Origin of the sequence: Azospirillum melinis (genome assembly GCF_013340935.1) — a bacterium.
GTDB classification, from domain to species: domain Bacteria; phylum Pseudomonadota; class Alphaproteobacteria; order Azospirillales; family Azospirillaceae; genus Azospirillum; species Azospirillum melinis.
The window spans coordinates 1-56176 of record NZ_WHOS01000046.1 but is presented as its reverse complement, the minus strand read 5'-3'; the positions used below and the strand labels follow the sequence as shown (position 1 = coordinate 56176).

Annotated in this window: 49 protein-coding genes and 3 tRNA genes (1 of these 52 cut by a window edge); 28 read left to right on the top strand and 24 right to left on the bottom strand. The window is 68.4% G+C overall.

Translation table 11 applies throughout. From position 1 onward, the window contains the following. The 3 genes from mmsB to GBZ48_RS26385 form a co-directional block, all read right to left on the bottom strand. Positions 1-811, bottom strand: the 5' portion of a protein-coding gene (mmsB, locus tag GBZ48_RS26395; RefSeq protein WP_174473743.1) for a 3-hydroxyisobutyrate dehydrogenase. The gene continues 71 nt to the left of window position 1, outside the view; only the first 811 of its 882 coding nucleotides appear in the window; it begins with the start codon at positions 809-811; its stop codon lies beyond the left edge, outside the window. A gap of 50 nt (positions 812-861) precedes the next feature. Further along, the gene (locus GBZ48_RS26390) at positions 862-2007 is read right to left on the bottom strand and encodes an isobutyryl-CoA dehydrogenase (RefSeq protein WP_174473742.1); all 1146 of its coding nucleotides are present in this window, start codon (positions 2005-2007) and stop codon (positions 862-864) included. Positions 2008-2188: 181 nt separating this feature from the next. Then, the gene (locus GBZ48_RS26385) at positions 2189-3688 is read right to left on the bottom strand and encodes a CoA-acylating methylmalonate-semialdehyde dehydrogenase (protein ID WP_174473741.1); all 1500 of its coding nucleotides are present in this window, start codon (positions 3686-3688) and stop codon (positions 2189-2191) included. 258 nt (positions 3689-3946) lie between these two features. On the opposite strand from GBZ48_RS26385, the gene GBZ48_RS26380 reads away from it, so the two are divergent. The 4 genes from GBZ48_RS26380 to GBZ48_RS26365 all read left to right on the top strand — a co-directional run bounded on the left by GBZ48_RS26380 (position 3947) and on the right by GBZ48_RS26365 (position 9611). Beyond that, positions 3947-5035 (top strand): ParA family protein, encoded by a 1089-nt coding sequence (locus GBZ48_RS26380; RefSeq protein WP_281362496.1) that lies wholly within the window; start codon positions 3947-3949, stop codon positions 5033-5035. 30 nt (positions 5036-5065) lie between these two features. Then, positions 5066-6478 carry a M20/M25/M40 family metallo-hydrolase gene (locus GBZ48_RS26375; protein ID WP_174473739.1) on the top strand — a complete coding sequence of 471 codons (1413 nt, stop codon included), beginning with the start codon at positions 5066-5068 and terminating at the stop codon, positions 6476-6478. 93 nt (positions 6479-6571) lie between these two features. Continuing rightward, complete coding sequence (locus tag GBZ48_RS26370; RefSeq protein ID WP_174473738.1) at positions 6572-7687, top strand: NADH:flavin oxidoreductase/NADH oxidase; 1116 nt, start codon at positions 6572-6574, stop codon at positions 7685-7687. A 301-nt stretch (positions 7688-7988) separates the two neighbouring features. Continuing rightward, positions 7989-9611 (top strand): inorganic phosphate transporter, encoded by a 1623-nt coding sequence (locus tag GBZ48_RS26365; RefSeq protein ID WP_174473737.1) that lies wholly within the window; start codon positions 7989-7991, stop codon positions 9609-9611. A 64-nt stretch (positions 9612-9675) separates the two neighbouring features. Here GBZ48_RS26365 and GBZ48_RS26360 read toward each other — a convergent pair whose 3' ends face one another. The 3 genes from GBZ48_RS26360 to GBZ48_RS26350 all read right to left on the bottom strand — a co-directional run bounded on the left by GBZ48_RS26360 (position 9676) and on the right by GBZ48_RS26350 (position 12269). Next, on the bottom strand, positions 9676-9972 hold the full coding sequence (locus GBZ48_RS26360) for a hypothetical protein (RefSeq protein WP_174473736.1): 297 nt from the start codon (positions 9970-9972) through the stop codon (positions 9676-9678). Positions 9973-10184: 212 nt separating this feature from the next. Continuing rightward, positions 10185-11243 carry an L-glyceraldehyde 3-phosphate reductase gene (gene mgrA, locus GBZ48_RS26355; protein ID WP_174473735.1) on the bottom strand — a complete coding sequence of 353 codons (1059 nt, stop codon included), beginning with the start codon at positions 11241-11243 and terminating at the stop codon, positions 10185-10187. A gap of 111 nt (positions 11244-11354) precedes the next feature. Next, positions 11355-12269, bottom strand: a complete 915-nt coding sequence (locus GBZ48_RS26350) for a LysR family transcriptional regulator (RefSeq protein WP_174473734.1) — start codon at positions 12267-12269, stop codon at positions 11355-11357. A 243-nt stretch (positions 12270-12512) separates the two neighbouring features. On the opposite strand from GBZ48_RS26350, the gene GBZ48_RS26345 reads away from it, so the two are divergent. Next, on the top strand, positions 12513-13955 hold the full coding sequence (locus GBZ48_RS26345; protein ID WP_174473733.1) for an MFS transporter: 1443 nt from the start codon (positions 12513-12515) through the stop codon (positions 13953-13955). Between the two features lie 62 nt (positions 13956-14017). Here GBZ48_RS26345 and GBZ48_RS26340 read toward each other — a convergent pair whose 3' ends face one another. After that, positions 14018-14947: a LysR family transcriptional regulator gene (locus tag GBZ48_RS26340; protein ID WP_209798491.1), complete on the bottom strand. Its 930-nt coding sequence runs from the start codon at positions 14945-14947 to the stop codon at positions 14018-14020. A 146-nt stretch (positions 14948-15093) separates the two neighbouring features. On the opposite strand from GBZ48_RS26340, the gene GBZ48_RS26335 reads away from it, so the two are divergent. The 10 genes from GBZ48_RS26335 (at position 15094) to GBZ48_RS26290 (ending at position 22656) form a co-directional block, all read left to right on the top strand. Beyond that, positions 15094-16128 carry an aldo/keto reductase gene (locus GBZ48_RS26335; RefSeq protein WP_174473731.1) on the top strand — a complete coding sequence of 345 codons (1035 nt, stop codon included), beginning with the start codon at positions 15094-15096 and terminating at the stop codon, positions 16126-16128. A gap of 286 nt (positions 16129-16414) precedes the next feature. Further along, positions 16415-16912, top strand: a complete 498-nt coding sequence (locus GBZ48_RS26330; RefSeq protein ID WP_174473730.1) for a YciE/YciF ferroxidase family protein — start codon at positions 16415-16417, stop codon at positions 16910-16912. Positions 16913-17109: 197 nt separating this feature from the next. Next, positions 17110-18078, top strand: a complete 969-nt coding sequence (locus GBZ48_RS26325; protein ID WP_174473729.1) for a zinc metalloprotease HtpX — start codon at positions 17110-17112, stop codon at positions 18076-18078. A gap of 91 nt (positions 18079-18169) precedes the next feature. Continuing rightward, entirely contained in the window at positions 18170-18934 is a 765-nt protein-coding gene (locus GBZ48_RS26320; protein ID WP_343049676.1) for a DedA family protein, read from the top strand. A gap of 345 nt (positions 18935-19279) precedes the next feature. Then, entirely contained in the window at positions 19280-19531 is a 252-nt protein-coding gene (locus tag GBZ48_RS26315; RefSeq protein ID WP_246307464.1) for a DUF1127 domain-containing protein, read from the top strand. Positions 19532-19535: 4 nt separating this feature from the next. After that, on the top strand, positions 19536-19970 hold the full coding sequence (locus tag GBZ48_RS26310) for a GNAT family N-acetyltransferase (protein ID WP_174473728.1): 435 nt from the start codon (positions 19536-19538) through the stop codon (positions 19968-19970). Between the two features lie 43 nt (positions 19971-20013). Further along, a complete protein-coding gene (locus tag GBZ48_RS26305) occupies positions 20014-21051 on the top strand; it encodes a threo-3-hydroxy-L-aspartate ammonia-lyase (RefSeq protein WP_209798485.1) in 1038 nt (345 codons plus the stop codon). A gap of 82 nt (positions 21052-21133) precedes the next feature. Beyond that, a complete protein-coding gene (locus GBZ48_RS26300) occupies positions 21134-21925 on the top strand; it encodes a PhzF family phenazine biosynthesis protein (RefSeq protein ID WP_174473745.1) in 792 nt (263 codons plus the stop codon). Positions 21926-21932: 7 nt separating this feature from the next. Further along, a complete protein-coding gene (locus GBZ48_RS26295) occupies positions 21933-22319 on the top strand; it encodes a bleomycin resistance protein (protein ID WP_174473727.1) in 387 nt (128 codons plus the stop codon). Beyond that, positions 22312-22656, top strand: coding sequence for a gamma-glutamylcyclotransferase family protein (locus GBZ48_RS26290; protein ID WP_174473726.1), 345 nt, complete (start codon positions 22312-22314; stop codon positions 22654-22656). Before GBZ48_RS26295 ends, GBZ48_RS26290 begins: the two co-directional genes overlap by 8 nt. A gap of 22 nt (positions 22657-22678) precedes the next feature. Here the strand turns inward: GBZ48_RS26290 and GBZ48_RS26285 are convergent, their stop codons facing one another. The 4 genes from GBZ48_RS26285 to GBZ48_RS26270 all read right to left on the bottom strand — a co-directional run bounded on the left by GBZ48_RS26285 (position 22679) and on the right by GBZ48_RS26270 (position 26444). Then, positions 22679-23704, bottom strand: a complete 1026-nt coding sequence (locus tag GBZ48_RS26285) for a GNAT family N-acetyltransferase (protein WP_174473725.1) — start codon at positions 23702-23704, stop codon at positions 22679-22681. Positions 23705-23777: 73 nt separating this feature from the next. After that, the gene (locus GBZ48_RS26280; protein WP_174473724.1) at positions 23778-24308 is read right to left on the bottom strand and encodes a GNAT family N-acetyltransferase; all 531 of its coding nucleotides are present in this window, start codon (positions 24306-24308) and stop codon (positions 23778-23780) included. A 37-nt stretch (positions 24309-24345) separates the two neighbouring features. Next, complete coding sequence (rpoH, locus tag GBZ48_RS26275; RefSeq protein ID WP_174473723.1) at positions 24346-25236, bottom strand: RNA polymerase sigma factor RpoH; 891 nt, start codon at positions 25234-25236, stop codon at positions 24346-24348. 161 nt (positions 25237-25397) lie between these two features. Next, complete coding sequence (locus GBZ48_RS26270; RefSeq protein WP_246307463.1) at positions 25398-26444, bottom strand: RluA family pseudouridine synthase; 1047 nt, start codon at positions 26442-26444, stop codon at positions 25398-25400. Between the two features lie 64 nt (positions 26445-26508). On the opposite strand from GBZ48_RS26270, the gene GBZ48_RS26265 reads away from it, so the two are divergent. The 6 genes from GBZ48_RS26265 (at position 26509) to GBZ48_RS26240 (ending at position 29267) form a co-directional block, all read left to right on the top strand. Further along, complete coding sequence (locus GBZ48_RS26265) at positions 26509-26829, top strand: hypothetical protein (RefSeq protein ID WP_174473721.1); 321 nt, start codon at positions 26509-26511, stop codon at positions 26827-26829. Between the two features lie 27 nt (positions 26830-26856). Continuing rightward, positions 26857-27879: a threonine aldolase family protein gene (locus GBZ48_RS26260; protein ID WP_174473720.1), complete on the top strand. Its 1023-nt coding sequence runs from the start codon at positions 26857-26859 to the stop codon at positions 27877-27879. 55 nt (positions 27880-27934) lie between these two features. Beyond that, positions 27935-28010: transfer RNA gene (locus GBZ48_RS26255), tRNA-Glu, on the top strand. Positions 28011-28077: 67 nt separating this feature from the next. Further along, positions 28078-28153 (top strand) — tRNA-Glu (locus GBZ48_RS26250). A 60-nt stretch (positions 28154-28213) separates the two neighbouring features. Beyond that, a tRNA-Glu gene (locus GBZ48_RS26245) sits at positions 28214-28289 on the top strand. Positions 28290-28430: 141 nt separating this feature from the next. Beyond that, positions 28431-29267, top strand: a complete 837-nt coding sequence (locus tag GBZ48_RS26240; protein WP_174473719.1) for a hypothetical protein — start codon at positions 28431-28433, stop codon at positions 29265-29267. Between the two features lie 18 nt (positions 29268-29285). Here GBZ48_RS26240 and GBZ48_RS26235 read toward each other — a convergent pair whose 3' ends face one another. Next, the gene (locus tag GBZ48_RS26235) at positions 29286-30488 is read right to left on the bottom strand and encodes a THUMP domain-containing class I SAM-dependent RNA methyltransferase (protein WP_174473718.1); all 1203 of its coding nucleotides are present in this window, start codon (positions 30486-30488) and stop codon (positions 29286-29288) included. A 191-nt stretch (positions 30489-30679) separates the two neighbouring features. Here GBZ48_RS26235 and GBZ48_RS26230 point away from each other — a divergent pair, with 191 nt between their 5' ends. Next, entirely contained in the window at positions 30680-31480 is an 801-nt protein-coding gene (locus GBZ48_RS26230) for an SDR family NAD(P)-dependent oxidoreductase (protein ID WP_174473717.1), read from the top strand. A 246-nt stretch (positions 31481-31726) separates the two neighbouring features. Beyond that, a complete protein-coding gene (locus GBZ48_RS26225) occupies positions 31727-33796 on the top strand; it encodes a methyl-accepting chemotaxis protein (RefSeq protein ID WP_174473716.1) in 2070 nt (689 codons plus the stop codon). Positions 33797-33816: 20 nt separating this feature from the next. On the opposite strand, the gene trxC is transcribed toward GBZ48_RS26225, so the two are convergent. The 8 genes from trxC to GBZ48_RS26185 all read right to left on the bottom strand — a co-directional run bounded on the left by trxC (position 33817) and on the right by GBZ48_RS26185 (position 44125). Beyond that, positions 33817-34281, bottom strand: coding sequence for a thioredoxin TrxC (gene trxC, locus GBZ48_RS26220; protein WP_174473715.1), 465 nt, complete (start codon positions 34279-34281; stop codon positions 33817-33819). 76 nt (positions 34282-34357) lie between these two features. Beyond that, complete coding sequence (locus tag GBZ48_RS26215; protein WP_146208092.1) at positions 34358-34612, bottom strand: hypothetical protein; 255 nt, start codon at positions 34610-34612, stop codon at positions 34358-34360. A 244-nt stretch (positions 34613-34856) separates the two neighbouring features. Then, the gene (locus tag GBZ48_RS26210; protein WP_174473713.1) at positions 34857-35363 is read right to left on the bottom strand and encodes a periplasmic heavy metal sensor; all 507 of its coding nucleotides are present in this window, start codon (positions 35361-35363) and stop codon (positions 34857-34859) included. After that, a complete protein-coding gene (locus tag GBZ48_RS26205) occupies positions 35360-35803 on the bottom strand; it encodes a hypothetical protein (RefSeq protein WP_174473712.1) in 444 nt (147 codons plus the stop codon). The genes GBZ48_RS26210 and GBZ48_RS26205 overlap by 4 nt, the downstream gene beginning before the upstream one ends. After that, positions 35800-36381, bottom strand: coding sequence for an RNA polymerase sigma factor (locus GBZ48_RS26200; protein WP_246307462.1), 582 nt, complete (start codon positions 36379-36381; stop codon positions 35800-35802). Before GBZ48_RS26200 ends, GBZ48_RS26205 begins: the two co-directional genes overlap by 4 nt. 113 nt (positions 36382-36494) lie before the next feature. After that, complete coding sequence (locus GBZ48_RS26195) at positions 36495-39620, bottom strand: efflux RND transporter permease subunit (protein ID WP_174473711.1); 3126 nt, start codon at positions 39618-39620, stop codon at positions 36495-36497. 6 nt (positions 39621-39626) lie between these two features. Further along, the gene (locus GBZ48_RS26190; protein WP_174473710.1) at positions 39627-42770 is read right to left on the bottom strand and encodes a multidrug efflux RND transporter permease subunit; all 3144 of its coding nucleotides are present in this window, start codon (positions 42768-42770) and stop codon (positions 39627-39629) included. Further along, on the bottom strand, positions 42767-44125 hold the full coding sequence (locus GBZ48_RS26185; RefSeq protein WP_174473709.1) for an efflux RND transporter periplasmic adaptor subunit: 1359 nt from the start codon (positions 44123-44125) through the stop codon (positions 42767-42769). The genes GBZ48_RS26190 and GBZ48_RS26185 overlap by 4 nt, the downstream gene beginning before the upstream one ends. Before the next feature lie 271 nt (positions 44126-44396). Here GBZ48_RS26185 and GBZ48_RS26180 point away from each other — a divergent pair, with 271 nt between their 5' ends. From GBZ48_RS26180 to GBZ48_RS26170, 3 genes are read left to right on the top strand one after another with little or no spacing between them, the layout of a single operon-like run. Further along, positions 44397-46568 carry a TonB-dependent siderophore receptor gene (locus tag GBZ48_RS26180; RefSeq protein WP_343049675.1) on the top strand — a complete coding sequence of 724 codons (2172 nt, stop codon included), beginning with the start codon at positions 44397-44399 and terminating at the stop codon, positions 46566-46568. Positions 46569-46608: 40 nt separating this feature from the next. Further along, positions 46609-47751: a PepSY-associated TM helix domain-containing protein gene (locus GBZ48_RS26175; RefSeq protein WP_174473707.1), complete on the top strand. Its 1143-nt coding sequence runs from the start codon at positions 46609-46611 to the stop codon at positions 47749-47751. Positions 47752-47759: 8 nt separating this feature from the next. Next, entirely contained in the window at positions 47760-47939 is a 180-nt protein-coding gene (locus tag GBZ48_RS26170) for a hypothetical protein (RefSeq protein WP_174473706.1), read from the top strand. 24 nt (positions 47940-47963) lie between these two features. On the opposite strand, the gene GBZ48_RS26165 is transcribed toward GBZ48_RS26170, so the two are convergent. After that, complete coding sequence (locus GBZ48_RS26165) at positions 47964-49106, bottom strand: FAD-dependent oxidoreductase (protein WP_174473705.1); 1143 nt, start codon at positions 49104-49106, stop codon at positions 47964-47966. A gap of 78 nt (positions 49107-49184) precedes the next feature. Here GBZ48_RS26165 and GBZ48_RS26160 point away from each other — a divergent pair, with 78 nt between their 5' ends. Then, positions 49185-49856 (top strand): TetR/AcrR family transcriptional regulator, encoded by a 672-nt coding sequence (locus GBZ48_RS26160; RefSeq protein WP_174473704.1) that lies wholly within the window; start codon positions 49185-49187, stop codon positions 49854-49856. Positions 49857-49935: 79 nt separating this feature from the next. On the opposite strand, the gene GBZ48_RS26155 is transcribed toward GBZ48_RS26160, so the two are convergent. Beyond that, a complete protein-coding gene (locus tag GBZ48_RS26155; protein WP_174473703.1) occupies positions 49936-51435 on the bottom strand; it encodes a CoA-acylating methylmalonate-semialdehyde dehydrogenase in 1500 nt (499 codons plus the stop codon). A gap of 90 nt (positions 51436-51525) precedes the next feature. Continuing rightward, positions 51526-52893 (bottom strand): omega-aminotransferase AptA, encoded by a 1368-nt coding sequence (gene aptA, locus GBZ48_RS26150; protein WP_174473702.1) that lies wholly within the window; start codon positions 52891-52893, stop codon positions 51526-51528. A gap of 139 nt (positions 52894-53032) precedes the next feature. On the opposite strand from aptA, the gene GBZ48_RS26145 reads away from it, so the two are divergent. Then, positions 53033-53962, top strand: coding sequence for a LysR family transcriptional regulator (locus GBZ48_RS26145; RefSeq protein ID WP_174473701.1), 930 nt, complete (start codon positions 53033-53035; stop codon positions 53960-53962). Here GBZ48_RS26145 and GBZ48_RS26140 read toward each other — a convergent pair. Next, positions 53959-56176, bottom strand: a 2218-nt coding sequence (locus tag GBZ48_RS26140; protein ID WP_174473700.1) for a mechanosensitive ion channel family protein, incomplete at its 5' end; no start/stop codon positions are given. The genes GBZ48_RS26145 and GBZ48_RS26140 overlap by 4 nt on opposite strands.

The window sequence follows — 56176 nt, the reverse complement described above, 5'->3', positions numbered from 1 at the left end:
TGGCGTAGAGCTGTGCCGCCGCGGCCCCCAGCGGGGTGGGGGCACCGGCGCCCTGTGCCGCTTCCTGGGCCAGCTTCAGGTCCTTCAGCATCAGCGCCGCCGCGAAACCGGGCTGGTAATCGCGGTTGGCCGGGCTGGCCGGCACCGGGCCGGGGACCGGGCAGTAGCTGGTCAGCGACCAGCACTGGCCCGACGAGGTCGAGGACACGTCGAACAGTGCCTGATGCGACAGGCCGAGCTTTTCCGCCAGCACGAAGGCCTCGCAGACGCCGATCATCGAGATGCCGAGGATCATGTTGTTGCAGATCTTCGCCGCCTGACCGGCACCGGCGCCGCCGCAATGGACGATCTTCTTGCCCATGGCCTCCAGGATCGGACGGGCGCGCTCGAAGGCGTCCGCCTCGCCGCCGGCCATGAAGGTCAGCGTGCCGGCCGCGGCGCCGCCGACGCCGCCCGACACCGGCGCGTCGAGCGAGGCGGCGCCCTTGTCGGCGGCCAGCGCATGCGCCTTGCGGGCGGAGTCCACGTCGATGGTCGAACAGTCGATCAGCAGCGCGCCCGGCCGGGCCAGCGGCGTGATGTCGCCATAGACGCCCAGCACATGTTTGCCGCCCGGCAGCATGGTGATGACCACGTCGGCCGCCGCGGCGATGGCGGCGGGGGATTCGCCGATGGTGACGCCGGCCGCCTTGGCCGCCTCGACGGCTGCGGGTACGAGGTCGTAGCCAACCACCTGATGCCCCGCCTTCACGAGGTTCGCGGCCATCGGGCCGCCCATGTTGCCCAATCCGATGAAACCGATCACCGCCATCGTCGCGTCTCCCGTTGCTTTGGTTTTTATGGGGTTTGGTTTGTTCGTTTTTACGCCATCCGCCCGATCTCGCTGCGCGAGACGATCAGGCGCATGATCTCGTTGGTGCCTTCCAGGATCTGGTGGACCCGCAGGTCGCGGACGATCTTTTCCACCCCATAGTCGGCCAGATAGCCGTAGCCGCCGAACAGCTGGAGCGCGTTGTTCGCCACCTCGAAGCCGGTGTCGGTGGCGAAGCGCTTCGCCATCGCACACAGGCGTGTGGCGTCCTTGGCGCCAGCATCCAGCGCTGAGGCGGCGCGGTGGACGAAGGTGCGGGCGGCCTCAAGCTCGGTCGCCATGTCGGCGATGCGGAATTGCAGCGCCTGGAAGCGGTCGAGCGTCTGGCCGAAGGCCTTGCGCTCGCTCATGTAGGTCAGCGCCTTGTCCAGCGCCGCCTGGGCGCCGCCGATGGAGCAGGCGGCGATGTTGATGCGGCCGCCGTCCAGCCCCTTCATGGCGAACTTGAAGCCCATTCCTTCCTGACCCAGCAGGGCAGAGGCGGGGATGCGGGCGTCTTCCAGGATGACGGCGCGGGTCGGCTGGGCGTTCCAGCCCATCTTGTGCTCGTTGGCGCCGAAGGAGAGGCCGGGCGTGTCCCTGGGCACCAGGAAGGCGCTGATGCCGCCGGGGCCGTCCTCGCCGGTGCGGGCCATGATGAGGTAGAGGTAGGAGCTGCCGGCGCCGGAAATGAACTGCTTGGCGCCGTTGAGGACGTAAGAGTCGCCGTCGCGCACCGCCCTGGTCCGCAGCGCGGCGGCGTCGGAACCGGCGTTGGCCTCGGTCAGGCAATAGCTGGCGAGCCATTCCATGGTGCAGAGCTTGGGCAGCCAATGAGCCTTCTGCTCGGCGCTGCCGAAATTGTCCACCATCCCCGCCACCATGTTGTGGATGGAGATATAGGAGGCGATGGTCGGGCAGCCCTGGCTCAGCGCCTCGAAGATCACCACGGCGTCGAAGCGGCTGAGCGCCGACCCGCCATGGTCCTCCGACACATAGATGCCGCCCATGCCGAGTTCGCCGGCGGCGCGGAGCGTATCGACGGGGAAATGCTTCTTCTGGTCCCACTCGACGGCGTTGGGCGCCAGCTCGTCGCGGGCGAAGGACAACGCCATGTCGCGGATGGCGACCTGGTCTTCGGTCAGTTCAAAGGACATGCGTCACCTCAATCAAGGCCCTCTCCCGCCCCGGGAGAGGGAGGGGACCCACCGTAAGGTGGGGAGGGTGAGGGGTGATCCAAGGATAAGCACAACGATCCTTGTCGTCCCCCTCACCCTTCCCATGCTGCGCATAGGCCCCTTCCCTCTCCCGGGGCGGGAGAGGGAGGCTAAGGACCCATCAATCCATGGTCGGAATGACGAAGCTGGCGCCTTCCTTGACGCCCGAGGGCCAGCGGGAGGTGACGGTCTTGGTCTTGGTGTAGAAGCGCACCGCGTCGGGGCCGTGCTGGTTCAGGTCGCCGAAGCCCGAACGCTTCCAGCCGCCGAAGGTGTAGTAGGCGAGCGGAACCGGGATCGGAACGTTGATGCCGACCATGCCGACATCGACGCGCGACGCGAAGTCGCGGGCGGCGTCACCGTCGCGGGTGAAGATCGCCACGCCGTTGCCGTATTCGTGATCGTTCGGCAGCGACAGCGCCTCCTCATAGCTGTCGGCGCGGACGACGGAGAGGACCGGGCCGAAGATCTCCTCCTTGTAGATGCGCATGTCCGGCTTCACCTCGTCGAACAGGCAGCCGCCCATGTAGAAGCCGTTCTCATAGCCCTGCATCTTGAACTCGCGGCCGTCGACCGCCAGCTTGGCGCCCTCCTTGACGCCGAGATCGACGTAGGACTTCACCCGCTCCAGATGCTCGGCCGTCACCAGCGGGCCGAAATCGGCGCTGCTGTCGGTCGAGGGGCCGACCTTCAGGCTTTCCACCCGCGGGATCAGGCGGTCCATCAGGGCGTCGGCGGTCTTCTTCCCCACCGGCACGACGACGGAGATCGCCATGCAGCGCTCACCCGCCGCACCGAAGCCGGCGCCGATCAGTGCGTCGGTCGCCTGGTCGAGGTCGGCGTCCGGCATCACCAGCGCGTGGTTCTTGGCGCCGCCGAAGCACTGGACGCGCTTTCCGTTGGCGCAGCCGCGGTTGTAGATGTATTCGGCGATCGGGGTGGAGCCGACGAAGCCCACCGCCTTGATGTCGCGGTCGTCGAGGATGGCGTCCACCGCCACCTTGTCGCCATGGACGACGTTGAGGATGCCCGCCGGCAGGCCGGCCTCCAGCATCAGCTCGGCCAGCTTGACCGGCACGCCGGGCGTGCGCTCCGACGGCTTCAGGATGAAGGCGTTGCCGCAGGCGATGGCCGGGGCGAACTTCCACATCGGGATCATGGCCGGGAAGTTGAACGGCGTGATGCCGGCGACGACGCCCAGCGGCTGGCGCATCGAATAGATGTCGATGCCGGGGCCGGCGCCGTCGGTGAACTCACCCTTCAGCAGGTGCGGGATGCCGCAGGCGAACTCCACCACCTCAAGCCCGCGCTGGATGTCGCCCTTGGCGTCGACGATGGTCTTGCCATGCTCCAGCGACAGCAGCAGCGCCAGCTCGTCGTAATCGCGCTGGACGAGATCGAGGAAGCGCATCAGCACGCGGGCGCGGCGCTGCGGGTTGGTGGCGGCCCAGCCGCGCTGCGCCTCCTTGGCGTTCTCGACCGCGGCGTGCATCTCCTCGACGCTTGCCAGCGGCACGCGGGCGCGCACCTCGCCGGTCATCGGGGAGTAGACGTCGGCGAACCGGCCGGACGTGCCGGAAACCAGCTTGCCGCCGATCAGGTGCTGAAGTTCGGTGGTCATCCTATTGTCCTCCCTCAGGATTGTTTGTCACCATGTGGACCTGAGCGGCCACGCGGATCGACCCGAAACTTTGCGCATCGGTTGTGCAGGAATGCGGCAAGGGTGTGTGCGGCGCCGTTCCAGCGCTCGGCCAACCTGTCCCCAAAGGTGTGTGGAGAGTTGAAACCCCACCGCTTATAGTGCGCCCGCACGGCCCGGACCGGAAACGGGGCCGGGTTGCGCGGGGGATTGCCGCAGAAACGGCGAAGCGGAATGGACATGACCAGCCACGATGACGTCTTCGACACGCCGGAGACACGCCAGCCGACCATCCTGTCGGTCTACAACCAGAAGGGCGGCGTCGGCAAAACGACCACGTCGGTGAACCTCGCGCTTGCGTTGGCGGCGCTGGGCAAGAGCGTCGTGCTGATCGATTTCGACCCGCAGAGCAGCGCCACCAGCAATTTCCTGCTGCGCGACAAGGCCAAGGTCGGCATCAACGACCTGCTGCGCAAGGAAACCTTCGTCGAGGACGCCATCACCCCGACCGCTTTCGACGGGCTGTCGATGATCGTCGGCGCGCGCAAGCTCTACTCGCTGGAGCATGCGCTGGACAGCCGCGGCGGCTCGCAGCGGGGCCTGCGCAAGGCTTTGCATTTCTCGCGCAACCCGCCGGACTATGTCGTCATCGACTGCCCGCCGGCGCTGGGCCATCTGGCGGCCGGTGCGCTTGCGGCGTCGGACCGGCTGATCGTGCCGGTCTTCCCCGGCCGCTATGCGCTGGACGGGCTGCGGCGGACTTTGCAGGTGGTGGAGCATATCCAGAACGGGCTGAACCCCAGCCTGTCGCTGGCCGGCATCCTGATGCTGTCGATCACCAACGACGAGGTCGGGCGCGAATCGCTGACGCAGCTGCGCAACGAGTTCCCCGAACAGATGTTCCGCACCGCCTTCCCCTATGACGTGGATGTGGTGAAGGCGACATACCGCCGTATGCCAGCCGCGATCTTCACGCCGGAAGGGCGGACGACCAGCCGCTTCGCCGCCCTGGCTTGGGAGATCGTCCATGGCCGCGGTACGGCCCCCGACGAATCCCAGTTGAAGCCGGCGCTGGAGCGCATCCGCTCCTGGCACGAGGCGACCGACACCTCCTACAGCGCGCGGCGCGCCTCCTCCATCGACGAGGGCGACGAGCCCGGCGGTAACGCGGGCAATGGCGGGCGGCAGGCGGAGCGTGCGCAGTCCTCCGGCCGCGGCGGGATGGGTGCCGGTATCGTCGGGCTGGTGATCGGGCTGGCCGGCGGCTTCGCGCTGGGGGCTGCCGTGGGGCAGCCGATCCTGGGCAGGCTGTTGGGGCTTGGGGGATAGGTGGAGCCAACAATCAAAGCGAGGGCCATCATGCTTCCTGTCGATGCCGTTCTGCGGAAGGTCGACTCCTCCTTCGAGGAGTCGGTCGGCCGGCTGTGCGAGCTGCTGCGCATTCCCTCGGTCAGCACCGACCCTGCCTTCGCCGGCGAGGTCCGCCGGGCGGCCCGCTGGTGCGCCGACCGGCTGAGGGCGATGGGCTTCACCGTCACCCTGCACGACACTCCCGGCCACCCGATCCTGGTCGCCCATCATCCGGGGCCAGGGCCAGGGCCGGAGGGGGTGGAGACGCCGCATGTGCTCTATTACGGCCATTACGACGTGCAGCCCGCCGACCCGATGGAGCTGTGGACCAGCCCGCCCTTCGATCCGGTGATCGTCGAGGCCGAGCGGGGCCGCCGCGTCGTCGCCCGCGGGGCCGCTGACGACAAGGGCCAGACCATGACCTTCATGGAGGCGTTCGAGGCCTGGCACGCCGTCCACGGCTCCCTCCCGATCCGCGCCACCGTGCTGCTGGAGGGCGAGGAGGAGACCGGCAGCCCATCGCTGCCGCGCTTCCTGGCGGAGCATGCCGAGGAACTGCGCGCCGACTTCTGTCTGGTGACGGACACCAACGCCTGGGACGCCGACACCCCGGCGATCACCACCCGGCTGCGCGGACTGCTCTATCTGGAGGCCACCGTCACCGGACCGAGCCACGACCTGCATTCCGGCCTGTTCGGCGGCGCGGTGCCCAACCCGCTCAACGTGCTGAGCGGCATCCTGGGCCAGATCCACGATGCCGACGGGCGGGTGCGCTTCGACGGTTTCTATGACGGCGTGCGCGAGCTGCCGGACGAGCTGCGGGAGCAGATCCGCGGCCTGCCGCTGGACGAGGCGCAGTTCCTGGCGGCGCTCGGCCTGACCCGCAGCCATGGCGAGGCGGGGCGGACGCTGCTGGAGCGCATCTGGACCCGGCCGACCTGCGACATCAACGGCATCTGGGGCGGCTACACCGGCGAGGGGTCGAAGACGGTCATCCCTGCCAAGGCGTCCTGCAAGCTGAGCTGCCGTCTGGTGCCGGGCCAGGACCCGGCGGCGGTCGAGGCGTCGATCCGGCGCTTCTTCGAGGGGCGGCTGCCGGCGGACTGCACGGTCGGCTTCCGCAGCTTCAGCGCGTCGCCCGGCATCGAGGTGCCGACCGACACGCCGTGGATGCAGGCGGTGCGCGGCGGGTTGAAGGAGGCGACGGGGCGCGACGGCGTGCTGATCGGCGGCGGCGGGTCGATCCCCATCGTCGGCTGGTTCCGCGAGCATCTGGGGCTGGACACCATCCTGGTCGGCTTCGGGCTGGACGACGACCGCATCCATTCGCCCAACGAGAAGTTCGAGCTGAAATGCCTGCGCAACGGTATCCGCAGCCATGCGGCGATATTGGGGCGTTTGGCGGCGGGGAGGGTTGGTTGAGGCTCGGGCGGACCTAAATCTCCCCGATCCGCGGCAGGGGTAGGCAAACGCATTGCCCCTGCCGCCACCGACAAGATCGAGACGGGAATTCGCATGTCCGCTCTGTTCACGCCCTTCACGCTGAAGGACGTCACCCTGCGCAACCGCATCGCGGTTCCGCCGATGTGCCAGTACAGCGCCGTCGACGGCGTCGTCAACGACTGGCATTTCGCCCATTATCCCGGCCTTGCCCGCGGCGGCGCCGGTCTGGTGATCGTCGAGGCGACGGCGGTGTCGCCGGAAGGCCGCATCACGCCGGGCTGCACCGGGCTGTGGAACGACGCCCAGGCGGAAGGGATGGCGCGCATCGCCGCGTCCATCGCCGCCGCCGGTGCCGTCCCCGGCATCCAGATCGGCCATGCCGGCCGCAAGGCCAGCGCCAACCGCCCGTGGGAAGGCGACGACCACATCGCCGAGGGCGATCCGCGCGGCTGGGACACCATCTCGCCGTCGGCCGTGCCCTTCGGCCATCACCTGCCGAAGGTGCCCAAGGCGATGACGCTGGACGACATCGCCCGCGTCCGCGCCGATTTCGTGGCCGCCGCCGTGCGCGCCCGCGATGCCGGCTTCAAGTGGCTGGAGCTGCATTTCGCCCACGGCTATCTCGGCCAGAGCTTCTTCTCGGTCCATGCCAACAAGCGCACCGACCAGTATGGCGGCGACCTTGCCGGGCGCAGCCGCTTCCTGCTGGAGACGCTGGCGGCGGTGCGCGAGGTGTGGCCGGAAAACCTGCCGCTGACCGTGCGCTTCGGCGTGATCGAGTATGACGGGCGCGACGAGCAGACGCTGGCCGAGTCGATCGAACTCGCCCGCAACTTCCGCGCCGGCGGGCTCGACCTGCTGAGCGTCAGCGTCGGCTTCTCCACCCCCGACGCGCATGTTCCCTGGGGCCCGGCCTTCCTGGCGCCTGTCGCCGAGCGGGTGCGGCGCGAGGCGGAGCTGCCGGTGGCGGCGGCCTGGGGCATCGACGCGCCGAAGATCGCCGACCGCACCGTCGCCGACGGGCAGCTGGATCTGGTGATGGTCGGCCGCGCCCATCTGGCCAACCCGCATTATCCCTACCGCGCCGCCAAGGAGCTGGGCGTCGAGCGTCCGTCCTGGGTGCTGCCGGCGCCCTACGCCCACTGGCTGGAGCGCTATCGCGCCACCGACACCGTCACGGCGGACTGACGCCAAGCGGCTCCGCAGTGTGAACGCATGGGAAGGGTGAGGGGTTGGGCACGAAGCCATGCGGTTCGGCATTCTCGGACCACCCCTCACCCTCCCCACGCCTGCGGCGCGGGTCCCCTCCCTCTCCCGGGGCGGGAGAGGGCGATCATCGCCACATGCGGCGTCCGGTGAATGTTCGATGAAGATTTGGTGACGGCGGCAACCGTCCCGTGTTCGGCGGGTTAAGCGATGGCCGCGCCGCGGACCGCATCCGGGCGGTTCCGGCGCCGCGATACTACCCTCTCGAACAGCGAGCACGACCATGTCGGACACCACACTGCCGTCTGGCGCTTCGCCGCCGGTTCGCGGTCCCAATCTTCACCAGAAGCCGCACTCCGCCTTGCCGGTGGCGTTCCTCGTCGTGTTGGCCGCCGGTCTCGGCTATGCGGTCCATGGCTTCGTCACCGACCTGCAGCGGGTCGACCAGCCGCCGCTGGCGACGGGAGCCTTCCTGCTCCTCGGTCTGGCGCTGCTGATCGCGCTGGGTTTCGAGTTCGTCAACGGCTTCCACGACACCGCCAACGCGGTGGCGACCGTCATCTACACCCACAGCATGCCGCCGGTGCTGGCGGTGCTGTGGTCCGGCGCCTTCAACTTCCTGGGGGTGCTGCTGTCGTCGGGGGCGGTGGCATACAGCGTCATCACCCTGCTGCCGGTGGAACTGATCCTTCAGGTCGGCAGCAGCGCCGGCTATGCCATGATCTTCGCCCTGCTGATCGCCGCCATCATCTGGAACCTGGGAACCTGGGCGCTCGGGCTGCCCAACAGCTCGTCCCATGCCCTGATCGGCTCGGTCATCGGGGTCGGCCTCGCCAACCAGCTGATGGCGCCGGACGGGCAGGCGACCTCCGGCGTGGAATGGGGGCAGGCCTTCGGCGTTCTCCAGGCCCTGCTGTTCAGCCCGGTGATGGGCTTCGTGCTGGCCGCCATGCTGCTGCTGGTCCTGAAGCGCGCGGTGCGCAACCGGCGCCTGTTCGAGCCGGCCGATCCCAGCCGTCCGCCGCCGCTGTGGATCCGCGGGCTGCTGATCCTGACCTGCACCGCCGTGTCCTTCGCCCATGGCGGCAACGACGGGCAGAAAGGCATGGGGCTGATCATGCTGATCCTGATCGGCGCGGTGCCCACCGCCTATGCGCTGAACCGCACCATGCCCGACAGCACCACCCCGGCCTTCATCGAGACCACCCACCGGGCCGAAGCGGTCCTGCGCTCGCATGCCGACGGGCGGCAGCCGGCGTCGGCGGAGGAGGCGAGGCGGATGGTCGGCGACGCCCTGCGGACCAAGGAGCTGAACCGGCCGGAGGTCTATGGCGCGCTCGCCGTGCTGTCCGCCGACATCGCCCAGGGCGTGCAGAGCTATGGCGCCATCAAGCATGTGCCGGCCGAAGCGACGTCGAACATGCGCAACGACATGTATCTGGCCGCCGATGCCGTCCGCCTGCTGCCGAAGGCAGGTGCCAGCCTGCCCGATGACGAGGCGAAGACGCTGAAGTCCTATCAGGAGGCGCTGAACGCCGGCACCCGCTTCATTCCCGACTGGGTGAAGTTCTCGGTCGCGGTGGCGCTCGGGCTCGGCACCATGGTCGGCTGGCGCCGCATCGTCGTCACCGTCGGCGAGCGGATCGGCAAGCAGCATCTGGCCTATGCCCAGGGCGCCTCGGCGGAGATCGTCGCCGCCGGCACCATCGGGCTGGCGGAGATCTACGGCCTGCCGGTGTCGACCACCCACATCCTGTCGAGCGGCGTCGCCGGCACCATGGCGGCGAACGGCTCCGGCCTGCAGTGGAGCACGGTGCGGAACATGGCGATGGCCTGGGTGCTGACCCTGCCGGCCGCCATCACGCTGGCCGGCCTGCTGTACTACCTGCTGCGGCACCTGTTCTGAGCCCTGGCCGGCGCGCGTCCCGCCGGCCTCTCTACTGGTCTCCCCACTGGCCTCCCCATTGGCCTCAGGGCGTCGTGGGGCCAGCCGGGGCGGCGGGCTGAACGAGGCTCAGGCCCAGCCGGCCACGGGCGAAATTCAGGTAGCTGACGGCCTGCGCCTGATCGCCCCTGCTCCAGTACCATTCGGCGGCGGACAGGGTGGTGTTGATGGTGCCGACCTCCGACGTCGAAGGAACCTTGCCCCGGGCCTCCTTGAGCAGCAGGGGAAAGCGTTGGGCGAGGTCGGTGGCGGCCGGCTGGGCCACGGCGGCGGTGGACAGGACGATGCCGGCGGCGACCAGGGCCGGGAAGAGCGTGTTCATGGCGTGTCCTCGATCTTGAGCAACCTGGACCGCCGCTTCGCCGTCAACCGTCGGCCGGCGAAGAGGGGGCGGTCGGAAAAAAGACTCTCAGATCTCTGTTACGCTTCGGCGAACCGACCACCACCCCGGAAGGACTATAAGGCGAGGCAAAAGGAGAGGCGGCCCAAGGGTCTCCCCGCAGGCCGCTTTCTCCCGGCCGCTTCCCCCTGCGCTCAGCCGGCTTCCGCTGCGGAGGAGGCGCTCCACAGATTGATGCCGGCGTCGGCGACGGCGTGGGTGTCGATCTCCGCCAGCTCCTCCGGGCTGAAGGACAGGCTGTTCAGCGCGTCGAGCGAGTTGTCGAGCTGCTCGACGTTCCGCGCGCCGATCAGGGCGGAGGTCACGCGCGGGTCGCGCAGGACCCAGGCGATGGCCATCTGCGCCAGCGTCTGGCCGCGCCGCCTGGCGATGGCGTCGAGCGCGCGGATGCGCTCCAGATTCTCCGGCGACAGGAAGTTGGCGCGCAGGCTGCCGCCCTTGGCGGCGCGGGCGTCGGCAGGCATTTCACCTTGCGACTGGCCACTGAGGTACTTGTTGGTCAGCATGCCCTGGGCCATCGGCGAGAAGGCGATGCAGCCCATGCCGAGATCGTCCAGCGTGTCGAGCAGGCCGCCCTCCACCCAGCGGTTCAGCATCGAGTAGGAGGGCTGGTGGATCAGGCAGGGGGTGCCCAGCTGCTTCAGGATGCCCACCGCCCGCCGCGTCATCTCCGGCGAATAGGAGGAGATGCCGACATAGAGCGCCTTGCCCTGGCGGACGATGTGGTCGAGCGCCCCCATCGTCTCCTCCAGCGGGGTGCGAGGATCGACGCGGTGCGAATAGAAGATGTCGACATAGTCGAGGCCCATCCGCTTCAGGCTCTGGTCCAGGCTGGAGACCAGATATTTGCGCGAGCCCCAGTTGCCGTAGGGGCCGGGCCACATCTCGTAGCCGGCCTTGGTCGAGATGACCATCTCGTCGCGGTAGGGGCGGAAATCGGTGGCGAGGATGCGGCCGAAATTCTCCTCCGCCGAGCCCGGCGGCGGGCCGTAATTGTTGGCGAGATCGAAATGGGTGACGCCGCGGTCGAAGGCCCGGCGCAGCACGGCGCGCCCGGTGGCGAACACGTCGGTGCCGCCGAAATTCTGCCAGAGCCCCAGCGAAATGGCGGGCAGGTCGAGCCCGCTGCGGCCGGTACGGCGGTAGCTCATGCTCCCATAGCGCTGATCGGCGGCGAGGTAGGGCGGCTGCATGGCGAACTCCCGATGTGATTCTTAGTGATATATCAGCATAGGGCGGCGATGCGCCGGTGCGCAATGGCCCCGCCGGTCATATCGCTCCCGGTCATATCGCGCTGGGTCACATCATTCCCGGCTTTCCGGCCCGGATGGCGAGGCGCAGACCCTGCGCACGCAGCCGCGCAGCCAGCGGTTGGCCGGGTCGGCGTCGAGACGGGGGTGCCAGATCAGGGAGACGGTGACCTCCGGGGCGGGGAAGGGCAGGGCGAAGCCGTGGAGGCCGGCACGCAGCCCCTCGGTGTGCCGTTCGGGGACGCTGACGATCAGGTCGGTGCCGCGCACCAGTGCCAGCGCCGCGGCGAAGCCGCCGACCGTGGCGACCACGTCGCGCCGAAGCCCGAGCCGCTCCAGCGCCTCGTCCACCAGCCCGCGGTCGTCGCCCCGCCGCGACACCAGTACATGGCGGCCGGCGGCGAAGCGGGCAGGGGTGATCCCGCCCGCGGACAGCGGATGGCTGGGGCGGACGACGCCGATGAAGCGGTCGTGGAACAGGGCCTGGGTACGCAGTTCCGGCCCGCTGTCGGCCGAGACCACGCCGGTCTCCAGATCGACCGAACCGTCGCGGAGCGGGCCGCTGTCCTTGTCCGGCTTGGGCAGAAAGCGGATGCGGACGCCGGGGGCCTCGGTGGCGACCAGGGTGAGCAGTTCCGCGCCATAGCTTTCGACGAAGCCGTCGCTGGTCCGCAGGGTGAAGGTCCGGGCCAGCCGGCCGATGTCGAGATTTTCGGCCGGGCGCAGCGCCGCCTCCGCCTCCTGCACCAGCAGGCGGACGCGGTCGCGCAGGTCGAGCGCGCGGGGCGTGGGGACGAGACCGCGCCCGGCCCGGACCAGCAGCGGGTCGCCGGTCGCCTCGCGCAGCCGCGCCAGCGCCCGGCTCATCGCCGACGGGCTGAGCCGCAGCCGGCGCGCCGCTCCGGCGACGCTGCCTTCCGTAAGCAGGGCGTCCAGGGTGACGAGCATGTTGAGGTCGGGTGCGGTCATGCGCCGGAGCCTAGATCGGATCGCGTAAAATCGGACTCGATTTGAAGCGTAAATCCGATCGCCAAACATAAAGCTATAGCGTTGTGCGTTTCACAGTAAACGCACAACGCTATAGCACGGGCCGACCGCCGCCGCTGCCGGGGCATGGCGCCGGATGCATGAATACAATGTGGATGCTGCGCGTTCCGCCATGTCACCCCGCGCCCTAGCCTGGATGCCTGTCATTCGGGAAGGAGAGGCGTCATGAGGGAAGCGGTTGCGGAGCAGGCCGCGGAGGCAGTGGGCGGAACGGCGCGAGGGCTGGTCGCGCAGGGGGGATTGGCCGGGCTGGCGCTGGCGATGCTGCTGTCCTCGCTCGGCACCAGCATCGCCAATGTCGGGTTGCCGGCGCTGGCGCTGGCGTTCGACGTGCCGTTCCGCGAGGTCCAATGGGTGGTGCTGGCTTATCTGCTGGCGATCACCACGCTGATCGTCGGGGTCGGGCGGCTGGGCGACATCGTCGGGCGGCGGCGTCTGCTGCTGCTTGGGATCGCCCTGTTCACGGCGGGCTCCGCCGCCTCCGCCGCCGCGTCCGGCCTGTGGATGCTGGTCGCGGCCCGGGCGGTGCAGGGGCTGGGGGCCGCCGCGATGATGGCGCTCGCCACCGCCTTCGTCGGCGACACGGTCCCGAAGGAGCGGATCGGCCGGGCGATGGGGCTGATGGGAACCACCTCGGCCATCGGCACCGCGCTGGGGCCGTCGCTGGGCGGCCTGCTGATCGCGGCTTTCGGCTGGCCGGCGATCTTCCTGGTCACCGTGCCGCCGGGCGTCGCGGCCTTCCTGCTGGTGCGGCGCTGCCTGCCGGCCGACCGGGTGGAGGCCCAGGTGGAAACGGCGCGTGGAGCGGGGCGGGGGAGCTTCGACGGTCCCGGCACGCTGATCCTGGCCCTGACGCTGGCGGCTTACGCGCTGGCAATGACCGGCGGGCGCGGCGGCTTCGGCTGGTCCGACCTGGCGCTTCTGCTGGCGGCGGCCGGCGGATCCTGGCTGTTCCTGGCGGTGGAGGCGCGGACGGCATCGCCGCTGCTGCGGCTGGAGATGCTGCGCGACCGGACGCTGCGCGGGCGGCTGGCGATGAGCATGCTGGTGGCGACGGTGCTGATGGCGACGCTGGTGGTGGGACCGTTCCATCTCGCCCGTGCCCTGGGGCTGGGAGCGGCGGCGGTCGGGATGGCGATGTCGGCCGGTCCGCTGGTGGCGGCGCTGACCGGTGTGCCGGCCGGCCGGGTCGTCGACCGGTTCGGCGCGGCGCGCATGACCATCCTGGGGCTGGGTGCGACGACGGGTGGATGCGTGCTGCTGGCGCTGCTGCCGGCGACCTTGGGCGTGGCCGGCTATGTCGGGCCGCTCGTCGTCGTCACCGCCGGCTATGCGCTGTTCCAGACCGCCAACAACACGGCGGTGATGGCGGATGTGGAGAAGGATCGCCGCGGCGTTGTGTCGGGGCTGCTGAACCTGTCGCGCAATCTGGGGCTGATCACCGGCGCCTCGGTGATGGGGGCACTCTTCACGCTGGGGGTGGGGACGGAGGTGGCCGTCGCGGCGCCGGAGGCCGTTGCGGCGGGAACCCGGACGACCTTCGCCGTCGCGGCCGGGCTGATTGCCGTGGCGCTCCTCCTCGCCGTCCGGACGGCCGGGCGGCGGTAAAGGCCGGGCCGGGCGCAGCGCGATCGCGCCCCGGTCATCGCTCGTCGGTCAGCGGGCATCGCTCAACTGGCATCGGTCAGCTGGCATCGGCCTGCCACGAAATCCACAAAGGCGCGGACGCGGGCGGGCAGGGGGCCCGGACCTCCGAGATAGACGGCATGGATGTCCTCGCCGCCGCCGGGGTTCATTCGGTCCAGCACCGGCACAAGCGCACCGGCGGCGATGTCGGTCTCCACCTGGAAGCGCGCCAGTCGCGCCAGCCCGACGCCGCCCAGGGCAAGAAGGCGCGCGGCGTCCCCATCGCTCGCCCGTGCGACGATGGGTGGCACATGCTCCTCGATCCGGTCCCCGATCTGTTTGTCAATTCCGCCGCCGGTCCTGAAAGGCCAGCCGCCGATGGCCCGCGGGAAGGTCCAGCCGATTCCCCTGTGCCGGGCAAGGTCGCCCGGATGTTCCGGCGTCCCGTGCCGCTCCAGATAGGCGGGGGAGGCGACCACGACCATGCGCGTGCTTCCCAGCTTGCGGATCATCAGGCTGGAATCGCGCAGCGGCCCGGTCCGGATCGCGACGTCGGCCCGCTCCTCCATCAGGTCGACCACCGCATCCGACAGCACGAGGTCGATGGTGACGCCGGGATGGGCGGCCAGGAACTCGGGCACCAGCGGTATCAGGTGGCGCATGCCGAAGGGGACGTTGCTGTTGACGCGCAGGTGTCCACGCGGCGTCGCACCGGCCGAGGCCTCCCGCTCGGCCTCCTCCATCTCTCCCAGGATCCGCACCGCGCGGGCGTGGAAGGCCTGGCCTTCCGGCGTCAGGCTGAGCCGTCGTGTCGACCGGTGGAGCAGCCGCGTGCCCAGCCGTGTCTCCAGCCGCGTGATGAGCTTGCTGACGCCCGATGGCGTGAGGCCGCAGGCACGGGCCGCCGCGGTGAAGCCGCCGAGATCGACGACCCGCGCGAAGACCTCCATCTCTGCCGCCCGGTTGACATCCATCCGCGTCACAACGATGACCCCGCGTCACAAGTCCTGAGACTGGCGGCAGCCTAATTCACAGCTGCTCCGTCGGCTATATCCTTGGCAGGCGGCCGCCCTCATCGCCATCGGCGACCGCGACGGCCTCGATCAGGGAAGGACAGGACATGGAGTACCGGACACTCGGCGCATCGGGCCTCAAGGTGCCCGCGCTCAGCTTTGGGACCGGCACCTTCGGCGGCAAGGGGCCGCTGTTCTCGGCTTGGGGGAACAGCGACGTCGAGGATGCCCGCCGGCTGATCGACATCTGCCTCGATGCCGGGGTCACGCTCTTCGACACCGCCGACGTCTATTCGGACGGCGGCTCGGAGGAGGTGCTCGGCGCCGCCATCCGCGGGCGGCGCGACAAACTGCTGATCTCGACCAAGACCGGGTTGCCGATGGGCGACGGGCCGAACGACGCCGGTCTTTCCCGCCATCGGCTGATCGGCGCCGTGGAGGCGGCGCTCCGCCGGCTCGGGACGGATTACATCGACCTGCTCCAACTGCACGCCTTCGATGCCTTCACGCCGGTGGAGGAGGTGCTGCACACGCTGGACACGCTCGTCCGCGCCGGGAAGGTGCGTTACATCGGCGCCTCGAACTTCGCGGGCTGGCAGCTGATGAAGTCGCTCGCCATCGCCGACCGCCATGGCTGGCCGCGCCATGTCGTGCATCAGGTCTATTATTCGCTGACCGGGCGCGACTATGAATGGGAGCTGATGCCGCTTGGCCTCGACCAGAAGGTCGGCGCGCTGGTCTGGAGCCCGCTCGGCTGGGGCAGGCTGACCGGCAAAATCCGCCGGGGCCAGCCGATCCCGCAGGGCAGCCGCCTGCACGACACCGCCCAGTGGGGGCCGCCGGTCGACGAGGAGCGCCTCTACCGCATCGTCGATGCGTTGGACGCCGTGGCGGCGGAGACCGGGCGCAGCGTTCCCCAGGTTGCCATCGCCTGGCTGCTCGCGCGGCCGACCGTCTCCTCGGTGATCATCGGCGCCCGCAACGAGGCGCAACTGCGCGACAATCTGGGGGCCATCGGCTGGACGCTCGATCCCGGGCAGATCGCTCGTCTCGACGCGGCCAGCGACGTGATGCCCGCCTACCCCTATTACCCGTACCGCACGCAGGAGGGCTTCGCCCGGCTCAATCCGATGCCCGTCTGAGGTTTTGGAGGGCTCCTGAGGCGCTCTGCGTCGGAGCGGCGTACAGGCCAGACTTTGCGATGCGCATCCCAGTGGCGCGCGTGGCCTCTTCGCCAATGACGGCGGAAGCAACGGTCGTGATCCTGTGGTCACCGAAGCCCGCAGCCCAATCACGGCGATCAACCAGCGCTTGCTGTACCGACGGTCAATCCCAGGATTCGCTCGCAAGGAATGTGCTGCATCCCTGTTGAGGTTAGCGCGCACTCGTTAACCGCCTTCACCGGAAACAGCCGTCAGGAGCACCCACATGTCCAAGGAAGCACTCAAGGATCTCCTCATCGAGGAGCTTCAGGATGCATACAGTTCCGAGACCCAAATCCTCGAGGCGCTGCCCGCGATGGCGGACGCGGCGTCATCTCCCCAGCTGAAGCAGGCATTCCAGACCCACCTCAAGGAGACGGATGGGCAGGTAAAGCGTCTGGAGCAGATCTTCCAGATCCTCCAGGCCGACCCCACGGGCAACACCTGCGAAGCCACCCAGGGGCTGATCGAGGAAGCCGAGGAGATCATGGAGGAGGGTCTCTCGCCGGAGGTCCTTGATGTCGCCCTGATCATGGCCGCCCAGAAGGTCGAGCATTACGAGATTGCCAGCTACGGCTCCCTCCGGACGCTGGCGGAGACGTGCGGTATGACGGACATCGCCAAGCTGCTCGATGAGACGCTCAGCGAGGAAAAGGCGACGGATGAGAAGCTGACCCAGCTTGCCGAGGGCGAGGTCAATCAGCGCGCCTTCAAGGCGGCGTGACGGCTCGGCGGCGGCCATGCCGACGCGCGGCGGCCGCCTTGCCACCATGGTGCCTCGCAGCGACGTGACGACGCCAGGGCGTAACTTGGGCCGAGGCCACGTTCGTGGAACAGGCCGCAACGATGCCATGCTGTCTTGACCGGGCGGTAGGCACTTCCGAAATCTTCGTGCATAGCAAACCCGGAAGACGGGCAACCATGCACGCGCTTCACCTCAATGAACAGGAGCTTCGTCGACACAAGCTCCGCAACGTGGTGCAGTCCATCCTGCTGGTGGGAGGCCTGACTTTGCTCGCCGCGGCCATCGGCTGGCTGCTCTTGGGACCGGCGGGGATCCTGTGGGTCATCATCCTCATCGGAATGGCGGTGGCGTTCAGCCCATCCATTTCGCCTCAGGTCATCCTGGGACTGTACGGAGCCCGCCGCCTTCGCCGATCCGAGCTTCCGGAGGTTCAGGACGCGCTCGCGGCTCTGGCCCGGTGGGCCGGGCTGCACAATATCCCCGGACTGCATTACCTGCCAACGCCGGTGCCGAATGCCTTCGCCGTAGGGTCCGCGAGCAGAAGCGCCATCGTTCTGACGGACGGCCTCCTGAGGGCCATGAACCTGCGTGAGCTCGTCGGCGTCCTTGCCCACGAGGTCAGCCATGTCCGGAACCATGACCTATTCATCATGGGGCTGGCCGACATCATCAGCCGGGTCACGGGAGCCATGGCGACCACCGGGATCGTCCTTCTGTTCTTGACCCTGCCGTCGATGCTGGCGGAGCAGGAAGGAGTCCCCTGGCTGTTGATCGCCCTGCTCCTAGGGGCGCCCACCGTCAACACGCTTATCCAACTCACCCTGTCCCGAACGCGGGAGTTCGACGCTGACTTGGACGCGGCTGCGATCAGCGGGGATCCTGCGGGATTGGCCTCCGCTCTGGCCAAACTCCAGCGCTACGATCCCGGTTTCTGGGAGCGCATGCTGTTCCCCGGAAGGCGGAATCCGCACCCGTCTGTGCTGCGCACGCATCCCGCTACCGAAGAGCGCATCGAACGCCTTCTTGCGCTCCGACAGGTCGAGTCCCTGCGACCGGCTTTTGAGACACGGTCGATCGCGCTCCCGGGTCACCTCGCGCCGCCTGCCCATCGACCGCGCTGGCGTGCGTCCGGGCTTTGGCATTGAACGCCGCCAAGCCGCGGCCCGCCGTTCTTTCCACACCCGCGCCATAAACCGAACGGCGCGGTCTTGTACGGCCATGGCGAAGGGCCCAGCTGTGAAGCGCCTGAACCGCGATAAGGACAAAGGCCCTCGTCATGATCGATCCGGACCCGCCCGGCCCCTGCTGCCAGCCCCCTTCGAGGTGCCAGACGACGCGGGCGCGGACACCGTGCTGACGGGGCTTGCGGATTTCGCGGCCTATGGGACCGCGCTCGCGGGCTTCATCGAAACGCACGCGGACTGGGCGGAGATCATCATCTTCCTGATGGCCTTCGCGGAGGGGCTGACGCTCGTCGGGCTTCTCATCCCCGGCGTCGTCATGCTGACCGCGAGCGGCGCGCTTGTCGCCGCGGGCGTTCTCGATTTCTGGTCGGTCTATCTGGCGATTGCGGGCGGCGCCATCCTGGGGGACGCCACCTCCTACTGGCTGGGCCGGCGCTATGGCGAGCGCATGTTCCGGCTCTGGCCCCTCAGCAGGCATCCCGAACTGCGCGGCCGTGGCGAAGCCTTCTTTCTCCGGCATGGCAGCAAGAGCGTGTTCCTGGCGCGCTTCATCGGCCCACTGCGTGCGGTGGTGCCGACGACGGCCGGCATGATGGCGATGCCCCATCGGAAGTTTCAGGCGTTCAACGTCCTGTCGGCCGTGATCTGGGCGCCGCTGCTGATGTCGCCGGGCCATCTCGCCTGGACCGGTTACGACAGGAGCGGCGTGGGGGACCGCCCCGTACCGGCCGCGGAGGGCGGCATGGGACAAGGGGCGGCGAAATCCTGTGTGCCCGCTCCGCCCGTCGAGGGGGCACCGGAAAGAACGGGCTGCTAGCTGCTTAGCGGGGGCTGACTGTTCGGAGTGACAACTCATTTCGAGGCGGCAGATTGTACCCCTTGTGCCGATGACCGCTCCGCCGCCCTGCCCAATCGTCCGCCCGACTTTGGTAGAGTCGTTCAAAATTCAGGCGTTTCCTCGGTCCTGCCCCATTGCCTGACTGTCTCTGCACTTGTGCCATTGTCCCCGTCGCGCGGGTCAGGCCGGCCTGTGGCCGAAAAGATACATCCGATATCGGAAATGTAATGGTGACAATGTTCCGTTTGACCCCGCCGATTTCGTCTCCATAATCCTGATTGTCTCGATTGTTCGAGCGTTGTGCGCCAGATTATGGAGGATCCGATGCGCCAGACCGACGTGACCCGCAGTTCCGGCCTTTACACGGCAGCCCAGAGCGCCGTTCCGGCCGCCAACCGCGTCACCCGTGTCGCCCGCCGTCCCCTCTGGCGGCTGCTCGACGTGTTGTTTTCCGTGATGGAACGGCGCAAACAACGTCATGCACTCATGGGGCTCGACGACCATCTGCTGAAGGACATCGGCGTCAGCCGGTCCGAGGTGGAGCAGGAGGTGTCGAAGCCGTTCTGGCGGGGATGACACGATGGCCGACAAATCCATTCAGGGCGACATTGTCCAAATCGACTATGCGGTCGAACCGGAGCTGAGCGCGGACGCGTTCATCGACGTTCTGGAACGCTCCGGGCTGGCGGAACGCCGGCCCGTGGGCGACCGCCCCCGGGTGGAGGCGATGCTGCGCAACGCCGGCCTGATCATCACCGCAAGGCACGAAGGCCGGCTGGTCGGCGTCGCCCGCTCGATCACAGACTTCGTCTATTGCTGCTACCTGTCCGACCTCGCCGTCGACCGTGCCCTTCAGGGGCACGGAATCGGCAAGGAACTGATGCGCCGCACCCGCGACGCGGTGGGACCGGGCACCATGTGCCTGCTGCTGTCGGCACCCAAGGCCATCAGCTTCTACGAGCAGGCCGGGCTGAAGCGGCACGAGCAGGCCTTCCTGTTCACCGATCTGGAATAAGACCCCGGACCAAGACACCGGGGGGAGGGGGAGCACCGCCGCCATGCCCGACACGATCACCAGCGCCGTCGCCAATGGTGGGGCCGACAGCAATATCGACACTGCCGGCCTCGCCATCTCCTATGCCGACGTGGCGGGGGCGGCGGAGCGGATCGCCGGCGTCGCCCACCGCACGCCGGTGCTGACCAGCCGCACCGCCGACACGCTGACCGGCGGCGAGCTGCTGTTCAAGTGCGAGAATTTCCAGCGCACCGGCGCCTTCAAGATCCGCGGCGCCTACAACGCGGTGTCGCGCTTCACCCCGGTGCAGCGCGCGCTGGGCGTCGTCGCCTATTCGTCGGGCAACCATGCCCAGGCGCTGGCGCTGGCGGCGTCGATGCTGAAGGTGAAGTCCACCATCGTCATGCCGCAGGACGCTCCGGCGGCCAAGCTGGCGGCAACGCGCGGCTATGGCGCCGATGTGGTGCTGTACGACCGCTATGCCGAGCCGCCGGACGCCGCCGTCGCCCGCGTGCTGGAGGAACGGGGCGGCGTGCTGATCCCGCCCTTCGACCATCCGCATGTGATGGCCGGCCAGGGCACCGTCGCCAAGGAACTGATCGAGGAGGCGGGACAGACGGGCGGGCCGCTCGACCTGCTGGTGGTGCCGACCGGCGGCGGCGGGCTGCTGTCCGGCTGCGTCATCGCCGCCAGGACGCTGAACCCCGGCTGCCGCGTCGTCGGTGTCGAGCCGGAAGCCGGCAATGATGCCCAGCAGAGCCTGCGCAGCGGCGCCATCGTCCGCATCGACGCGCCCAAGACCATCGCCGACGGCGCCCAGAGCCGTGCGGTGGGCCAGCTGACCTTCCCGGTGATCCAGCGGCTGGTCGACGACATCGTGACCGTCACCGACGGCGAACTGGTCGACTCCATGCGCTTCTTTGCCAGCCGGATGAAGATGATGGTCGAGCCGACAGGCTGCCTCGCCGCCGCCGCGGTGATGTCCGGCAAGTTCGACGTGCGGGGCAAGCGTGTCGGCATCGTCGTTACCGGCGGCAACGTCGACCTCGCCCGCTTCGCCTCGCTGGTTCAGGCGGGCTGAGTCTGCTCCTCTTCCAGGGAACCGAGTTCCCCCAAGACGTAAGGGATCCCCATTCATGACCGGGCCACTGACCGGGAAAGCCATGCGCCTGCCCATTTATCAGGTCGATGCCTTCACCGACCGCGTCTTCGCCGGCAACCCGGCGGCGGTCGTGCCGCTGGACTCCTGGCTGCCCGATGCGCAGCTCCAGGCCATCGCGGCGGAGAACAATCTGGCGGAGACCGCCTTCTTCATCCGCAGCGGCACAGAGTTCGAACTGCGCTGGTTCACCCCGGCGGTGGAGGTTGAACTGTGCGGCCATGCCACGCTGGCGACCGCCTTCGTCATCTCCACCATCCTGGAGCCGGGCCGCGGGCGCATGGAGTTCGCAACCCGGCAGGCCGGCACGCTGACGGTCACCCGCGACGGCGACCGCTACACGCTGGATTTCCCCAACCGTCCGCCCCAGCCGGCGGAGACCCCCGACCCCACCCTGCTGGCGGCCTTGGGCGGACCGGCGCCGGTCGCGATCCTGAGCGGGCGCGACTATCTGGTGGTCTACGACTCGGCCGACGCGGTGCGGGCGCTGACGCCGGACATGGCGCTGCTGTCGAAGCTGGACATGTGGGCGGTCTGCGTCACTGCACCGGGAGAGAACGGTGTGGATTTCGTGTCGCGGCTGTTCGCCCCGGCCCAGGGCATTCCGGAGGACCCGGTCACCGGCTCCACCCACTGCATGCTGACGCCCTATTGGGCGGAGCGGCTGGGCAAGACCGTGCTGAAGGCCCGTCAGGTCTCGGCCCGCGGCGGCGAGCTGCTGTGCGAACTGGCCGGCGACCGGGTGAGGATCGGCGGGCAGGCGGTGCTGTATCTCGAAGGCTCGATCCTGGTGTGAGGCTGCAATGACCGTCCAGTTCAACCGGGTGGCGCCGATCCTGCCGGTGCGCGACGTGCGCGCGGCACTCGCCCATTACTGGAGCCTCGGCTTCACGGTGACCGCCTATGACGAGGCCGCCGCGGATCCGGTCTATGGGTTCCTCGATTGGGGCGGGGTGGGCCTGCATCTGACCCGTGTTCCGGACCTCGATCCCGAACGCTCGGTCGTCGCCTGCTACCTCTATGTCAGCGACGCCGACGCCCTGCACGCGGCGTGGAAGGCGACAGACGTCGGCGGCCAACTGACGGCGGTGTCCGACACGCCCTATGGGTTGCGTGAGTTCGCCCACATCGATCCCGACGGCAACCTGCTGAGGGTCGGTTCTGAAGCGGGGAGGGGCGTCGATGGCTGACGATGGAGTCCTCCTGTTCTCCTACGGCACCTTGCAGCAGGACAATGTGCAGCTGGCGTCCTTCGGCCGGCTGCTCACCGGGCGGGCGGACGCCATGCCGGGCTATCGCTGCGACATGCTGGAGATCACCGATCCCGAGGTGATCCGCACCAGCGGCAAGCGCTTCCATCCCGTGGTCAGCGAAAGCGGCGATCCGGCCGACGAGGTCACCGGGACCTTGTTCGAGATTACCCCGGAAGAACTGGCCGCTGCCGATTCCTACGAGGTCGCGGATTACAGGCGCGTCATGGTCCGGCTGAGGTCGGGGGCGGATGCCTGGGTCTATGTGAAGGCGTGAGGGGGGAAGGCGTAAGGAGCCGTCAGGACCGGCGGGGTTGGACCAAGGGCCTGACGAAGGATTGCTCGGTCACCTCGGTTCCCCACTGGCAGCCCGGCGATTCGGCGGCAAGGACGAAGCCGGCGGCTTCATAGAGGCGCCGGGCGGCGTCCAGCCCGCGGAAGGTCCAGAGCCGGGTTTCGGCGAAGCCGGCGCGGTCGGCGAAGGCCAGCGCTTCGTCGAGCAGCCGGCGGCCCAGCCCGCCGCCGCGCCGTCCATCCTCGACGATGAACCAGCGCAGATGGGCAATCCGGGGAGCTGGCGCGTCGCCGGACAAATCCTCGCCGTCGATGGCGATGGTGCCGACGATGCGGTCGCCGTCCAGCGCCGTCCAGACGGCGTTGCAGGGACGGTCGAGTCGTGGCAGGAACTCCGCCAGCCCGGCGGCGACCCTGCTTTCGAAGACGGCGCCGAAGCCATGGGCGCGGGCGTAGAACTGCGCATGCATCTCCACGGCGCGGCCAATCAGTCCGGGCCGATAGCCCCGTTCGATGCGCACCGCCGGGAGGGCCGCCACCTTCGATTCGCTGCCCGGTGCGGCCCGGCGGGCTTGCAAGGCTTCCGCGTACAGCCGCAGACCCTCCACCACCATGGCATGGTCGCCGGCAGGCAGGCAGGCCAGGGCGCCGCCGACCTGTTCATGGGCGAAGGCGTCGATAGCGGCCAGCGTCCGCCGCCCCTGCGCGGTCAAGGTCAGACGCTTCGACCGTCCGTCCGTATCGCTGCTCACCTCCGCCAGTTCCCCACCGTCGACGAGCTTGCGCAGCATCCGGCTGACGCTCGATTTCTCCAGGTTAAGCCGGTCGCACAGGTCCGTCGCGGTCAGGCCGCCCCGGTTGCCGATCTCGATCAGCGCATGCACCGCCGAGGCCGGCAATTCCGTTCCGGCCAGGGTCGGCTTCATGAAGCCGAGTTCGCGCACGATCCGGCGCGACGCGTCGCGGATCGGCAGGACGGCGTCCTTGGTGGCGAGTGGAGCCGCGACGGACGGCTGGGCAGGCGCAGGCATGACGGCTCCGCATGTAGTTGTATCATGCAACTATGTGCGTGCGGCACGTGGCTGTAAAGGCCTCAAACCGGTCTCACATGATCTTTTCGAAGCGGAAAATCTCGCCGCCGCCGGGCAGGCCGGAGGGCCCTGGCGAATGCGGGTCCCGATGGCGGTCGCTGAAGAACTCGACGATCCTGAAGCCGCATTTGTTGACGTAGAAGTGGATGTTGCGCTTCTCGAAATAGGGGGTGTGCGTCTGCCAGACCCGCGTCTCGGGATACATCGCCTCGATGGCTTTCCAGGCCCGGAAGCCCAGCCCGCGGCCATGCTCCCGCGCCGACAGGAAGAAGAGGTCGAGCGAATTGAGGTGCGTTTCCCCGTCGATCACGAGAACGGCGCCGCCGACTCTTTGACCGTCGCAGAGGATGTGCAGGACCACGGTGCCGGGTGCCGTGATCGACTGGTCGAGATCGTCACCGGACGGGATCGAGCCGTCCGGAAGGCACCCGAACGCCTCGATGACGGCGACTGCGAAGGACGCCTCCATGTCGGCCTTGAAGGCCGGCAGATCGCGCGGCTCGACGACCGCGAGCGTGACCTCTGTATCCTGTGTAACCTGCATTTCCGATATCTTGAGACGATTGCGGTCCGGTCCCGCCTTACGCCTCGGTCTCCATCTTCTGCTCGACCGCGGCGGCCTTGATCGCCTTCTGCAGCTTTTCGAAGGCGCGGACCTCGATCTGGCGGACGCGCTCGCGGCTGATGCCGTATTTCTGCGACAGGTCCTCCAGCGTCGTCGGCGCCTCGCGCAGGCGGCGTTCGGTCAGGATGTCGCGTTCGCGGTCGTTCAGCGCGGTCATGGCGTTCGCCAGCAGCTTGCGGCGCTTGCCCAGCTCCTCGCGGTCGGCCAGCGTGATTTCCTGGCTGGCGGTCTCGTCAACGAGGAAATCCTGCCATTCGCCCTCGCTCTCCGCCCGCAGCGGTGCGTTCAGCGAATGGTCGGGGCTGGCAAGCCGCCGGTTCATGTTGACGACGTCCTGCTCCGGCACGTCCAGCTTGGTGGCGATGGCGTGGACCTGCTCGGGCGACAGGTCGCCCTCCTCGATCGCCTGCATCTGGCCCTTCAGCCGGCGCAGGTTGAAGAACAGCTTCTTCTGCGCGGCGGTGGTGCCCATCTTCACCAGCGACCAGCTGTGCAGGATGTATTCCTGGATCGCCGCGCGAATCCACCACATGGCGTAGGTCGCCAGCCGGAAGCCGCGGTCGGGGTCGAAGCGCTTCACCGCCTGCATCATGCCGACATTGCCTTCGGAGATCAGCTCCGACAAAGGCAGGCCGTAGCCGCGGTAACCCATGGCGATCTTGGCCACCAGCCGCAGGTGGCTGGTGACGAGCTGGTGGGCGGCGCCGGAATCCTCATGCTGCTGCCAGCTCTTGGCCAGCATGTATTCCCGCTCCGGCTCCAGCATCGGGAACCTGCGGATCTCCTGGAGATAGCGGGACAGATTGCTCTCGGACCCGATCGCCGGAAGGTTGGATGCCGTCGCCATGGTAAAACCCCTCTCCTGACAGCCGGCGTTCCCATCCGAAGGATTTCAGGGGCCGCCGCCGTTCTTCAGCGCGGGTTCCATAGGCCCCTCGCAATGAGCGGGCGAAGGAACCTCGCCATTGACGCCGAGTCTAACCAAGAAAGATTTCCCGGTGTACCGTTTTAAACCGACTCCAGGGTGACAATTAGTTCATGAATGTCCGCCGGAATTGAGGAGCGGAATGCCACAATTTCGCCACTAACCGGATGACGGAAGGTCAGGGCCGCGGCATGCAGCGCCTGACGCGGAAACCCAACAAGACTGGACCGCACCGGTTCCGGCAGCAGCGAGGCGAATTTGCCGCCCGGCCGCCCCGACCGCCCGCGGCCATAGAGCGGATCGCCGACCAGCGGGTGGCCGATGTGGGTCAGGTGGACGCGGATCTGGTGGGTGCGCCCGGTCTCCAGCACGCATTCGACCAGCGAGGCCGCCATGCCGAAGCTTTTGACCACCCTGTACTTGGTGCCGGCCGGCTTCCCGCCGCCGGTCACCACCGCCATCTTCTTGCGGTCGGCGCTGCTGCGGCCGATGTTGCCCTCGATCCGGCCGTGGGTCGGGTTGGGCACGCCCCAGACCAGCGCCAGATAGGTGCGGCTGAGCGTGCGGTCGGCGAACTGGTCCGACAGGCCATGGTGGGCGCGGTCGTTCTTGGCGACCACCATCAGGCCGCTGGTGTCCTTGTCCAGCCGGTGGACGATGCCGGGCCGCCGCACCCCGCCGATGCCGGACAGGCTGTCGCCGCAATGGGCCAGCAGGGCGTTGACCAGCGTGCCGTCCGGGTTGCCGGCGGCGGGATGCACCACCAGCCCGGCCGGCTTGTCGATCACCAGCACGTCGGCATCCTCGAAGACCACGTCGAGCGGGATGTCCTGCGCCACCGGTTCGGCGGCTTCCGCGCCGGGAACCTGCACATCGAAGGTCTGGCCGGGTTTGACCCTCAGGGACGCGTCCGTTATCGTCCGGCCGTCGCCGCGCACGCAGCCCTGTTCCAGCAGGGCCTGCACGCGCGACCGCGACAGGTCCGGCAGGCCCGCCGCCAATGCCTTGTCCAGCCGCTGGCCCGCCGCCTCGTCGGGGATGGTATAGGCGAGCAGCTGGGGAGCGGCGTAGGCAGGGGAGCCGGCGTCGTCGTCCGCATCGAGGAAATCGTCGGACAGGTCATCTGGCATATCGGCTGGCATCGGCTTCGCGTATCGCGTCCTGTTTCAATCGTCCGGGAGTGGACCCCAAACCGTGCAGATCCTCAAGGCACTCGTCGTCATCATGGGCGTTCTCATCCTCGCCGGCTTCACCTTTCTGGGGGTGGAGCTGTACAAGCGGATGTCGGACCCCAACCGCGCCTCCATCACCGGTCCCTCCTCCACCGCCGCGGTTCCGGCCGAACGCCCGGCCGAGGTGACGCTGGACGTTCCGGCCGGCGCCCGCATCGGCGAGATGCTGGTGGTCGGCAACCGCGTCCTGTTCAAGGTGACCCTGCCGCAGGGGCCGGACCGCCTGTATCTGATCGACCCGCGCAACGGCGCCGTCACCGCGACGGTTACCGCCGGCAAGTGAGCCTTTCCCCCTATCCGGACACAGATGATGCATGATTTCCGCAGCGACAACGTCGCCGGTGCCGCCCCGCAGGTGATGACGGCGCTGGCCGCCGCGTCCTCCGGCACCGCGTCGCCCTATGGCAACGATCCCTGGACCGCGCGGGTGACCGAGCGGCTGTGCGCGATCTTCGAGACCGAGGTCGCCGTCTTCCCGGTCGCCACCGGCACGGCCGCCAACTCGCTGGCGCTGTCGGCGCTGGTGCCGCCCTATGGCGCGGTGCTGTGCCATGACGAGGCGCACATCACCATCGACGAATGCGGCGCGCCGGAATTCTTCACCGGCGGGGCCAAGCTGGTCCCGCTGGCCGGCGCGCATGGCAAGCTGACGCCGGACATTGTGTCGCGCCACATCGCGAAGGCCGGCGTCGGCGTCGTCCACCGCGTCCAGCCCGCCGCCCTCAGCCTGACCCAGGCGACGGAGGCCGGCACCGTCTACAGCCCGGCGGAGGTCGAGGCGCTGGTCGAGGTCGCCCATTCCAACGGCATGGCCGTGCATATGGACGGCGCCCGCTTCGCCAACGCCATTGCCCGGCTGGGCTGCAAGCCGGCCGACGTGACGTGGCGCGCCGGGGTCGACGTGCTGACGCTGGGCGGCACCAAGGGCGGCTGCCTCGCCGCCGAGGCGGTGGTGTTCTTCAACCCGGCGATGGCCGAGGATTTCGGCTTCGGCCGCAAGCGCGGCGGCCATCTGGTGTCGAAGATGCGCTTCCTGTCGGCGCAGCTCGACGCCTGGCTGGACGACGGGCTGTGGCTGCGTCTGGCCGCCCATGCCAATGCGATGGCCGACCGGCTGGCCGCCGGGCTGACGGCGCTGCCCGGCGTCGAGCTGGCCCACCCGGTGGAGGCCAACGAGCTGTTCGTCCGCCTGCCGGGGCATTACGCCGAGGCGCTGGAGGCGGCCGGCTACGGCTTTTACCGCTGGGACGACGGCACCGCGCGGTTCGTGACGGCCTTCGACACGCCGGCGGCAACGGTGGACGGGCTGCTGGGTATTTTGCGCAGCCTGTAAGAAAAGGCTTGATCGGTGGGCCGGGCTTCGTTAGAAACCCGCCCACGCCGATGACGTCCCCATCGTCTAGAGGCCTAGGACACCGCCCTCTCACGGCGGTAACAGGGGTTCGACTCCCCTTGGGGACGCCAACCTTCCAAGGTTGGATCGCGCGGCCGGTGGCAGCCTCCACCGCCGCGACACGCATCGGGACCAGACGTCCCCATCGTCTAGAGGCCTAGGACACCGCCCTCTCACGGCGGTAACAGGGGTTCGACTCCCCTTGGGGACGCCATCCACGCGCTGCCATCCAAGCAGTCGGATGCAGTTTTGAGCGCAGGTTGAAGGTTACAACGTCCCCGTCGTCTAGAGGCCTAGGACACCGCCCTTTCACGGCGGCGACACGGGTTCGACTCCCGTCGGGGACGCCACTATTCCTGCAGTTGCCGTTTTTGATGAATTTTTCTGATTAGCTCAGGTGCGTGTGATACACATGCCTGACACTTTGTGCTGCGCACTTGATTGCTTCGCTTGTAGGTTTGACTCTTTGATCAAACTGAAGTGAGAGGCCAATGCGGACCCTCTACATTGATCACAGTGTGGTCTCGCGCGAATCGCTGTGGCAAGATATCCGCGAATCGGTTTCCGCTGGAACCGTCCGGTTGGCTCTGTCGATGTGGAATCTTGTGGAAATTGGACGAGCCGGTGATTGTTCTCAGAGAATACGCAGATTATCATTTCTGACTGAAAACAATCCGCTTTGGATATTAGAAAGAAGAGAAATTCAAAAGCAAGAAGTAAAGAGTTTCATTTGGAAAAATTATTTCAACATCCAATCCTCTGCCATAACTTCAATTGTGCCTCATCTGTCTATGGCGGCGTCAATGCTTCCGGGGTGCCTGCCTGAAATTGGATTGACGCCGGAAAAGTTTATAGACAGCATAGACTTCTCTGAATTAAATCGTTATAGGCATCTCTCACCAGATGCATTGCGCACAATGCAAAATTTTGATGCTGCTACCATTAAAGAAAAAGAAGATGAGGTTTTCCGGATTTGGATTTCTTTATCTCTGCCAGATATATCTCATGAAAACCGGATCTTTACAAAACTAGAAAAGAAAAATTTCTTAGAGTTCTGCGTAAAAAACAAACAAAATTTCTTTAAAGAATGTCCAGCTTTTTCCATTGAGCACAATCTAACCAAAGCTAGAACTAAAAATAAGAAGCGAAACCCTCACCCATCAGACTCTGAGGATTTGCAACATGCTATTATAGCACTAGCGTATTGTGATATATTTTACTCAATGGATGGTTTCCTTGTGCAGTGTGCGCAATTTGCTGTTCAAGTGTCCAAGAGCCATGTTCAAGTATGTGGAAGCCGAGACGAGTTCATCGCAGCCATTAGCTAGCCCTAATAGAGGATGCGCTCACCCCAACACCCCCGTCTGATACAGCGTCACCCTGATCCCCCCGTTCGACACCGACACCCCGCCCTCCTTGAAGGGCAGTTCAGTCGCCTTCGCCAGGGCGGCCTCGTTGGTGACGATGCCCACGCGCCAGCCGGCGAAGCGCGTCTTCAGCGTCTGGCCCATGGCGTGGTAGAGCGGGATCAGGGACTTGCCCTCGCCGATGCGGGCGCCGTAGGGCGGGTTGACGATGACGAGACCGGGGGGGCCCTCCGGTGGGGTCAGGTCGCTGATGGCGTGGTGGGCGAAGTCGGTCCAGGCGCAGACGCCGGCCCGCTCGGCGTTGGCGCGGCTCATCGTGATGGCGCCGGCGTCGCGGTCGCTGCCGTAGAAGCGGACCGCGGGCGGCGTCACCGTGGCATTGCCGCGCAGGTCCTGCCAGCGGGCGGGGTCGAACGTGGCGAGCTGCTCGAAGGCGAAGGAGCGGGAGCGGCCGGGCTTCAGGCCGGCGGCGATCTCGGCGGCCTCGATGACGAAGGTGCCGGAGCCGCACATCGGATCCACCACAGGCACCGGCTCGCGCCCGTCATAGCCGCACTGGCGCAGGAACAGGGCCGCCAGCGTCTCGCGCATCGGCGCCTTGTTGACCGCCTCCTTGTGGCCGCGCTTGTGCAGCGACTCGCCGGAGCTGTCGACGCTGATGGTGCAGAGGTCGTCGTCGATGCGCGCCTTGATCTGGACGGTGATCTCCAAAGGGCGGGTGTCTTCCTCCGGAGCGTCCCGGTCGGCGGACTTTCCGGTCTTCTTGGGTGCTGCCTTGACGATGGGAGCGCCGAGTTCCTCGGCGATGGCGCGCTCGATGCGCTGGGCGGCGGCGCCGGCATGGTAGATGCGCGACGCCTTGCAGGAGGCCTCGACCCGCACCGGCACGTCTGCGCGCAGGATCTCGGCCCAGGGAACGCGGCGGGCGCGCTTGTCCAGCTGGGCCAGATGCAGGGCGCGGAAGCTGGCGATGCGCGCCAGCACGCGGGTGGCGCCGCGCAGTTCCAGATTGGCGCGCCAGACCTCCGGCCAGCCGCCGGTGACCGTCACCCCGCCCTTCACCATGGTGGGGTTTGTGAAGCCGCGGTCGCTGGCCTCCGCGCACAGCACGGGTTCCAGGCCGGGGGCGGCCACCAGGAAAATCTCGAAAGGCTGGGCGGGGCTGGTCGGGTCGGTGTTCATGCGCCTACATAGCCCGAAGGGCCGGGTTCCATCGACAGGATTCTCGCAAAACGGCTGGATGTCGCCGGCGCGAGGGCCCGGCTGTTGACGCCGGACCGCCGGTCCCTATGATCGGATTGGAACACGAACAATCAAGCCGGCTTGCGATTCCGAACATCGGATGGGCCGGACATCAGGGGAGGATCCTCGACATGACCACCACCGAGACTGCCGGCTGGCCCGCCGACCTGCTGGCGCAGGAGTTCCGCGGCAAACGGGTGCTGGTCACCGGCAGCAGCCGCGGCATCGGTGCGGCGGTGGCTGCGGCCTTCGCCCAGCTCGGCGCCCGCGTCGCCATCCATGGCCGCGACCGGGCGGCGGTGGAGGCGGTTGCCGCGGCGATGGGGGCCGGCACGGAGAACGGCGTGATCGGGCTGGCCGGCGACTTCGCCGACAAGGGGCAGACCCGCGCGGTGGTGGAGCAGGCGGTCGACCGGCTGGGCGGGCTGGACGTGCTGGTCAACAATGCCGGCACCATGCTGGGCAGGGTGGCGCTGGCCGACATCGACGACGGCTTCCTGCAGGAGCAGTTCAACCTGAACGCCGCCTCGGCGGTCGTCGCCAGCCGCAGCGCCCTGCCGGCGCTGATCGCGTCCAGGGGGGCCATCGTCAACACCGGCTCCATCTCCGGCCGCACCGGGGGCAGCGCCGGGTCGTCGCTCTACAGCGCCGCCAAGGCCTTCCAGGCCAGCCTCGCCCGCTCGCTGGCGACGGAGCTGGCGCCGCACGGCATCCGCGTCAACGCGGTGTCGCCCGGCACCATCGACACCGACTTCCACCAGCGTTATTCGACCGCCGACAAGCTGGCGCAGACCGCGGCGCGCATTCCGCTGAAACGGCTGGGCACCGCGGAGGACTGCGTCGGCGCCTACCTGTTCCTGGCGTCAAATCGGCTTGCCGGATACATCACCGGCCAGACGATAGAGGTGAACGGTGGTCAGTTCTATAACTAATGGGAAAATTTTCGCAATTGCGAAGGTCGAGCTTTGGCAAAATGCAAAGCAATCTCAATGATTTTTGCAAAATGCAGAGGACGAATGTGTCGCAGCGCCAGGAATAGATCGATTTCGTAGGGTAAAAAAACATCACAGCGTTAATGGTACCTTGGCATTGTTCTTGTAGGGTAGCTCGTTGACAACCGATCCCTCGAAAGATCGGGGCGCCGCCAGCAGTCGGGTCAGAAGACGAGGTCCCCAGTCATGAACGCTCCCAACCCCAGCACAGGCCAGCAGACCGCAGCCCGGCCGACCAAGGCCGGTCCCTTCGCCAACCTGCGCACGGCGACCAAGATTTACACCGGCTTCGGCGTCACGCTGGCGCTTCTGGTCGGGCTGGGGGCGGTATCGTGGAGCGGCCTGCGGTCCAGCGACGATGCGCTCCGCCGCTATGCGGCGCAGTCACACGTCGCGATGGCGGTGGCGGAGGCCGATACGAACATGGCCGACGCCCTGGGGGCGGCGGAGGAGTTCGTCTCCAGCGGGTCTGCCGCGGTGGCCGACCGTTTCCGCGGCGAAATGGACAAGTTCCGCCGGAAACTGGAGGACGCGACGGCGCGGATGACCGATGCGGGCGACCGTCAGGCGGCGCAGGAGATCGCCAGCCTGCACCAGACGCTGACCGTCGGGTTCGACCGGCTGGTCGCCGCGCGGACCGAGCGCGATTCCATCGTCGCGTCGGTGGTGAACACGCTGGGCGCCGACATCCGCCGCACGCTGAGCGAGACCGTCAAGGCGGAGAAGGACGGCGGCGATCTGGACCGCACGGTGCAGGTCGCCGGCGTCAGCGAACAGTTCCTGCTGGTCCGCGTGCTGGTCGCCCGGTTCGTCGCGGAAACCAAGATGGAGGATCTGACCCGCATCCGGAAGGATCTGGGCGATCTGACGGGGAAGGCCGATGGCTTGCGCAACGGCATCGCCGACGGCCCGGTCAAGGCCAGGCTGTCGGACGCGGTCGCCAAGCTGCCGGCCTATGGCGCCGGGATCGACCGCATCGCCGTGCTGAGCGACCAGCTGAAGTCGCTGAACAGCGAGACGCTGGGCAAGGCCGGCAAGCAGATCGGCGACAAGATCGGCCTGATCCGCGACCATTCCGCCAGCTTCCTGTCGCAGCTGGAGGTCACCGCCGCCGCCGAGGTGTCGGCGGCGGAAGCGCGCGGCACCGCCGTGACGGTTGTGGCGGTTCTGCTCGGCCTGCTGCTGGCCTGGGCGATCTCGCGGGCGATCACCCGGCCGCTCGGCAACACCACGCGGGAAATGGGCCGGCTGGCCGAGGGCGACCTGACTGTGACCGTCACCGACGACGACCGCCGCGACGAGATCGGCGCGCTGGCCCGCGCGCTCCAGGTCTTCAAGACGAATGCGCTGGAGATGGAGCGGATGCGCAAGGCGCAGGAGGAGAGCGAGCGGCAGGCCGCCGCCCAGCGCCGCCAGTCGATGATGCAGATGGCCGACACCTTCGAACGGACGGTGAAGGGCATCGTCGACACCGTCGCCAACGCCGCCACCGGCATGCGCGACGCCGCGACGGAGCTGAGCGCCACCGCGCAGGAGGCGAGCGAGCGCTCGCTGCTCGTCGCCTCGGCCTCCGAACAGGCCTCGGCCAACGTGCAGACCGTCGCCACCGCGACGGAGGAGCTGTCGGCCTCGATCTCCGAGATCGGCCAGCAGGTGGAGAACTCCACCCGCATCGCCACCCAGGCGGTGGCCGACGCCACCGGCGCCGACCGCACCATGCGCGATCTGGTCACGGCCGCCGAGCAGATCGGCGCGGTGGTCGAGCTGATCAGCGGCATCGCAGCGCAAACCAACCTGCTGGCGCTGAACGCCACCATCGAGGCGGCGCGGGCCGGCGAGGCCGGCAAGGGCTTCGCCGTCGTGGCGAGCGAGGTGAAGGCGCTGGCCAACCAGACCGCCAAGGCCACCGACGAGATCCAGGCCAAGGTGCAGGAAATCCAGCAGACCACCGGCGGCGCCCAGAAGGCCATCGGCAGCATCGGCAAGACCATCGGCCACATGAGCGAGATCACCACCGCCATCGCCGCCGCCATCGAGGAGCAGGCCGCCGCCACCCGCGAGATCGCCTCCAGCGTGACCCAGGCCGCCCAGGGCACCGAAGAGGTGTCGAGCAACATCGCCGGCGTCAGCACGGCGGTGCACGAGACCGGCGACGCCGCCGGCCGCGTCCACGGCACTTCGCAGGAGCTGGCCGTCGAGGCCGAACGCCTGCGCAAGGAGGTGGGCACCTTCATCGCGACGGTGCGGGCGGCGTAACGCCCGCACCGGGCGCCGGCTTACCGCGCGAGCGCCTGCCTCGCCCACGCCACCAGCGCCGGCAGCGGCATGGCGCCGGCGGTGCGGGCGATCTCGCGGCCGCGATGGACCAGGACCAGGGACGGGATGCTGCGGATGCCGAAGCGGGCGGCGAGGTCCGGCGAGGCCTCGGTGTCGATCTTGGCGAGGCGGATTTGCGGCTCGAGCTGGGCCGCGGCCTGGGCGAAGGCCGGCGCCATCGCGCGGCAGGGGCCGCACCAGTCGGCCCAGAAGTCGATCAGCAGGGGCAGGTCGCCACGCTCGGCATGGGCGGCGAAGCGGCGGGCATCGAGCGCCACCGGCTTGCCCTCGAACAGCGCCTTGCCGCAGCGGCCGCATTTGCCGCCGCCGAGCCGGGCGGGAGGCACGCGGTTCAGCGTGTCGCAATGTGGACAGGCGACGTGAAGGCTGTCGGCGCCTGTGGAAGAACTGGCGGTGGGCGGCATGGCGGGGCTCCTTCCCCTGGCAGCGTGTCCACCGTCGATGTATGGGTGACGATGCATCCGCTCAAGGCGGGCGCGCCTACTCCTGCCGGCCCATCAGGCCTTCCAGCTTTGCGAAATCCACATATTGCGCCGGCCGGTCCTTCAACAGATCCGGGGACGCCAGGGCATTCTCCCGCGCGCATTCGGCGACGTAGCGGGCCAAGAGGTCGCGCATGACCTCGGCCAAAGGCGTCTGCCGCTGGCGTGCGTAATTCTTGGCGACATCTTTGATTCGGCGATCAACGCGCAAAGAGATCGTCGCCTTCTTTGGATGAAACGGATCTCCGATCATGACGATCCCCCACCAATCTTGCTGATCCACGTTATTTGGATATGCCGGATCGATGGTGGATACAAGGATCCATGGGAAGGCGGGCGATAAAACTTGGGGATGATAGAATGTGAATTTGTGTGGATAAAATTTCTGCCGGTTTTCTTCTCCACAGAATCTGTGGATAGATGTGTGCGCAAACTCCGAACAGAATCTTCCGCATCCTTCCGGCGGGCGCATCCGGCCTGTGGATGAGTGGGTTTGCCTATTTTTTGGGCGCGACAGGGGCGCCAGCGGTTCCCCATCCTCCGACCATCCGCAGCCGTCCGGCAGGCGAGAGGTCGGGCAGCACGAGCAGCACGGTCTGCTCCGTCAATTCACCGATCAGGCGGCGCTTGGCGCGGGCTGCGGCGATCGCGGCGTTCAGGGACTCGAAATCCACGGGCTCCGCCTGAAGCAGGCTGCGCACCCGTTGCCCCTCCTCGCGATAATCCTCGGTCAGCGCGTCATAGCGCGGGCGCAGCGGCTCGAAAATGGCGCGCAGGCGGGCGGCGTCGGCATCGGACATGCCGGCGGCCACATGCTCGACGAAGCGGTCGGGCATCGGCCGGTAGGGCGGGGGGGCCGGCTTGCCGGTGGTGCCGACCAGCATGGCGGCCAGGAACAGGTTCAGCGCCAGCGACAGCAGCGCCAGCCGGCGCAGGCTCATCCCCTGCCGGAGGCGGGTCAGGAGGGAGGGCTGCGGGCGGCGGGGGGCAACGAGGCCGTTCATCGGGGCTCTCCGTCGAACAGGGTGACGACCTCGTCGTTCAGCAGGGCCAGCTCCTGGCTGCGCGGTGCGGTGGGAAGCGGGCTGGCGAGATGGCCGGCGAACCAGCCCCCGGTCAGCCAGCCCAGCGCCAGCAGGGCGACGCAGAAGCCGGCCACCCTCCGCCGCGGCATCCGGCCGAGCAGCAGCATGACGACGCCCTCCTGCGGCACGGCCCGCGCCGCGGCACCGACGGCGGACAGCAGGCGGGCGACGCGGGCGTCCTCTACCGGCATTGCCGGAACCGTCAGCAGCCGGTCGAAGGCGGCGGCGTCCTCCAGGGCGGTGCGCAGGGCGGGGGAGCGGGCCAGCGCCGCGTCGGCCTCCGCGCGCAGTTCCGCCGGCCAGCGTTCCGGCGAGGCACCGTAATCGTCGAGGTGGCGGAGGAAGTCTTCGTCGGTCATGGCATCCTCCCTCCCACGGGATCGTCGGGGCTGAGCGCCGTCTTCAGCGCGGCCCGGGCACGGGCCAGCAGCGAGGCGAAGGCGCTTTCGCCCATGGTCAGGATTTCGGCGGCCTGACGCAGGCTGAGCCCTTCCTGATGGAACAGCACGACGGCGGCGCGCTGGCGGTCGGGCAATGCTGCCAGCGCCCGGTTGACGCGCTCGGCGGTCTGGCGCTCGGCGATGCGGGTCAGCGCGTCGGGGGTCTGGTCGGGCAGGTCGCCGGCCTCCTCCAGCGGCGACCAGCCGGGGCGGCGGCCGCGGTCGATGGCGAGGTTCATCACGATGCGGTAGAGCCAGGTGGTGAAGGCGGCGCGCCCTCCGTCCCAGCGCCCGGCATGCTGCCAGACCCGCAGGAAGGCCTCCTGCGCGATCTCGTCGGCGTCGGACGGGTTGCCGGTCATCCGCTGGGCCAGCGCCACGGCGCGGCGCATGTGGCGGGCGGCCAGACGGTCGAAGGCGGCAGCGTCGCCGCCGGCCACGCGGCCCATCAACTCGTCGTCCGTGTCGCTCGCCTCGACCACCGGGGCTCCGCTCATGCCGTGGGCGAGAACTATGCCGAAGAGGGCGAGGGGGCGCCACCTCCCTCTCCTCGGGGGGAGAGGGGATCTTGTCAGGCGGAGTAGTATCACCGCTCCCATCCTTCGCCCCCCTATTCCGCGGGCGCGGCGATGGCGTGGCGGCGGTTGCGCCGCAGGGCCAGCCGTTCCAGCGTCAGATAGACCACCGGCGTCGTGTAGAGCGTCAGCATCTGGCTGACCAGCAGCCCGCCGATGATGGCGATGCCGAGCGGGCGGCGGATCTCGCCGCCGGTGCCGAAGTCGAAGGCGAGCGGAACCGCGCCCAGCAGCGCCGCCATCGTCGTCATCATGATCGGGCGGAAGCGGACCAGCCCGGCCTCGCGGATCGCCTCCAGGGGCGACAGGCCGCGCGTCCGCTCCGCCTCCAGGGCGAAGTCGATCATCATGATGGCGTTCTTCTTGACGATGCCGATCAGCAGGATGATGCCGATCAGGGCCACGATCGACAGGTCGTAGCCGGTCAGGATCAGCGCGATCAGCGCGCCCAGACCGGCCGACGGCAGGGTCGACAGGATGGTCAGCGGGTGGATCAGGCTTTCGTAGAGAACGCCCAGCACGATGTAGATGGTGATCAGCGCCGCCAGGATCAGCAGCGGCTGGCTGGAGGAGGATTGCTGGAAGGCGCGCGCGTCGCCCTGGAAGCCGGCGCGGATGCTGGCCGGCATGCCGATGTCCTCGGCCGCGCGCTGGATCAGCTCGGTCGCCTGGGACAGCGAGACGCCGGGGGCGAGGTCGAAGGTCAGGTTGGCGACCGGGAAACCGCTCTGGTGCTGGATGCTGGCGGCCTGGTTGCCGATGACGACGCGCGACACCGCCGACAGCGGAACCATGCCGCTGCGGCCGCTCACATAGATGCGCTTTAGGTCGTCTGGGCCGAGCGCTTCGGACGGCTCGACCTCCAGCACCACCTTGTGCTGGTTCTGCGCCAGATACATGGTCGAGACCTGCCGCTGGCCGAAGGCGTCGTAGAGCGTCGACTCCAAAGCGCTCAAGGACACGCCGAGCCGGGTGGCGGCGTCGCGGTCGACGATGACGTTGGCCTGGATGCCGCCGTTCTGGCGGTCGTTGGCGACGTCGACCAGCTCCGGCAGGGTGCGCATCTTGTCGACCAGCTTGGGCGCCCACTCATTCAGCGCAGCGATGTCGGAATCCTGCAGGCTGTAGCGGTACTGGCTGCGGCCCTGGAAGCCGCCGACGCGGATGTCCTGCACCGGCGTCAGGTAGAGCTGCACCCCCGGCACCCGGCCGGCGCGCTGGCGCAGCCGCTGGGTGACGGTGGCGAGGTCGTCGCGCTCCGCCTTCGGCTTCAGGGCGATGAAGATCTGGCCGGAATAGGTGCCGCCGGGACCGCCGCCGCCGACGGTGCCGCCGACGCTCTCCACCGCCGGGTCGCCGGCCACCGCGTCCTGAAGCGCGCGCTGGCGCGTCACCATGGCGCGGAAGGAGATGTCCGGCGGCGGGTCGCTGAAGCCGATCAGCAGGCCGGTGTCCTGCTGCGGCACGAAGCCCTTCGGCACCTGCCCGTAGAGCCAGACGCTGACGCCGATGATGGCGAAGGTCGCCGCCAGCATGGTGCGGCGGTGGGCCAGCACCCAGTCCAGCCCGCCGGCATAGAGCCCGAACAGCCGGTCGCCGATCCAGGCGAGCGCGCGGGCGAACCGGCCGGGGGGGCCGCGCTCCGCCTCCGGCTGCAGCAGATGGGCGCACATCATCGGGGTCAGGGTCAGCGACACCACCGCCGAGACGGCGATGGCGACCGACAGCACCACGGCGAACTCGCGGAAAAGCCGGCCCTGGATGCCGCCCATGAACAGGATGGGGATGAAGACGGCGATCAGCGACAGGCTGATCGACACCACGGTGAAGGCGACCTGCCGGGCGCCCTTCACCGCCGCCTCGAAGGGTTTGGCACCCTTTTCGATGTGGCGGACGATGTTCTCGATGACGACGATGGCGTCGTCCACCACGAAGCCGACCGAGATGGTCAGCGCCATCAGCGAGAAATTGTCCAGGCTGTAGCCGACGATCCACATCACGCCGCAGGTACCGGCCAGCGACAGCGGCACCGAGGCCGCCGGGATGACGGTCGCCCACAGCCGGCGCAGGAACAGCGCCATCACCATCACCACCAGCGCCACCGTGACCGCCAGCGTCTTCTGCACGTCGTCGATGGAGGCGCGGATGGTGGGCGTGCGGTCGGTGCGCACCGACAGGCTGACCCCCGGCGGCATCCAGCCGCGCAGGGTCGGCAGCTCCGCCCGGATGCGGTCCACCGTCTCCACCACGTTGGAACCCGGCTGCTTCTGGATGTTGATCAGGATGGCGCGGTGGCCGTCCTGCCACGCCGCGGTGCGGCTGTTCTCCGGCGCCTCGATCACGTCGGCGAGGTCGCCGAGCCGGATGGTGGCGCCGTTCTTCTCGGTCACGATCAGCTTGCGGTAGGCGTCGGCGCCGAACAGCTGGTCGCTGGCGCCGATGGACCAGGATTCATGATTGCCGTCGAAGCTGCCCTTGGCGCCGTTGGCGTTGGCCTGGGAGATGACGCTGCGGATCGAGTCCAGGCTGACGCCCATGTTGGCGGCGGCGACGGCGTTCACCCGGACGCGGATGGCCGTCTTCTCCGCCCCGTTGATGGAGACCTGGGCCACCCCCTCGATCTGGCTCAGCCGCTGGCCGATGATGCTGTCGGCGAGGTTGTAGAGGTCCGCCGGGGCCAGCGTGGTGGAGGTCATGGCGAGCGTCATCACCGGCGCGTCGGCCGGGTTGATGCGCCGCATCTTGGGCGGGCTCGGCAGATCGGCCGGCAGGTCGCCGCCAGCGGCGTTGATCGCCGCCTGCACGTCGCGCGAGGCCGCTTCGACATTGCGGTTCAGGTCGAACTGCACGACGACGGTGGTGCTGCCGAGCTTGCTGTTGGAGGTCATCTCCGACACGCCGGCGATGCGGGAGAGCCGGCGTTCCAGCGGCGTGGCGACCGAGGCCGCCATGGTTTCCGGGCTGGCGCCGGGCAGGGACGCGGTGACGATGATGGTGGGGAATTCCACCTGCGGCAGCGGCGCCACCGGCAGGAAGCGGTAGGCCACCGCCCCCAGGATCATCAGCCCGACCATCAGCAGCGCGGTGCCGACCGGTCGCCGGATGAACAGGGCGGAGAGCGACGCTGCCGAAGCCAGGGGATTGAGGTTGAGGGAGGCCATGGCCGGCTACTCCGCCGCCGCCCGGCCGGGCGAGCTGTCGTTGCCCGGCTCCGCAACCTCCTTGCGGCGCCAGGGCCGCAGCCAGCGGCCGAGCCGGCTGCCCAGCCGGTCCATGTAGAGATAGACGACCGGCGTGGTGTAGAGCGTCAGAACCTGGCTCAGCAGAAGCCCGCCGACGATGGCGATGCCCATCGGCCGGCGCAGTTCCGACCCGGTGCCGTTCTCCAGCGCCAAGGGCAGGGCGCCGAGCAGGGCGGCCATGGTGGTCATCATGATCGGGCGGAAGCGCAGGAGCGAGGCCTCGTAGATCGAGCGTTCCGGCGCCATGCCCTGGTTGCGCTCCGCCTCCAGGGCGAAGTCGATCATCATGATGGCATTCTTCTTGACGATGCCGATCAGCAGCACGATGCCGACCAGCGCGATCAGCGACAGGTCGTGGCCGGTCGCCATCAGCGCCAGCAGGGCGCCGATGCCGGCGGACGGCAGGGTCGACAGGATGGTGATCGGGTGGATCGTGCTCTCGTACAGCACGCCCAGCACGATATAGACGGCGACCACCGCCGCCAGGATCAGCCAGGGTTGGGTGTCGAGCGAGGCGCGGAACTCGGCCGCCGTGCCGGCGAAGCGGGCGGTCGCGGTGTCGGGCATGCCGATGCTGTCGCGCGCCTGCTGGATCGCTGCCACCGCCGCGCCCAGCGAGACGCCGTGCGCCACGTTGAAGGACAGGGTGACCGACGGGAACTGGCCCTGGTGGGTGATGACCAGGGGCGCGGTCTTGCGCTCCACCGACACGATGGCGTTCAGCGGCACCACCGTTCCGCCGCTGGCCTTCACGTAGATCTTCGACAGGGACGACGGGTCCATCTGGAAGGACGGCTCGACCTCCAGGATCACGCGGTACTGGTTGGTCTGGGTGTAGATGGTCGAGACCTGACGCTGGCCGAAGGCGTCGTACAGCGTGTCGTCGATGGCCTGGGGCAGCACATGCAGGCGGCTGGCGGCGTCGCGGTCGATGGTGAGATAGACCTGCAAGCCGTCCGGCTGCTGGTCGGTCGCCACGTCGGTCAGTTCGGGCCGGGCGCGCAGCGCCTCCAGCAGGCGCGGGGTCCAGCTTTCCAGTTCGCGCGGGTCGGCGTCCTGCAACACGTACTGGTATTGCGTGCGGCTGACGCGGCTGTCGATCTGCACGTCCTGCACCGCCTGCATGAACAGCGAGACGCCCTTCAGGTCGCCGGTGGCGGCGCGCAGGCGGGCGATGATCTCCTCCGCCGAGGCGCTGCGCTGGTCGCGCGGCTTCAGCGCGATGGTCAGGTTGCCGGTGTTGGTGGTGGCGTTGACCGTGCCGGTGCCGACGAAGCTCGCCACGCCCGCCACGTCGGGGTCGCGCCGGACGATGTCGGCGACCTCGCGCTGGCGCTCCGCCATTGCCTTGACCGAGATGGAGGGGGCGGCATCGGTCACGCCGATGATGACGCCGGTGTCCTGCTGCGGCAGGAAGCCCTTGGGCACCACGTCGTAGAGATAGAGGGTGGCGGCCAGCGTGGCGATGGTGAAGACCAGGGTCGCCGGCTGGTGGCGCAGAACGAAGCGCAGCGAGGCGGCATAGCCGTTCAGCAGCGCGTCGAAGCCGCGCTCGGTCCAGCGGAACAGGCCGTTGGGTTTGGTTTCGGCCTCCGCCTTCAGCAGGCGGGCGCACATCATCGGCGTCAGCGTCAGCGAGATCACCGCCGACACCAGCACGGCGATGGACAGCGTGATGGCGAACTCGCGGAACAGCCGGCCGACCACCCCGCCCATGAACAGCAGCGGAATGAACACCGCGATCAGCGACAGGGTCAGCGACACCACGGTGAAGCCGATCTGCCGCGCGCCCTTCAGCGCCGCCGGCAATGGCTTCTCGCCCTTCTCGATGTAGCGGACGATGTTCTCGATCATCACGATGGCGTCGTCGACGACGAAGCCGGATGCAATGGTCAGCGCCATCAGCGACAGATTGTCGAGGCTGAAACCGCACAGCGCCATGATGCCGAAGGTGCCGATCAGCGACAGCGGCAGCGCCGCCGCCGGGATCACCGTCGCCCATGCCTTGCGCAGGAACAGGAAGATCACCAGCACCACCAGCCCGGCGGTCAGCACCAGCGTCTTCTGCACGTCGACCACCGAGGCGCGGATGGTCTCCGTCCGGTCGGTCAGCACCGCCATGTGGATCTGCGGCGGCAGGCTGGCCTGGAGCGAGGGCAGCAGCTTGTGGATGCGGTCCACCGTGTCGATGATGTTGGCGCCGGGCTGGCGCAGCACGTTCAGCAGAACCGCCGGCTTGCCGTCATGCCACGCGGCGAGCCGGGTGTTCTCCACCGAATCGACCACGGTGCCGATGTCGGTCAGCCGCACCGGGCCGCCATTCTTGTAGGCGACGATGATCGGGCGGTAGGCGGCGGCATTCTCGATCTGGTCGTTGACACCGATGGACCAGGATTGGCGCGGGCCGTCGAAGCTGCCCTTGGGCGCATTGACGTTGGCCTGGGTGATGGTGGTCCGCACATCCTCCAAGGTCAGGCCGAGGCCGGCGACGGCGGCCGGGTTGACCTGCACGCGGACGGCGGGGCGCAGGCCCCCCTCGATCCCGACATAGCCGACGCCGTCGACCTGGGACAGCTTCTGCGCCAGCAGCGTGTCGGCGGCGTCGCTGACGGTTTCCAGCCGCAGGCTGTCCGAACTCAGCGCCAGCACCATCACCGGCGTGTCGGCCGGGTTGACCTTGTCGTAGACCGGCGGGTTCGGCAGCCCCTTGGGCAGCGTGCCCGACGCGGCGCTGATCGCCGACTGCACGTCCTGCGAGGCGGCGTCGATGTCGCGGGTCAGGTCGAACTGCAGGGTGATGACCGACAGCCCGAAGGAACTGGTCGACACCATCGAGGAGATACCGGCGATCTGCCCGAGCTGCCGTTCCAGCGGTGCGGTGACCGAGGAGGCCATCACGTCGGGGGCCGCGCCCGGCAGCTGGGTGGTGACGCGCACCGTCGGGAAATCGACCGTCGGCAGCGAGGAGATCGGCAGGGTGCTGTAGCCCAGCAGGCCCAGCAGCACCACCGCCAGCATCAGGAGGCCGGTGGCGACCGGCCGCAGGATGAAGGGGGCGGAGATGTTCATGAGGGCTGCCGTCCCTCACGCGGTCCGGGTTGGCCGGGAGGGGCGCCGCCGTTGTTTTCGCGCTGCTGCTGGCGCTCGCGTCGCCGTTCCTCGCGCGCCGCCGGGTCCTGGGGCTGACCGGCCGGCCGGTTGGCGGGGGCGGCTTCCGGTGCGACGGTGGCGGGGGCGCTTCCGGTTGGGGCGGCGGAGGCGATGGGCTCGACGATGCGGATCTTGGAGCCGGGCTGCAAACGGTACTGGCCGTCGACCACCACCCGCTCGCCGGGGGTCAGGCCCTCCTCGACGATCGCCTTGGTCTCCTCCTGGCGGGCGACCTTGATCGGGCGCTGCTCGACCGTCAAATCGTCCTTGATCACATAGGCGTAGGTGCCCTGGGGGCCGCGCTGCACCACGGTCGAGGGCACGGTGGTGGCGCCGCGGCGGACGGTGGAGAGCAGGCGGACATTGACGAACTGGCCGGGCCACAGCTTCTGCGGGTCGTTGGGCATCTCGGCCTTGAGCCGGATGGTGCCGGTGCCGCTGTCGATCAAATTGTCCACCACCGACAGCTTGCCGGTGTCGAGCACGCGGCGGCCTTCGCGGTCCTGCGCCTCCACCGTCACCATGCCTTGCGCCTGGGCGGCGAGCACCGCCTGGAGCTGCTTTTCCGGCAGGGTGAAGAGGACGGCAATGGGCTGGATCTGCGTGATGGTGGCGATGCCGTTCTGGTCGCTCGCCCGCACCACGTTGCCCTGGTCGACATTGCGCAGGCCGATGCGGCCGCTGAGCGGCGCGGTGACGGTGGTGTAGTTCAGCTGGACCTGCACCGCCTCGATGGCCGCCTCGTCGGCACGGATCTGCGCCTCGTACTGGGCGACCAGGGCGCGCTGGGTGTCGACGGACTGGCGGGAGGCGAACTCCTTCAGGTTCATGTTGCGCTCGAGGTCGCGCCGCGCGTTGGCGAGCTGCGCCTCGTCCTGCGCCTTCTTCGCCTGGGCCTGGGCAAGCTGAGCCTGGAGCGGGCGGGAATCGATGGTCGCCAGCAGGTCGCCGGCCTTGACCAGCTGCCCTTCCTGGAGCGAGACGCGCTGAAGCTCGCCGTCGACGCGTGCGCGCACGGTGACGCTGTTGAAGGCCTGGACCGTGCCGATGCCGTCGAACCAGATCGGCACGTCCTCGCGCGCCACGGTACCGGCCTGGACCGCCACCACGCTGTTGCGCGGGCCGCCTGGACCGGGGGGAGGACCGCCGCCGGGAGGGCCGCCCGGTTGGGTCGCCGCCGGAGGGGACAGCTTCTGCTGAACCGCGTAACCGACGCCGCCGACCAGTCCGGCAAGAACAACGCCGGTGACCACCGGCTTCCAACGAATCGTCATGACCTGTTCCGACGCTTGTCCCGACATCCGACCGGACGGCGTGTTCGGCCGCCTTGGTCTTTCTGTCCATCCTTGATACGGGGCGGCGGGGCGGATTCGTCGGAGGGCGGCGAAGATTTTTTCGAGGGTCCTCAGCGCCCTCTTCAGGGCGGGAGACGGGTTGAACGCGATTGTCGCGTCACATACGCGAATAGGCATTGAAGATAAGAATCATTTGCATTATGAGGGCCGATAACTGCGAATGATTCTTATTCGTGCCGGGGGCAATCACGTGAAGAGACGAGTGGACGGCGGCCGGGTGTCGCGGGGGGCGGCGTTCGGCGCCATGGTGCTGGGCGGGCTGATGGTGCCGGCAGTGGCGGGGGCACAGACTGCCGGTGCGCAGGGCGCCGACGGCGCTGCCGTGCAGATGCCGGCGGTGACGGTGACCGGGCAGGGGGAGACGGCGCTGTCGCCGGTCACCGGCTATGTCGCCAACCAGCAGGCGACCGGCACCAAGACCGACACGCCGCTGATCGAGACGCCGCAGTCGATCTCGGTCATTCCGGCCGACCAGATCCGCGACCAGAACGCCCAGACGCTGAACCAGATCGTGCGCTACACCTCCGGCGTCACCGCCGAGACGCGCGGTGCGGTGGCGACCCGCTATGACCAGCTGAAGATCCGCGGCTTCGACGCCGACACCTATCTGAACGGGCTGAAGCTCCAGTCGCTCTATTACGCCGCCTCGCAGGTCGACCCCTATCTGCTGGAACGGGCCGAGGTGCTGAAGGGCCCGACCTCCGTGCTGTACGGACAGGCGCAGGCCGGCGGCCTGCTCAATCAGGTTTCCAAGCGCCCGACCGCCACCGCGCTGAACGAGGTCGGGGTCGAATACGGCACCGACAACCATTGGCGCGGCACCGCCGACTTCTCCGGCCCCATCGACAAGGACGGCAAGTTCCTCTACCGGCTGACCGCCGTCGGCCTCAGCGAGGACGGCCAGATCCGGATGACGGAGAACGAGCGCATCGCCGTCGCCCCGTCCTTCACCTGGCGGCCGGATGCCGAAACCAGCCTGACCCTGCTGGGCTTCTACCAGCATGACCCGAAGGGCAACTCCTATGGCGGCATCCCGCCGCAGGGCACGGTGCTGGCGAACCCGCTGGGCAAAATCCCGGTCGATTTCTATGACGGCGACCCGAATTACGAGAAGTTCGACCGCCGTCAGGCCTCGGTCGGCTACGCCTTCGACAAGAAGCTGGGCGACGCTTGGACCGTCCGGCTGAACGGGCGCTGGCTGAACGCCAAGGTCGCCTACGACAGCCTGTACGCCAACGGCCTCGACACCGACAACCGCAGCCTCTTCCGCGGCGTCGCCACCTCGCGGGAGGAGATGAACGCCTACGCCTTCGACAACCAGATCGAAGGGCGATTCTCCACCGGCCCGGTCGGCCACACCCTGCTGGCCGGCGTCGATCACCAGCGGCTGGACGGCCATTACACCGCCGGCTTCGGGATGGCGCCGTCCATCGACGTCTTCAACCCGGTCTACGGCATCGCCGTCACCCCGCCGGCGGTCTACCGCACCGACATCGACGGTCGCCAGACCGGCGTCTATCTCCAGGACCAGATGAAGCTGGGCGGCTTCATCCTGACGGTCGCCGGGCGCCGCGACTGGGCGAAGACCACCTCGACCACCGCGTCGGGCAGCAGCACCCAGTCCGATCAGGCCTGGACCGGCCGCGCCGGCCTGACCTACGTCTTCGAGAACGGCATCGCCCCCTATGTCAGCTATGCCGAATCCTTCACGCCCAGCAGCGGCGTCGCTTTCGGCGGCAAGCCCTTCAAGCCGGAGGAGGGGACCCAGTACGAGGTCGGTGTGAAGTACCAGCCGCCCGGCCTGAACAGCCTGTTCACCGTGTCGGCGTTCGACCTGACCCGCAGCAACCTGCTGACCAGCGACCCCGCCCACCCCGGCTTCTCCATCCAGAGCGGCGAGGCGCGGTCGCGCGGCGTCGAGCTGGAGGCCAAGGTCGGCGTCACCAAGGACCTGGAGCTGATCGGCGCCTACACCTACCTCGACACCAAATACACCAAGGACAATGACGGGCTGGAGGGCAAGCGCCTGGCCGCGGTGCCGCGCCATCAGGCGTCGGCCTGGGCGATGTACCACATGCCGGAAGGCACCGCGCTGACCGGCCTCGGCGTCGGCGCCGGCCTGCGCTACACCGGCAGCACGGCCAACACGGCCAACACCTTCAAGGTGCCGTCCTTCACCCTGGTCGACGCCACCGTGTCCTACGATCTGGGGGCGCTGTCGTCCAAGCTCCAGGGGGCGGAGGTCACCGTCAACGGCAAGAACCTGTTCGACAAGGAGTATGTCGCCTCCTGCTACTACGGCGACTGGTGCGCCTACGGCTATCGGCGGACGGTGACTGCCGGCCTGCGCTACCGCTGGTAAATCCCGTGCCGTCCCTTCCCCATTGGCAAAGGAAGCCGTCATGACGCCTGCGAGCCTGCGGGGCTGGCGCCTCGTCCACCGCTGGACCAGCCTGATCTGTTCGGCGAACCTGCTGATCCTCTGCGTGACCGGGCTGATCCTGGTGTTCCACCACGAGATCCAGCATCTGATGGGGGAGGATCTCGACAGCAGCTACACGGAGGGGCAGGCCCGCCTGCCGCTCCAGTCGCTGGTCGACATCGCGCAGAAGGCCGACCCGACGCTGGTGCCGAAGATGCTGTCCTTCGATCCGGAGGACAAGGCGGTCAACTACATCTATCTGGGCAAGCCGGAGGAGAGCGGTTTCGATCTGGGGCGCTGGGTGGTGCTGAACGGCTTCACCGGGGCCAACCAGATGCTGAAGCAGCCGGAGGAGACGCTGGTCGGCTTCCTTTTGAAGCTGCATGTCGACCTGTTCACCGGCTTCGCCGGCCAGATGTTCGTCGGGGTGATGGGGCTGCTGTTCGTGGTCAGCACGGTCAGCGGGCTGGTCGTCTACGGCCCCTTCATGAAGAAGCTGGCCTTCGGCATCCTGCGCTTCGGCCGGGGGACGCGCATCGGCAACATCGACCTGCACAATCTGTTCGGCGTGGCGACGCTGGTCTGGGCCTTCGTCGTCGGGCTGACCGGCGCCATCCTGTCCTTCTCGCCGCTGATCACCGGCTATTGGCAGAAGACCGAGCTGGCGGCGATGACCGCCCGCCATCCGGAACCGATGACGGGACCGGCGGTGCCCATCGACCAGGTGGCCGCGGCCGGGCTGGCCGCCTTCCCCGGCAAGGACCTCGCCTTCATCGCCTATCCCGGCAACGAATATGCCGGCAGCCGCCATTTCAGCGTGCTGGTGCGCGGCCACACCGAACTGACGCAGCGGCTGCTCAGCGTCGCCCTGGTCGATGCCGAGACCGGCGTGGTCGCCGAGGCGGCCGGCACGCCCTGGTACATGACGGTGCTGATGCTGTCGGGGCCGTTCCATTTCGGCGATTACGGCGGGCTGCCGTTGCAGATCATCTGGGCGCTGTTCACCATCGTCACCGGCGTGGTGACGGTGACCGGCTTCGTCGTCTGGCTGAAACGGCCGCGGGCGCGCGCGGCGTCCGACAGGAGCAGCGCGTCCGGCGCCAAGCTGGGGAGCAAGGCATGAGCGGGGGCATGAGCGGGGTTTGGCGCATTCCGGCCGCGCTGGCCGTGCTGTCCGCTGTCGGGCTGTCCGCCGCCATCCTGGGCGACGGCATCTGGGACTGGCTGTGCTGGGTGACCCTGTCGGTGCCGCTGGCCGTCTGCGCCGTCAAGCTGTGGCGGCAGTGGCCGGGCCGGTCGGCAAGCCTCTGAAGCGAGCCGTAAGCCTGTTTCCCATCATGACGGCTGCCGATCCGGGTCTGACACGCTCCTCATCATGGCGATGAAGCCCGACGGCGCGTCGTCACCAAGGCAAAGCTCCAGCATCCGATGGGCGTCCACGGCCTCCTGGGCGGCGCGGGCGAACATCGGTTCCTCATAGGCGGCAAGCGCCGCTTCGATGTCCTTGGGATGCCGAACCAGGGCACCGGCCAGTTCCGCGCCGTCCAGCATCGCCAGATTGGCGCCTTCGCCGGACGGCGGCATCAGGTGCGCGGCATCTCCCAGCAGCGTCACGCCGGGAACCCGCCGCCATCGGTGTCCGATGGGAAGCGTGTGGACCATGCGGGGAACCAGCGGCGTGTCGCCTCCGGTGATGAGGGCGGTCAGTTCCGGCGCCCAGCCGTCGAACTCCGCCGCGACAATCCCCTTCGCCGCCGGATCGTCGAAGTCGATCCCGGCGAACCATTCCGCCGGCCGCTTCAGCTCCACATAGACATGCAGCACGTCGCCGGCCTCCCGGTGGGCGAAGATGGCTCTGCCCGGCGCCGGGACGAACATCGCTCCGGCGCCGACCGCCGCGGCGGACCGGGGATGCCGGCTGTCCACATCGTGAAGGTACGTCTCGATGAAGGTCGCGCCGGCATAGCGGGGCGTGGCATCGGACAGCAGCGGCCGCACCCTGGACCATGCGCCGTCCGCCCCGACGAGAAGGCCGGCGGTGGCACGGCTTCCATCCGCGAACACGACCTCGTGCCGCCCGTCGCCGAGGGGCAAGGCACCGGTGAGTTTCCTGCCCCACCGCACCGTGCCCTCCGGCAGGGAGTCGAGGAGCAGCCTGCGCAGATCGCCGCGCAGGACTTCTGGACGCCTGTTCTGTCCGTCGTCGGGCATGTCGAGGAGCACGGCGCCGGTGCGGTCCAGCACGCGCGTCGCCTCGGCGCCCTCGTGGATGATCGACCGGAACGCCTCGGTGAGGCCGGCGGCTGCGAGTGCAAGCTGGCCGTTGTGGTCGTGGATGTCGAGCTGGCCGCCTTGGGTCCGGCTTTCGGGCCCCGGCTCCGCCTCGTAGACGGTTGAGGAGATGCCATGGACATGGAGGACGCGGGCCAGCGTCAGTCCACCCAATCCAGCACCGATGATGACGACGGCTTGCTCCATCGCGCTCTCTTCCCTGCTCTGGAACGGCGTTCCATGACAATTCATTGGAACATCGTTCCAGGCATGTCAAGATGAGACATGGAACCAAGACCCAAGACTCCCGAGCGGCGGGAGGATGCGCTTTCCAAGGAGCGGATCGTTGCGTCCGCCATTGGGCTTCTCGATGAGGAGGGGGAGCGCGCCCTGACCTTCCGCGCGCTGGCGAACCGGCTGTCGACCGGAAGCGGGGCGATCTACTGGCATATACCGGACAAGGACGCGCTGCTTTCCGCGGCAACCGAGACCGTGCTTTCGCATGCGCTGGGCGACATCGCGGGCGGGTGCGATCCGGCGGACGCCCTGCGCGCCATCGCCTTGAGCGTCTTCGACGCCATCGAGGCGCACCCATGGGTCGGCACCCAGCTCGCGCGGGAACCGTGGCAGCCGGCCATGGTGGAGGTTTTCGAGCGCAGCAGCGCGCAGTTCGATCTGCTGGGCGTTCCGCGCGCGTCGCTTTTCCACTGCGTGTCGGCGTTCGTCCAGTATCTCCTGGGCACCGCCGCGCAGACCGCGGCCGCCGCGCGCCACAAGTTCCACGCATCGGAGCGGCCGGCGGTCCTTGCTGCAATCGTCGAGCGCTGGACCCGGCGCGACCCTGCGAAATACCCGTTCGTTCACCTGCTGGCGGAGCAGGTGCGGACGCATGACGAGCGGGAGGCGTTCCTCGCCGGCCTCGACCTGATCCTGGCGGGGGCGAAACCCGCGCGGTAGTGCTGTCAAGTCAACCGTGGAGCGGCGGCGAGGCGGCGTCTTGCCGTCCTCACCGCCGCTCGATTTTACTGACAGATCTTCACTTCATCGACGGGAAGGCGAACTGGGCGCCTTCGCGGACGCCGCCGGCCGGCCAGCGCTGGGTCACGGTCTTGCGGCGGGTGTAGAAGCGCACGCCGTCCGGGCCATAGGCCGACAGATCGCCGAACAGCGACCGCTTCCAGCCGCCGAAGCTGTGATAGGCGACCGGAACCGGCAGCGGCACGTTGATGCCGACCATGCCGACCTTGATCATGTCGCTGAAATAACGGGCGGCCTCGCCGTCGCGGGTGAACAGGCAGGTGCCGTTGCCGTATTCGTGGGCGTCGATCAGGTCCATGCCCTCCTGCATCGTCCTGACCCGGACGAGGCAGAGGACCGGGCCGAAGATCTCCTCCCGGTAGATGGTCATGTCCGGGGTGACGCGGTCGAACAGGCAGCCGCCCAGGAAATTGCCGTTCTCATGGCCGGGCACCACCAGCCCGCGGCCGTCCACCGCCAACTCGGCGCCCTCGGCGACGCCCTGGTCGACGTAGGCCTTCACCTTCTCGTAATGGGCGCGGGTGACCAGCGGCCCCATCTCGCAGCCGGCGGACGTGCCGGCGCCGACCTTGAGGTCGCGGAGCGCCACCGACAGCTTGTCCCGCAGCCGGTCGGCCACCTCGTCGCCCACCGCGACGACGACGGAGATCGCCATGCAGCGCTCGCCGCAGGAACCGTAGGCCGCCCCCATCAGCGCGCTGACCGCATTGTCGAGGTCGGCGTCGGGCATGACGATGGCGTGGTTCTTGGCCCCGCCCAGCGCCTGCACCCGCTTGCCGTGTGCGGTGGCGGTCGCGTAGACATATTCGGCGATGGGGGTGGAACCGACGAAGCTGACGCCCTGCACCCGCGGGTCGGTCAGCAGCGTGTCCACCGCCTCCTTGTCGCCGTTGACGACGTTCAGCACGCCCGGCGGCAGCCCGGCCTCTTCGGCCAGCTGGGCGACATAGAGGGCCGCACTCGGGTCGCGCTCCGACGGCTTGAGGATGAAGGTGTTCCCGCAGGCGATGGCGATGGGGTACATCCACAGCGGGACCATCGCCGGGAAATTGAAGGGGGTGATGCCGGCGACGACGCCCAGCGGCTGGAACTCCGACCAGCTGTCGATGCTGGGGCCGACATTCTTGGAGAACTCGCCCTTCAGCAGCTCCGGCACGCCGCAGGCATATTCGACATTCTCGATGCCGCGGGTCAGCTCGCCGAAGGCATCGTCCAGCACCTTGCCGTGTTCCTGGGTGATGAGCGCGCAGACGCGCTGCGCATTCTCCTCCAGCAGCTGCTTGAAGCGGAACATGACGCGGGCGCGCTTGGCCGGCGGCGTCGCGCGCCAGGCCGGGAAGGCGGCCTCGGCGGCGGATATCGCCTCCTCGACCGTCTTGCGGCTGGCGAGCGCCACCTGACCGGCGATCTCGCCGGTGGCGGGATTGACGATGTCGGCGGTGCGGCTGTCGGCCGGGGCGTCGGTCTTGCCGCCGATCAGGTGCGGAACGATGGGCATGGAGCGCTTCCTGGGGAGAGTTCGATGTGCGGGGTGCGCGGCCCCCCGTCCCCCGTTGTGCGGGGAGGGGGCCGCGCCGATGGCGCGCCGTTACGCGGTCGCCTGGATCGCGTCGGCGACGACGTTGAACAGCCGGTCGAGATCCTCGCGCTCGCTGATGAAATGCGGACCGAACTGCAGGGTGTCGCCGCCGTAGCGCACGTAATAGCCGGCGTCCCAGCACTTCATGGCGATCTCGTAGGGCCGGCGCGCCGGCTCGCCCGGAAGCGGCGCGATGGTGACGGCGCCGGCAAGGCCGCAGTTGCGGATGTCGGCGACGTTCTTCAGCCCCTTCAGCCCGTGGATCAGATCTTCGAAATGCGGCATCAGCGCCGCCGCCTTGTCGGCCAGCTTCTCGCGCTCGAACAGCTCCAGTGCCGCGAGGCCGGCGGCGCAGGCGACCGGGTGGGCGGAGTAGGTGTAGCCGTGCGGGAACTCCACCAGATATTCAGGGCCGCCATTGTCCATGAAGGTCTGGTAGATCTCGCGGCTGGCGACCACGGCGCCCATCGGCACGGCGCCGTTGGTCAGGCCCTTGGCGACGTTCATGATGTCGGGGACCACGCCGAAATAATCGGCGCCGAAGGCGGTGCCCATGCGGCCGAAGCCGGTGATGACCTCGTCGAAGATCAGCAGGATGCCGTGCCTGGTGCAGATCTCGCGCAGGCGCTGGAGATAGCCCTTGGGCGGCGGCAGCACGCCGGCCGATCCGGCCATCGGCTCCACCACCACCGCGGCGATGTTGGAGGCGTCGTGCAGCGCCACCAGATCCTCCAGCGCGTCGGCCAGATGGGCGCCCTCGTCGGGCATGCCCTTGGTGAACAGGTTCTGCGGCAGCAGGGTGTGCGGCAAATGGTCGGCATCGACGCCGGTGCCGAACAGCTTGCGGTTGCCGACGATGCCGCCCAGGCTGGTGCCGCCGAAATTGACGCCGTGATAGCCCTTCACCCGGCCGATCAGCTTGGTCTTGGCCGGCTGCCCCTTCATCCGCCAGTAGGCCCGCGCCATCTTCAGCGAGGTGTCGGCGGCCTCCGACCCGGAATTGACGAAGAAGACATGGTCCAGCCCGGCCGGCGTCATCGAGGCCAGCTTGTGCGCCAGCTTGAAGGCGGCGGTGTGGCCGTACTGGAAGGCCGGGCTGTAGTCGAGCGTGGCGATCTGCTGCGCCACCGCGTCGGCGATCTCGCGGCGGCAATGGCCGGCGCCGCTGCACCACAGGCCCGACAGGCTGTCATAAATCTTGCGGCCCTGCGCGTCCCAGTACCAGGCGCCCTCCGCCTTCGTCATGATGCGCGGGTTCTTCTTGAACTCGCGGTTGGCGGTGAAGGGCATCCAGTGCGCGTCAAGCTCCTCGCGCGTCAGTCCGGCAGCCGTGCCCAGGGCGTCGGCATGGGCGTGGTCGTTGTCGAGGGGGGCCATCCGCTGTTCTCCCGGTTCGATTGGGGGGCGCATTGTCAGGGGCGCGTTCGGCAGCCAGTGTGAGCGGTTCGCAGTTGCCATCAAATCCAAAGTGGAAGAACTTCACGTAAGCATTCGCTTAACTTTTCCGGGGACCAGAATGAGCAAGCCGGCCCGGTCGATGGCCCCGATCAGCGACGCCGACATCCGGCTGCTGCGCGTGTTCCGGACGGTGGTGGAGTGCGGCGGCTTCTCCGCCGCCGAGGTGGAGCTGAACATCAGCCGCGCCGCGATCAGCCAGCATATGGCCGATCTGGAACGCCGGCTCGGCCTGACGCTGTGCTGGCGCGGACGGGCGGGGTTCCGGCTGACGGAGGAGGGGCGGCTGGCCTATGAGGCGGCGCTGCGCCTGCTCGCCAGTACAGAGAGCTTCCGCAGCGAGATCAACACGGTCCATCGCCGGCTGCGCGGCGAATTGAACATCGGCATCACCGACAACCTCGTCACCATGCCGCAGATGCGGGTGACCCACGCGCTGCGCGGCCTGAAGCAGTTGGCGCCGGAGGTCCGGGTCAACATCCGCATGATCCCGCCCAACGAGATCGAGCGCGGCGTGCTGGACGGGCAGCTGCATGTCGGCGTCGTCCCGGTCCGCCGCGGTCTGCCGGGGCTGGCCGGCCTGCCGCTCTACAGCGAGGAATCGCTGCTCTATTGCGGCGACGGCCATCCGCTGTTCGACCGTCCCGAGGACGGGGCGGTGCCGGGTGCTGTGACGCGGGAGGATGTCGAGGCGGCCGACGCGGTGGCGCCGACCCAGGCGCAGCTCCCGCACGAGCTGAACAACACCGCGACGGCCACCGACCGCGAGGGGGTGGCGTTCCTGATCCTGACCGGATGCTATGTCGGGTTCCTGCCCATCCATTACGCGCGGCAATGGGTCGAGCGCGGCATGATGCGGGCGCTGTTGCCCGGCATCTACCGCCATGCCCTGGAGTTCCAGGTGGTGACCAAGAAGGGCGCCCAGCCCAATCTGGTGCTGGACCGCTTCCTGGAAGTCCTGCGCGGCAGCGGGGACGGGGAGGACGCTTAAGGTTTCAGGCGCCGTCCGGCTGCGGCCTTGGTGTCCGGCACGTCCTCGCCCAGCGCGTGCAGGACGGCGCCGGCGGCCAGGGTGCGTTCCTCCTCGCCGATCCGCATCGTCACCGGATCGCCGCCAGTGGGATCGCCGGTGGCGCTGGTCGCCGTCGCCTCGCCGGCGAAGCGGACCGTCACCTCGCGATTGGCGAAGCGGATGCCCTCGCGGCGGAACAGGGCGTGGAGTTCCTGATAGACCCGCTTGCGGATCTCCCACTGGTCGCCGGGCCGGGTCATGAACTTGACGCGGAGGATCATCGCGGAATCCTCCATCTGGATGACGCCCTGCGATTTCAGCGGCTGGAGGAATTTCGGCCCCAGATCGGGGTCGTCGAGCAGCGCCTGTCCCAGCTGCTTGATGTGCTTGCGCACCTTCTCGACGTCGGTGTCGTAGGTGATGCGCAGCGGCAGCTTCATGATGACCCAGTCGCGCGAATAGTTGGTCAGCTGGTGGATCTCGCCGAAGGGAACGGTGTGCAGCGGGCCGCGATGGTGGCGCAGCTGCATGGAGCGCACCGAGATCTTCTCCACCGTGCCGCGGATGGCGCCGATCTCGATGTATTCGCCCTTGCGGAAGGCGTCGTCGATCAGGAAGAAGGCGCCGGAGAAGATGTCGCGGATCAGCGTCTGCGCGCCGAAGCCGATGGCGATGCCGGCCACACCCGCCCCGGCGAACAGCGGCGCGATGTTGACGCCGAGATCCATCAGGACGCTGAGCAGGATGGCGCCGATAATCGACAGCAGGATGAAGTTGCGCACCAGCGGCAGCAGCGTCGCCAGCCGGCTGGCCGAGCCGTGGCCGCCGCCCTCGTCGCCGGGAATGACGCCGGGGGTCGGACCCTCCTCGGCGATCCGGCGGTCGATCCAGATGCGGACGCCGTGATAGGCGACGTAGCCGATCAGGCAGACCGTCATGATGCTGATGAGCTTGTCCGCCGCATCGCCGTGCATGCGCGGCACGTTCCACACCGACAGGGTTACCGCCACCCCGGCGGCGGCGGCGAGGATGCCGGCCACCCGCCGGGCCAGCGCCTCGTAGCTGTCGATGGTCGCCGGCCTGGGAGTGTCGGGGAACAGGCCGTCGCCGTCCGCCGCTCCCTCCCGGCTCTCCTCCAGCGGCCGCCACAGGGTGCGGCGATGGTGGAACAGCCATTCGGTGGCATAGGTGACGGTGGCATAGACGGCGAGGATCGCCGCGGCGACGGCATAGGCGCCGAGCAGCAGCGGCAGCTCGGTCGGCCACCCCAGGATCAGGCGGTTGACCAGAGTCGCCAGGGCATAGGCGAAATAGACCAGGACCGCCGGAAGCCACAGGCGCAGGGTCAGCCGTTCCAGCGGCGCCACCGTCGCCGCCGGCCGCCCGGCCAGGAAGGCGCGCTCGACCGTCCGGCGGTTGGCGTAGAGCGCGCCGACCGTCGCCAGCACGGTGAGCAGCCCGAACAGCGCGACCAGCACCGCGTGCGGGTCGTAGGGCATGCCCAGCGCCTCCAGCCAGATGGTGCCGATCATCAGGGCGACGCCCACGGCGCCGCTGGCGGTCAGGTCGCGCCGCAGCCGGCGCACCGCCGGGGCCACCCCGGCATCCGCCGAAGCGCCGGGCGGCATCACCAGCCGCCAGAACAGGGCGATGGCCCAGACCAGCAGATAGCCGGCCCCGGCGAGGATGACCGTCTTCTCGGTCATCGGCGTCGGTTCCGGCACCAGCGCGGTGGCGAGCCCGAAGGCGATCAGCGTGGCAAGCAGCATGCCGACCAGCGTCAGCAGCGCGTGCGCCACCAGACGGGGAAAGCGGGCGGCCAGGATGGAGCCGCCCGGCCTCGGCTCGGCCGGGGGCGGCAGCAGGCGCCGGGCGACCGGCCGCTGATAGACCAGATGCTGCACGCCATGGCCGGCCGCCATCAGGGCGAAGGTCAGGGCGATGACCTGGAGGAAATAGGCGGGCTCGCCGGTCGGGCTCTGGGTCCTCAGGGTGGCGACGATGGCCGATGGGATCGCGGGCGTGGCGCGCAGCCGCTTGGCGAGCTTGCCGCGGAACCCCGCCATGCGGTCGCGCCCCTCGCTGAGCATCAGCATCATCATGCCGTCGGCCGCGCTGGCGGCGCGGCAGGCGGCGGCGCGGTCCGGGCCGACCCCTTGGCCGACGCCCGGCCGCGCCGCCGCCGCCCCACCA

Coding starts and splice junctions, on each gene's coding strand:
- GBZ48_RS26390 (WP_174473742.1), bottom strand. CDS start 2,007: ATGTCCTTTGAACTGACCGAAGACCAGGTCGCCATCCGCGACATGGCG.
- GBZ48_RS26385 (WP_174473741.1), bottom strand. CDS start 3,688: ATGACCACCGAACTTCAGCACCTGATCGGCGGCAAGCTGGTTTCCGGC.
- GBZ48_RS26380 (WP_281362496.1), top strand. CDS start 3,947: ATGACCAGCCACGATGACGTCTTCGACACGCCGGAGACACGCCAGCCG.
- GBZ48_RS26375 (WP_174473739.1), top strand. CDS start 5,066: ATGCTTCCTGTCGATGCCGTTCTGCGGAAGGTCGACTCCTCCTTCGAG.
- GBZ48_RS26370 (WP_174473738.1), top strand. CDS start 6,572: ATGTCCGCTCTGTTCACGCCCTTCACGCTGAAGGACGTCACCCTGCGC.
- GBZ48_RS26365 (WP_174473737.1), top strand. CDS start 7,989: ATGTCGGACACCACACTGCCGTCTGGCGCTTCGCCGCCGGTTCGCGGT.
- GBZ48_RS26360 (WP_174473736.1), bottom strand. CDS start 9,972: ATGAACACGCTCTTCCCGGCCCTGGTCGCCGCCGGCATCGTCCTGTCC.
- mgrA (WP_174473735.1), bottom strand. CDS start 11,243: ATGCAGCCGCCCTACCTCGCCGCCGATCAGCGCTATGGGAGCATGAGC.
- GBZ48_RS26350 (WP_174473734.1), bottom strand. CDS start 12,269: ATGACCGCACCCGACCTCAACATGCTCGTCACCCTGGACGCCCTGCTT.
- GBZ48_RS26345 (WP_174473733.1), top strand. CDS start 12,513: ATGAGGGAAGCGGTTGCGGAGCAGGCCGCGGAGGCAGTGGGCGGAACG.
- GBZ48_RS26340 (WP_209798491.1), bottom strand. CDS start 14,947: ATGGATGTCAACCGGGCGGCAGAGATGGAGGTCTTCGCGCGGGTCGTC.
- GBZ48_RS26335 (WP_174473731.1), top strand. CDS start 15,094: ATGGAGTACCGGACACTCGGCGCATCGGGCCTCAAGGTGCCCGCGCTC.
- GBZ48_RS26330 (WP_174473730.1), top strand. CDS start 16,415: ATGTCCAAGGAAGCACTCAAGGATCTCCTCATCGAGGAGCTTCAGGAT.
- GBZ48_RS26325 (WP_174473729.1), top strand. CDS start 17,110: ATGCACGCGCTTCACCTCAATGAACAGGAGCTTCGTCGACACAAGCTC.
- GBZ48_RS26315 (WP_246307464.1), top strand. CDS start 19,280: ATGCGCCAGACCGACGTGACCCGCAGTTCCGGCCTTTACACGGCAGCC.
- GBZ48_RS26310 (WP_174473728.1), top strand. CDS start 19,536: ATGGCCGACAAATCCATTCAGGGCGACATTGTCCAAATCGACTATGCG.
- GBZ48_RS26305 (WP_209798485.1), top strand. CDS start 20,014: ATGCCCGACACGATCACCAGCGCCGTCGCCAATGGTGGGGCCGACAGC.
- GBZ48_RS26300 (WP_174473745.1), top strand. CDS start 21,134: ATGCGCCTGCCCATTTATCAGGTCGATGCCTTCACCGACCGCGTCTTC.
- GBZ48_RS26295 (WP_174473727.1), top strand. CDS start 21,933: ATGACCGTCCAGTTCAACCGGGTGGCGCCGATCCTGCCGGTGCGCGAC.
- GBZ48_RS26290 (WP_174473726.1), top strand. CDS start 22,312: ATGGCTGACGATGGAGTCCTCCTGTTCTCCTACGGCACCTTGCAGCAG.
- GBZ48_RS26285 (WP_174473725.1), bottom strand. CDS start 23,704: ATGCCTGCGCCTGCCCAGCCGTCCGTCGCGGCTCCACTCGCCACCAAG.
- GBZ48_RS26280 (WP_174473724.1), bottom strand. CDS start 24,308: ATGCAGGTTACACAGGATACAGAGGTCACGCTCGCGGTCGTCGAGCCG.
- rpoH (WP_174473723.1), bottom strand. CDS start 25,236: ATGGCGACGGCATCCAACCTTCCGGCGATCGGGTCCGAGAGCAATCTG.
- GBZ48_RS26270 (WP_246307463.1), bottom strand. CDS start 26,444: ATGCCAGATGACCTGTCCGACGATTTCCTCGATGCGGACGACGACGCC.
- GBZ48_RS26260 (WP_174473720.1), top strand. CDS start 26,857: ATGCATGATTTCCGCAGCGACAACGTCGCCGGTGCCGCCCCGCAGGTG.
- GBZ48_RS26240 (WP_174473719.1), top strand. CDS start 28,431: ATGCGGACCCTCTACATTGATCACAGTGTGGTCTCGCGCGAATCGCTG.
- GBZ48_RS26235 (WP_174473718.1), bottom strand. CDS start 30,488: ATGAACACCGACCCGACCAGCCCCGCCCAGCCTTTCGAGATTTTCCTG.
- GBZ48_RS26230 (WP_174473717.1), top strand. CDS start 30,680: ATGACCACCACCGAGACTGCCGGCTGGCCCGCCGACCTGCTGGCGCAG.
- GBZ48_RS26225 (WP_174473716.1), top strand. CDS start 31,727: ATGAACGCTCCCAACCCCAGCACAGGCCAGCAGACCGCAGCCCGGCCG.
- trxC (WP_174473715.1), bottom strand. CDS start 34,281: ATGCCGCCCACCGCCAGTTCTTCCACAGGCGCCGACAGCCTTCACGTC.
- GBZ48_RS26215 (WP_146208092.1), bottom strand. CDS start 34,612: ATGATCGGAGATCCGTTTCATCCAAAGAAGGCGACGATCTCTTTGCGC.
- GBZ48_RS26210 (WP_174473713.1), bottom strand. CDS start 35,363: ATGAACGGCCTCGTTGCCCCCCGCCGCCCGCAGCCCTCCCTCCTGACC.
- GBZ48_RS26205 (WP_174473712.1), bottom strand. CDS start 35,803: ATGACCGACGAAGACTTCCTCCGCCACCTCGACGATTACGGTGCCTCG.
- GBZ48_RS26200 (WP_246307462.1), bottom strand. CDS start 36,381: ATGAGCGGAGCCCCGGTGGTCGAGGCGAGCGACACGGACGACGAGTTG.
- GBZ48_RS26195 (WP_174473711.1), bottom strand. CDS start 39,620: ATGGCCTCCCTCAACCTCAATCCCCTGGCTTCGGCAGCGTCGCTCTCC.
- GBZ48_RS26190 (WP_174473710.1), bottom strand. CDS start 42,770: ATGAACATCTCCGCCCCCTTCATCCTGCGGCCGGTCGCCACCGGCCTC.
- GBZ48_RS26185 (WP_174473709.1), bottom strand. CDS start 44,125: ATGACGATTCGTTGGAAGCCGGTGGTCACCGGCGTTGTTCTTGCCGGA.
- GBZ48_RS26175 (WP_174473707.1), top strand. CDS start 46,609: ATGACGCCTGCGAGCCTGCGGGGCTGGCGCCTCGTCCACCGCTGGACC.
- GBZ48_RS26170 (WP_174473706.1), top strand. CDS start 47,760: ATGAGCGGGGTTTGGCGCATTCCGGCCGCGCTGGCCGTGCTGTCCGCT.
- GBZ48_RS26165 (WP_174473705.1), bottom strand. CDS start 49,106: ATGGAGCAAGCCGTCGTCATCATCGGTGCTGGATTGGGTGGACTGACG.
- GBZ48_RS26160 (WP_174473704.1), top strand. CDS start 49,185: ATGGAACCAAGACCCAAGACTCCCGAGCGGCGGGAGGATGCGCTTTCC.
- GBZ48_RS26155 (WP_174473703.1), bottom strand. CDS start 51,435: ATGCCCATCGTTCCGCACCTGATCGGCGGCAAGACCGACGCCCCGGCC.
- aptA (WP_174473702.1), bottom strand. CDS start 52,893: ATGGCCCCCCTCGACAACGACCACGCCCATGCCGACGCCCTGGGCACG.
- GBZ48_RS26145 (WP_174473701.1), top strand. CDS start 53,033: ATGAGCAAGCCGGCCCGGTCGATGGCCCCGATCAGCGACGCCGACATC.